We start from the raw sequence: 57671 nt of genomic DNA, 5'->3' as shown, positions 1-57671 counted from the left end.
TGGACATTCAAAGAAGATGATATCCCTGCTGAAGCAGAACGCAGCACAAAAAATCTGTTTGTGTTTACAACCGGCTATGGTTATCTGATGCCGGCTGATATCAAAGATAAATCAGGGATTATTTCGCACAATGCATTTTACGAAAACCATAGTGATGGCTCATTTTTGACTCTGTATACCTGGCTCAGGCTGCAAAAATCCAAAAACAAGAACGACGCCTATGACATCTGTAAAAAATTAATGAAAAATCATTCCATTCGGGTTTCGCTTAGCAGCGATACCGACAAAAAGATTTTTCTACTGGATGTCAAAGATGCGAACCTGGTTTAGAACCTGTGCTAAGTTTAAAAGGAACAGGGGAGATCATCATGGCTGAACAGTTTGATGCCATTATCATAGGCACAGGACAAGCAGGTCCTTCATTGGCGGTGCGTTTGGCCAATGAAGGTTGGAGGGTTGCTATACTCGAGCGCAATAAATTTGGAGGAAGTTGCGTAAATACCGGTTGTATTCCTACCAAACTCTATGTAGCCAGCGCAGAAATAGCACATCACGCTGAGATAGCGAATGAGTTTGGAATTGAAATAAGCGGCAGCATCCGCACGGATATGAAGAAGGTTAAGGCCCGAAAAGACGCCTTTATCCAGAAAGCCTCACTCGGCGTTGAAAACTGGTTAAAAAATACTCCTAATATCACTGTATTTTATGGTCAGGGGAAATTTATAGATAATCATACTGTCAGCGTCAATGACCGAAATTTATCTGCTGATCATATATTCATTAATGTGGGAGCTCGTGCCTTTGTTCCTCCCATGAAAGGAATTGACAGCATCGACTATTTTACCAATTCCTCTATTCTTCAGCTCGATACCGTTCCCGAGCATTTAATTGTGGTTGGCGGCAGTTACATCGGTCTTGAGTTTGCCCAGGTATTCAGGCGCTTCGGCTCTCAGGTCACGGTGATCGAAAAGGCCGACCGACTGATTGGCCGTGAAGATCCTGACGTTTCAGAAACCGTTTTGTCTATCATGCGCGAATCAGGAATACAAGTAGAGTTAGGAACAGAATGCCTGTCATTTTACCGTGAGGGCGATGCGGTCATTGCTCAGGTTGGTTGCAATCACGATAGTAAATTGTATCGGGGAAGCCATGTGTTAATGGCTATTGGCAGAATTCCGAACACAGAAGATTTAGGAATTGAAAATACCGATATCAAACGCAATACTCACGGAATCATTGAGGTCGATGAGTTTTTGGCAACCTCCGTTCGCGGTATATGGGCTTTGGGCGAATGCAATGGACGAGGCGCATTCACCCACACCGCTTACAATGATTATCAGATAGCTGCCGATAATCTTCTAAATGGCAGTAAACGCAGTGTCAATGACCGGATTATGACCTATGCCTTGTATATCGACCCGCCTCTGGGACGTTGTGGAATGACTGAGGAGCAAGTCAGAAAAGCTGGTTATAAAGCCTTGGTGGCCAAGCGCCCTATGACGCAGGTTAAAAGAGCAATGATCAAAGGCGAGCCGACCGGATTCATAAAGGTGATTGTTGATTCCGCGAGCAACAAAATTCTGGGGGCTGCGGTTTTGGGAGTGAATGGGGATGAAATCATACATTCCATTTTGGATGTCATGTATGCGGACAAACCTTATACTTTAATTCGAGATGCCGTTCATATTCATCCTACCGTGTCGGAATTGATTCCAACCACTCTTGAAAATCTGAAACCTCTGGATGAGTGACTGACCTGCTAAAACAAGTGATCCGGATTAAAGCCATTGAGCTGATAATCCGGCTCGTCTCTTTGATAAACATCCAGAGACTGCTTTAACTCATTGACTAAATTTTTAATATACGGCGGCAGTGCTTTTTCAATTTTGAGCAACGCTTCCGAGACGCCTTTTATACTACCCCATTGATATTCGTCTGCAAATTCGTCACAAGCACTAAGCTGCATGTAACGATTCTCGCTATAGAAAAAAGAGCGCTTACTATTGTCTGCTTTAAAAGCCTGGTACGTTTTATCATTCTCAAGCCAATGTTTAATCGAAGCGCTTACTAATTTTATAGTTTCTGTAATATCTTCTTCAATGTAATGGTAATACTGATTCAGCTCGTTAATTGCCTGATTATCACTTCCCCAGGCGGCTAAAACCATATCGTGCATTTGATTTAAGGTCTGGTAATAACGGCTATATCCCTTGCCATTGTGCTTGAATAGCTCATACCATCGGCTTCCCGAAGTATTAATCACCTCATCATCAGCCATTGCTTTTTTCTTGGCATCACGAATAAGTTTCAATACTGCCGAATAATGGGAGCTGTCGGTATTGCCTTTAAAACAGGAATCAACATTCGCCTTCAGCTTGCTTACTTCATGAGTTCGCGCATCTGATTTAAACCATCTGGCTTCATAGCCTTTAATTGCCTGTTGCAGATGGCCATGAAGCTCTTTGACTCGATGGGAATTTTCGCTGATTGTGGGATTTTTTTCTCCTATCGATTGCAACTCGCGGGCTATAGAAAGCAGTACTTGCTTCTGAGAAGCTTCTGGAGTTGAGGGCGATTGCAGAGCGGTTTCAACACCGCAGGCATAAGCTGCGAAGCAATCTTTTAACAGGCAGTCGTTGCGTGACTCATTCCAGAAAAAAAGAAGCTCTGATTTAAGCTCCTGGGTATGGAATATTCTCTGTGTCAGCGCATTCATAAGCAAGATGCGAAATTCCCTTATTTCCTGATTTGAGAAATTAAATACATCCTGTTTTATTAAACCTTCAAAGCACAGTCCAGGGTTTCCCCTGGTATCTGAAATCAAGTGAATAAAATTGGCCACTACGGCTGCTGCCTTGTCATGAAGAGCGGGATTGATTCGCGTAAAATAATCAGCAATATTCGACCACAGGATATATTCAACACTTTTATGATTGGTTTTAAAGCTCGATTCCAATAAAAACAGTATTTGCTTTGCCTGTTCTTGCCCATTTTCCTGGGAGAGCAAATCATTGTATCTGGCAAGTAAACGATATATCTCTTCCGGAGCGAAGGCTCTCCTATCGACCATATGCTGAATAAAACTGAATATCCATCCACTATTTTCTGACAACCAGGCTTTATCAATTTCCCTGAATTGTTCATATAACTCAGAAAACTGCAGCCCGCTATTCGCCCAATGTCCTAAATAGTAGTCCATTAATTTAAAATCAAATTCGCTGGGAAAACTGGCGGCTTTTTGCAGGATTGAAAAAAGCAATCGAGGCTTTAAGCATAACTGGACAGAGTGTTGTTTCAGTATATTCAATACAGCCGGATAATCAGCAGATTTCGCCTCTTCAACAAATAAAATGGCCTTTCGCTGGATATCGCCTTGATTAATTAAATCGCTTTCAGCCAGATTGGGAATAATCTGATTAATTAAATTAAAAAAATCGAGCGTTATTCTTACTTCGTCTTTATCGAGAAAATAATGAGAAGCCGCTTGAAATACTGCTCGTTTCTGAGCATCAGGAAGTGTATTTCCGATAATCGAATTCAGCTCATCGGAGGATAATCTTTTTTTAACCTCTTTAACCATTTAATTCGCCCTGATTTCTCACATCTTCGGGCGATTATCGCAAGTTATTCTTAAGGGAGTATTAGGGCATGTTTTTATTGCGAAAGCCTACACCGAAAGAAATCGTCGTTGCGAGCCCTGGCGAAGAAATCCAGATCCGAGTTTTAATGAGGCAATGAAATAGATTGCTTCACATTCGCTCGCAAAGACAGGTTTTGTAGCAGCAACCAAGAACTAATTTACTCACCCAGCTCTTTTCTTGAAACAAACCCAATAAAGCGATCCAGCATGCGAACGCTTAATATACGTTTTAGGAATGCAAGAAAATGGGCAGGAAAGGTAACTCGATATTGAGGCTTGGGATTTTTTGCCTCGATTGCATGAATGATTTTTTTAATCACTGCATCAGGCCCGCAGGTAAACGTTGATTTCGATTTTTGCTCGCGAAAATGATTCAGCATAAAATCATACTGTCTGGAAAAATGGCTGTCTTTCTGATTAATCTTTGTCAATGAGTAACTGATTGCATTGTCCCTGAAACGGCTTTCAATTGGGCCGGGCTCTATGGTGATAACCTTAATGCCGGAACTCTGAAGTTCTAATCTTAGCGTGTCGCTTAGACCCTCTACTGCATATTTTGATGCATTATACGCTCCCCGAAACGGCATACTGATCAGTCCCAAAATGGAGCTCATATTGATTATTCTGCCTGCTTTTTGCCTGCGCATTACTGGTATAACCAGCCTGGTCAGCTCCATTAAGCCAAACACATTAGTTTCAAATTGCTCACGCAGGGTATTGCGTTCTATATCTTCCAAAGCGCCGGTCTGCCCATAGCCGGCATTGTTGATTAATACATCCAGTTGGCCATTGGTCTTTTGCATTAGCAGCTCAAAGCCTTGATGAATCGAAGCATTATCGTTCATATCCATTTGCAAGGCTTCAATTCCCTGCTCCTCCAGGCGGGTTAAATCCTCCTTTTTTCGACAGGAAGCAATAACCCGATATTGTTTTTGATGCAAAGCACAGGCTGCTTCATAACCAATGCCCGTTGAGCAACCTGTGATAAAAATAATTTTTTGCATAGTAAAGTCCAAAGTATTTAAAATAATCTATCCTGGCCGCAGAAGTTAACAACTCGGGCCCCTGATTACAAATTTTCAATTGTTACTCAAAGGATTTTCTGCTAAAAGCATTATTTTATCTATGCGATTATAAAATGCTGCGATGCTTATTGCCCTTCTTATTACTTAGTTTTACTCTGGCAGCGGCCCCTCAATTTCAACCCATGCAACCACAGTTGCAAAGCGTCTATGAAATCAATACTCAAGCGCTATGCTCGACCGCTAAAGAAACTTTAGCTTATCTGAATAAAGGGCCAGGCTATGATCCGCAAGTCATTCATGGCGGGAAAATAGTGCCTGTTTCTCTGGAAAGAGTGAAAAAAACGCTCGCTTTTATTTGTCAGCATCAAAAGCAGATGAGTGATCCTTCGTTTATCAGGGCAAATTTTGAATTTATCCGCTGGTATCCAGACTTAACTCAGGCTCAGAAGTTCACTTCCGGCAAGCCTTTGTTGAAAAATTTGCCCAAAGATTCTGTTTTAATGACTAAATATTTTGTGCACCAGGCGAATGTCAGCGAAAAGGCAACTCCAGAACATCCCTATGCCCTGTATGGATTGCCGAATGATGAACATCAGCTGACTATTGAGGAAGCTAATCAGCACCCGGAATTAACCCGTTTTCGCTATGGGAAACAAGCGATTCTTAGAGGAGCGCTCAAGCAAAAAAAGGTGCCTGTATTAGCCTATTTAAGCCGGGCAGATCTTGAAGAAGCTTTAATGGAAGGAACACTGGTAGCCTCCTTCCCCAATGGCCAGCAAAAAATATTCAATGTCCATCGCTGCAATAATATTGCCTATGATCGCAATAAGAAGCCCTATGCACAGGAGCGTTTCTGGTATTTTAGAGAAGTCGAAGGCATTAAAGGGTATGGAAAAGACGCGGATCATAAGATTACAGTTAATACTGAGGTGACATTTGCCGGCGATCTGCAGCAATTTGGCTTGGGAAAACTCCTTCTGATTCAATACTCGAATGCACAAAAACAATCGATTACCCGCATGGGTATTCTGGCTGATACTGGAGGTGCTTTTGCCAATAATTTATACCAGGTTGATTATCTGGCTGGAAGTTTTTCCAGCCGAGAAGAGTTTTTTCGTAAAACTGAGAAATTACCGAATTATATTGCCGCGTATTTTCTAGTGCTTAAAGCCTAGCAACTGAACCTGTGTTTGCAGCGACTACATCCGTGGCCATAGAAACACTGGCATAGGCAGCGCGATGTTCACTCAGAAATCCCCCTTGACGAACCAGGCCTGCGCAATAGTTCTGATAAGGAACAGAGTTTGTTACTTCCTGTTGCATGGCCTGTAAATTCGCTAATTTCATTTGCGGAACTGATTCCATTAATTTGAGTAAAACAGGCTCATTTCCATTATATAATTCATGCAAATGTGACATTAAATATCGTTTAAAACTGCTCTCAATTTCTTTCCAAATGGGCTCCACATTGATTTTTAATTGTTTGAGTTTTTCCATCAGCGATTTGATATCCTCACCTGCATTGGCACTGCCAACTGCTGTCCTTATATACTCAAGGGTCACCCTTTCCAGCGCTTGTCTGGCAATTTGATTTAATATCTTTTCTTCGGCATCGTCGCGGCTTAAAAATTGCTTCGACTCCATATCATAAGCCTGAGAAATTACCTGATCCCCAACATCCATAACCCATCCATGAACAGTGACCCCCTCTTTTTGCTTTGCTTTAATCAGAGGATACTCCAACAATTTCTCCATTTGCATTTCGACATTGGTTTGAATAATCAGATCCAGTTTTTCCCGCTCAGAAAGATCTGAATAACCAGGCATTGCAGAAACTCTGGGAATGACGCCCGCTGCGTGTTTCTTCAACCAGGACGCAGTTGAAGGCACCTTATCTTTTATTCCTGGATTGGTAAGACCTTTCATACCTCCACAATTGGAATGCCCTAAAATAATGACATGTTGAATACTATCCATTGTGGCCAGGGGATACTCTATACCTGACGCGGCGCTTTTAGCTGGATCAGCCGGTACGAGATTTGCAATATTTCTTACTGGAAATATCTTGCCAGGTCCGGCATTGAATATTAATTCCGGAACCACTCGAGAGTCGACACAGGTAATTAGCAGTATCTCAGGCCGTTGTTCTTCGGCCAGATTGACCTCTTGTGGTTGGGATGTTGAGTATCTGTTTTGCTCAATGTTATTCAGTATTTGAAATAATTTTAGCAATCGCATCATTGCCTCCTGAGTAGTTTGTTCAGATATTTAACAACGATTGCATCCGAAAAGTCAAGTTTTTTTACAAAACTGTAAAGAGGTTTTGATTAAAAAATAGGCTTTAAAAAACTGAGTACTTCTTGATCACTGGTTTGTCGGAAATCATCGTACCAAAGCCCTACTGCCTGAATATCAGGAGGCATAAGCGGGCAAACCACTTCATCAACGAGTTTTTCAAGTTCTTTACAAACCATAGGATCGGAAACCGGAACAGCAATGGTGATCGAGGAGGGATTCTGTTTTTTGATTGCCTCCACGGCCGCTTTGAGTGTGGCGCCAGTGGCAATACCATCATCGATCAAGATAACTTTTTTTCCAGTCAGAACAGGATATGGCCGATTGCCGCGGTAGACTGCTTCCCGCCGCAAAAGCTCATGCGTTTCTGCTTTGATAACTGCTTCAATAGCTTGTGCGGATACATTATGATTTTTAATCAACTCCTCGTTAAAGAAGACAGTACCTCCGGAGGCAATTGCACCCATTGCCAGCTCTTTGTAACCTGGCAATCCCAGCTTCCTTACAATTACCACATCCAGCGGCAGGTGAAGTTTTTTAGCTACTTCGAAGGCTACAGGAACTCCTCCGCGCGGTAATCCAAGCACAATTCCATCGCTGTTTTTGTATTTTTCAAGGTATGTAGCCAGCAGTCTTCCTGCCTGACAGCGGTCCGTATATTTATCCATGGTCACCTTTGTAAAAACAGTCCATTTTACTCAAAAATATAGCAGTAAATGGTCTATACTTTTGGTGAACCTTAAGAGGAGGGTTAAGAATGACTGATGCAACCAATGAAGAATTAAATAACCTAGAGTCTTTGCATCATTATTATCACAGCATAATCAATTACATGCCTAATCTGGTTTACGTATTAGACAAAAATTGTATGATTGTCGATTGTAATCAGAATTTTCTTGATCTTTTACAATTGGAAAAACTGGAAGACTTGCCAGGGACTGTTTACTCACAGCTCGTAGAAAAAAGTCATTTTTCCGAGGCAAGAATTCAGAAGCTCAAACAAGATGATATTAATGCACTGCTTGAAGCAAAACCACTGATTGACGTAAAAGAAGCCCCTGTAATCGACGCCAGTGAAAAGATTGTCTATTATCATTCTTCCCGTATTCCCTTGTTTAATGAGCACAAACAAATAACCGGCATGGTGGTTATTCTGGTAGATATGACTGAAAGAAAGCAAATGGAAGAAGAACTGGGCAAGCTCAAAGAACGGCTTAAAGCCCATGTTTCCGATACAGAGCAATCCCATCCGCTCGTGTTTCGCGACCCTAAAAATCCTCCCAAAGTATTAATGATTGAGGATAATGCCATCGCTCAAAAAGCCGTGCAGGCCCTGTTAATGCAGCTCGACTGTCAGGTGGATGTCGCTGATTCCGGAGAGAAAGCAACCAGTTTATTTAAACCTGGAAAATATGACCTGGTATTTATGGATATTGGCCTGGAAGATGGTTCAGGATATATTGTTTCCAAGAAATTCCGCCAGATGGAAGATGGAAGCGGTTTCCGCGTACCAATCATTGCTTTAACCGGTTATGAGGCCGATGTGGTTAAAATCGATTGCAATGATTATTTCATGGAAGGGGCTATCACTAAACCCTTAACCAGCGAGCAGGCAAGACAAATTATTGAACATTATATTTACCATATGGACATACCGATATCGGGTTTGAAGACGACTAAACCAATGTGATTCGCTCCTGTTCTCTCTGAGCTGCGCTTAGGTTACGGAAATTGTGTCATTCTCGGGAAGGAGTTGTTGCGTAAATAGAATCAAGTAACTAACCTGTCGTCTTTGCGAACAAAGTGAAGCAATCCAGATCGAAGCCTGAATAAAGTGAGGATCTGGATTGCTTCGCTAACGCTCGCAAAGACGGTTCTTTGTGCACCTACGCAACAATACCTACACGGGGGATGGCAGTTAAATTTACTTCTTTAGGTATCGCGCATAAAGTGCAGCAGCCTGGCACTTAGGTAAATAAATCCTGGCAAGCAACTCTGAATAAAGCCTGGTTAATCCTCTCTTAATCTTAATTGATTACAATAGTAAAAAATACAGCGTAATACAGGTGAGGTAGCCTTTATGAGTACCGATGTTAACCAGGGACGAATTATTAATGTTTTAAACAAATATTTAAAAGCCAACAACTTCCCCTTTGAAATGAACCGCACCGGGATTTGTAATGGGCTCGCCATCGTTCATGCAAAATATGTGCTTGAAGGACGAAGTAAGGAATTTGAAAACATACTGAAATATATTTCAGAAGGAAAACGGGATAACAATATCACCGACGAGGACATCAATAATTTTGCCTTTCAGACGCTTCTAGCCTTTGCCCCCCACGAATTTGATAATAAGCTGCATCAGGTCACTGCGATGCAGGCTTTAAAAATTAAAGGAATTCCACTAAGTTCTTCTTTTAGTTTTTGCATGGCCGCTTCAAAGAGTAACTGGATACAAGCCTTACAGGATATTGCACTCAAAGACGATGAGGTGATGATTGTCGCTAGTATCAATCATGCCATTTCTATCCATAAAACGAATGGTAATTATATTGTCTACGATCCGAACTACAGCAGTGGATTTAAAAAATTTGCTGATGAAACTGCTTTAATCAAAGAACTTGATTCTAATGTTTTTCATTATAGCAAAGGCAATTTGGGGCTTGAAATACAGATACTGAGACATCCTGAAAAACAAAATGAAGAAAGAGTATTCCCTCATGTTGAAAGTTTATACCAAAAATATCTCCCCGACCCCAACCTGGTTGCCGAATGCGACGACCAACTCTTTAAAACACTCCCTGCTGCTGCCGCGCACAATGATAAATCAGTTATTGAATACCTGAAGCAACGTGGGGCGAACGGTTATGCGGAAGCTGCCATGGCCGCGGTAAAGTCCAATAACACCTCAGCACTTGAAGCCTTACTCGCGCACATTGACAAAGATAATCAGAGGCTCCTTATTTGGGACTACGCCTTTAGCCTGGGTAGAAAAGATATAATAGGAATTTTGAAAGCAGATACAAAATTTAAAACATTTTACGAGGAATATATGCCTTCCGGTGTATTCATTTCTGCTATGGCTTCCGGTAAAAATGCGACCCTGCTTGCCGAATTGATAGAGGATTACAGAGCTGTATCACTGGAGAATGCGCAAAAAAACTTTGTAAAAGCAAAGGAGAAATTAGAAGCTCAATTTCCCCAAGAGGAGCTGGTTCGATTTATACAAAGTATGCCTGACAATGTTGCTTCAGAACTTTCTCAATTAATTTTAGGACAAAGTAAATATTCCAGTTCCAAAAATCCCAGTCCCATGAGCCATGCGATTAGCAGCGGCGATGTTCAATCAGTAAAACTTCTTATGGAACAGCTTCACTCCTCCGGAACTGAACTGACAGACGAACAGAAAATCGGCTATCTGCTTGAAGCGATACGTGCCAACCGCAGTTCAGTCACCAGTTATTTAATCTCGGAAAAACCTGGTATTGCCAGAGAGTTAATGAAAACAGTCAACTTAAGTTTGTCAGCAGTTGAGCATACCAACATCTTGCTTTTACGTGATTTGCAGAGACATGGTGTTGAGTTTAGTCCTGCTGCTCAAATGATAATTGATAGAAAAGAACAAAAGGAATTAACGGTTGTTGAATCCCTGGGGATTGCCATCCTTAAGTTCGCAGACTTTCTTAAAGATGTCATTGTGAATAATGTTTCTTACAGTAAAATCAAGGGAGTGAATTACGATTCCAAAATGTTCAAATCAATTAAAGAGGAATTGCAAGCTGTCAAGCAGATTGATGAATTGGATGACATTCCAGTTGAGGTGCTTGATCTCGACAGTCTGGGTCCTGTGACTGTTAAGTGACTGTCGAGACAGGCAGGCTCTTAATCCGCCGTAGCCTGCAAATCCCCCGCCAAAGCCCTGCTTCTTCCCTCGCGGGCTTTCAGATAATTCTTGGAGTAAGTCATGCTTGGCTTTTCCACGGTGAAATGGACCAGGTTTGCCAGAATAAATACCAGAGAAAGCGATAAGGTTGCCGACAAGGCAATATTCTGAGTCAGCGGGTAAATGAGGAAATAGATCGTATAACCAGTAAATCCGTGTAATAAATAAAGAGGATAGGAAATTTCAGCGAAGTGATTCAGGTATTTGCTGTAAGGAATTCGATCATTGATTCGATACAGGAACAGGAACATGACAATCCCGAAACAATGATTAATAAAAATTAAACTGCCAGTGCCATTTAAAATAGTTCCCGTATTCAGGCAGAGATAGTTAAGCATCATCATCAAAATGGTTGTGGTAATTCCCGTCAGAACAGACCATTGCTTTGACAAGGTATAATAAAATGCGGTGCCCACAAACATATAAGTAATGTAACTGCTGTTCATGGCGAGAAAGTTGCCGAAGCCAAAGACCAGGGTGCGTGTTTCATCATGGAAAAATCCACTGAAATAAACAAAGAACTGGCTGGCAAAAAGCATGAACGCCGCGGACAATAAAAATGTTTCAACTCTTTTTTCAATGGAAAAATAAAAAAAGACAAAAAATAAAAGATAGAAGTGCATTTCAATTTCGAGCGTCCATAGCGCCCTTTCAATATGATGCGTATGTAAAACATCTCGTATTAATAGCAGGTTCGCTATTAATATGCGGGGCTGAAAAACGTCAGGGATTAGTGAGCTTCCCGTATAATGATTTGCGATGGTGATTGTACTGGCCGCGATAATCAGACAGACAATAGCAGTTGGATAAATACGAAATAGCCGACGAACAAGATAGGTGAAGGGTGTCGAATTTCTCAATGAGAAAGGAATAATATAGCCGCTAAGCAGGAAAAATAAGCCCAGGCTAAAAAAGCCGGCTCTGAAATCACTAAGCCCCAAATGGCTGAAGATGATGCCCAGATATTCAGTGAGCTGAACATGAGGATAATCAGGAAGGGGATCCTGAAAAATCATTTCATGAATGGCATTAGGGGTTAAAATCAGACCAAACCAATGGGTATAGATAACCAGTACACAGCCCACAGATCGAATGAGTTGCAAAAACCATATTTTTTGCGAGCTTTTAGCCACATTTTGCTCCGATTATTATTATTCATTGTGAGTCATTCCCTGCTTCGGAAATTGAAGTGTTTGATTCCGAATGCAAAACGATTTATCGCTTTAGCAGGTTTTTTTATCCAATGGCATATTAACAGAGCTCTGAAAAAAAGTTAATCAAAAATACGACCAAGCCTTTCCTGCTATTTAAAATCGCAGGCAAAGCCTTAAAAACACTCATATACTTTGTTAGAGAGAAAAAATCGAGAAATGTTCATGCAATTAAAAGGATTCATGGTAAGTATCCGCTTAAGCATCATTACCCTCTTTGTTCTGCTACTAGGGTTAATCGGCTTTGCAATTATGTTTATCAATTATCGCGCTTTAAATCAAATCCTTGGTGCAAGCGAAAAAAATCTCATTATTGAAACGACTCTACTGCTTAATGAACGCATCCATAATTACCTGCATCCCTTGAACCGGGATCTGCAAAAAATGAAAAATTTATTAAAAGAAAAGATTATTGACCCTATCGATCCGAAAGAATTTGACAAATACCTCCTCGAATCAATTCGTGATACCCCTCAATTATTTATGATTTATTATGGAACCAAAGAAGGCGACTTCTATGGGGTCGACCGCACGCAAAAAAATATCATTGGCTTAAATCATATTTTAAACACCAATGTTCCACCTATCAAAGAACGCTATGAATACAATGAACAAGGCCAGCTGATTGAAACAGTAACGCTTCACGACTATGACCCGCGCCTGCGCCCCTGGTATCTGGAAGCGGAGGCTATAAGAAAACCCACCTGGACTAATGTATATCAATTCGTAAATTTTGGTAACTATAAAAGTACTGTGTATGGCGTTACCGCAGCAATACCTGTCTATAATAAAAATGATAAATTTATTGGGGTCTTCGCGATGGATTTGTCCATCGAAGGGATCCAGACTTTTATTAATCAGCTCAATCTCACTCAAAACTCACTGATTTATGTCACTGATAATAGCAAACAAGTCATCGCTTATCGCATCCCTCATGAAAAGGAAGATCTTGTTATAGACAAAAATCATCTCGCCTATCATTTGAAAAAACTGGATATCCCTTCATCAATTTTAAATAAAACGACCGGCTTGTTTGAAGTGAGCTCTTTTAAGCATGAAGGCGAGGAATATTTCCTCATTCATCGACCGATTATGGAATCGCATCAATCAAAACCCTGGTACATCACGATTATTGTTCCGGCCAGTGATGTGTTAGCTCCGTTGAGAACTCTGCGCCTTCATACCTTGTTATGGACAGCCTGCGTATTATTACTAGGCATTCTCATTGCCCGCGTTTTCTCACAACGGATTTCAAAACCAATTATTCAGATTGCAAATGAAGCCCAGCAGATAGCCCGTCTTGACATACAGCAAAGACCGCCTATAAAGACGCTGATCAAAGAAATTAATTATATGGATACCAGTCTTACTCATATGCAATCCAGCCTTTTATCGTTTCAGCGCTATGTGCCGAGCAGTTTAGTAAAACAACTGATTCTAAGTGGAAAAATTGCAGAAATGGGTGGTGAGCGCCAGGAAATCACAGTACTATTTTCGGATATTAAAAATTTTACAAATTTGACAGAACAATCAAGTCCGGAACAATTGATCACGTATTTATCCAATTATTTTCAGGCGATGACCGAAGCCGTTATCGTGCACGAGGGAATACTGGATAAATACATTGGTGATGCCATTATGGCGCTTTGGAATGCGCCTCTTAGTGACCCAGAGCATGCTTTGCATGCCTGCCAGACAGCTATTGATATGGCTCAACGCCTAAAGCTTACCAATCAGCTCAATCAGCAGAATAATTTTCCTCTGTTCCATATTCGCATTGGAATTAATTCAGGTGAGGCGATTGTCGGTAATGTCGGCTCTGAAGAAAGACTCAGTTATACAGCCCTGGGTGACACAGTGAACGTTGCAAGCCGCCTTGAAGCAGTGAACAAACTGTATCATACTCAGGTCATTGTCAGCGAAAGCACTTTCAAACAAGTTGCCGATCAGTTTAATTTTCGCCTGCTTGATGAGATTGCAGTTCGTGGTAAGCAGGAAAGTACCCGTATTTATGAACTTATTACTGACGACAACATCCAAAATCTGGACCAATACAAAGCAACATTCACCAAAGCGTTTAGCTATTATCAGCAAGGCGAATGGTTAAATGCGCTTAATCTGTTTGAAACACTTACCCCAGTCTATCCCGATGATCAATTGGCCAGTGTGTATATAAAACGTTGCCAGGCATTTCTCGATTCACCGGTTTCTGAATGGGATGGCATCTGGCGTCTGGGAGGACCAGGCACATAAGCCGAAAGATTTGCAAACAAGGATTTATAAAACATGAATAGAACAATCACGCTAATTGCAGTCATTATTTTAATATTAAGCGGGATTTATTACAGCCTGCCGTTTTTCGGAATCAACATCCTTTAATCCGCGTTGCGACAGGCTTTCTATTTATTCAACAACGCTGGCACACGACGCAGATCAGGCTGAAAATGAAATAACCTGAGCCAAAAGACGCTGCTTATCAGGATTAAAACTCCTCCTGATAACAGTGCATAGGCGGCATGAGACTTTAGAAAATAAAAGTAGACAGGAGGTAATATCAAAGCACAAATGATCTGAGGAAAAGTAATACTCATATTAAAGATGCCTAGATAGGTACCGATACTTTCCCTGGGCAAAAATTTTGACAACACCACATAAGGTAAAGAGATTAAACTTCCCCACATTATTCCGATACAAATTGATGAAAAGATAAGGCTGGTTGAAGAACTTACAAAACCAATTAGACCCACGCCTATACCGCCGCCAAATAATGCGAATCCATGCAAAGTCTCGACTCTTATATATTTTGAGAATATAAAAACGAGCATAGTAAACATAAGACTAACGTATTGATAGAGCGAAAAATAAAATGAGCTGTCGAGGCTGGCAGCCTTCATTAAATGAAGATTTTCATTAGACGAACCGGTATAGGGAAAATGATAATTTTCCTGAGCGATACACAAGCTAAAATATAGCCAAAATATGAAAACTCCCATCCAGGATATGCTGTGAATTATCAATAACTTCAAAAATAAGGAATCGGCTTTTTTGATTTCCTTGCGTATGCCTTTAATACTGACTGCAAGCTCCCTTAGCAATTTACAGAACAGGCCAAAATCAAGTTTAAGCAAATTTACCGGTTTTTCGTCTACTTTTCTAAGGAAGAAAAACACAACAATTATGAATAAAACTCCACAAGTAACATAGGAGATACTTAGATTCAATGGAAGCGCAAAATCACTTGATTCAATAGCAATAATTTTATGCACTGCAATCGGTAGAAAAGCACCTAAAACACCACCAAGTCCGGCAAAAAAAGCCTCAGCTGAAAACGCCTGCATACGGGTTTTATCTTCCTGAAAGCTATCCGCAGTCAGGGCGCGAAGTCCTTCTGCACTGCCATTGAGACTGCAGTCGATAAAGAAAGTAAATAGCACAATATTAAATAGCGAGCTTTGCAAAGGCAATAAACAAAATGAAAAAGCGCCGACTAATCCCCACACCAGAATATAGGGCTTTCTTCGTCCAATTTTAGTTACCGATTTATCACTGATATACCCAATCAAAGGTTGTATAAAAACACCGGTTAATGGCGGAATTAACCAGAGCAAAGGCAATATAAAATCGTTTGCTCCCGAAATTTTAAAAAGCGCACTCAAATTTGATAATTGGAAAGTGAATCCAAAATTAATGGAAAAAGATAACAGCGCGAGGTATAGAAAAGTCCTTTTCATCTGCAACATTTAAAATTCCAATTAGGTCGTCAGGTAAATAAAAATAGTGTAGCATCAGATAATTAGCAAATATTGTTTTATAAAATTCATTGTATTCCAAATCAAAGGACCCTGTAAAGAGGACAATAAGTCATGAGTAGTTCACTAAAAAACATTGAGGGATTGAAACGAGTTTTTATTACTAGGGTTAACCCTAGTATTGATAATGGAAAATATCAGGTGAAACGAATCCTGGATGATATTATCATTATAGATGCTGATATTTTCACGGATGGAATCGATGAAATATATGCAGAATTAGTTTACAAACATGAGTCCGAAGATAAATGGAAAAGAGTAAAGTTCTCTTCTCCTGATAATGATTGTGTTACCGCAAAGTTCCTGGCAAAGAAACTAGGAATTTATCATTTCACAATTGAGGCATGGATCGATGAGTTTTCAACATGGAAAAAAAGATTTGTCAAAAAAATGCAATTAAAAATGGACGTTGCAAATGAAAGAGCGATCGGAGTAAACTTTTTTAAAAATTTTGTCAAAAAAGACGACAAAACAATTCAAATAATTGTCGACAAAATTGAGAATGAAAAATCTTACTCAAAAATCGAAAAATTTTTCTCAAAAAATAATATCAAAAAGTGGCTGAGAGAACATATAACCCCTGCTTTTATAACTCGTTATGAGAAGGTTCTAAGTATTCGGGTTGATCCGGTTAAAGCTCGATTTAGTGCCTGGTACGAAGTGTTTCCACGATCTGTTTCCTCATCAGGTCAGCATGGAAATTTTCAGGATTTGATTAACTATCTTCCCCATATTAAGGAATTAGGTTTTGATGTAATTTATCTTCCTCCGATTCATCCTATTGGTAAAACCAATCGTAAAGGTAAAAATAATTCAGTTACCGCAATGGAGCATGAGCCAGGCAGCCCTTGGGCGATAGGCAGCACGGAGGGGGGTCATAAGGCTATCCATCCAGAACTGGGCAGTTATACAGACCTCAAGGAATTGATTAATAAAGCCCGCACATTGGGTATCGACATTGCCCTTGATTTCGCACTTCAATGCAGTCCGGACCATCCGTATCTGCATAAACACCCGGAATGGTTCAAACATTTACCAGATGGCTCACTGCAATATGCAGAAAATCCACCTAAAAAATATCAGGACATTTACCCTTTAAATTTTGGCTCTGAACAATGGCAGGCCATGTGGCTGGAATTTAAATCGATTATAGACTACTGGATCAAAGCCGGAATCACTTTGTTTCGGGTAGACAATCCTCATACCAAGCCTTTTATTTTCTGGGAATGGCTGATTCAGGAAATAAAAAAAGAGCACCCTGAAGTCTTATTTTTGTCGGAAGCATTTACCCGTCCCAAGGTAATGTATCACCTGGCTAAATGTGGTTTTAGTCAATCTTATACCTATTTCACATGGCGCAATACAAAAGAAGAATTGACTTCCTATATGGAAGAGTTGGTTTCTCAACCGGTTTCTGATTTCTTCAGACCCAACTTCTGGGCGAATACCCCTGACATTCTACCCGAATGTCTGCAAACAGGCGGGCAGCCTGCATTCATTGCGCGCTTCATTCTGGCGGCCACTTTAAGCAGTAATTATGGGCTTTATGGCCCTGTTTATGAAAATTGTATTAATACCCCACTGCATGAAGGAGCCGAGGAATATCTTGACTCTGAAAAATATGAGATCAAACGACATGTGAAGAGCAGTCAGAATATTGATGCGATAATCTCAAGAGTCAATCACATACGAAAAGATCATCCGGCTTTACAGAATACACGGTCTATTCGCTTTCACAATACAGATAACCCACAACTGATTTGCTACAGCAAACACTGTGAAGAAAGTCAGGATCATATACTTATTGTGGTTAATCTTGACTATCAGTATACGCAATCGGGATTTATTGACATTAAGCGGAATAATCTTCCGCTTCCGGGAGATGACTTTGTAGTACATGACTTACTGCATGATGAAACCTATCAGTGGCATACGGGTTCCTGTTATGTAGAGCTGGATCCAGCCAAAGCTCGTTGCGCACACATATTTCATATCAGAGAGAATCCAACATGAGCAAGGATAGCCAATCCAGAGAACGTATTGACTGGTATAAAGATGCAGTCATTTATCAAATTCACATCCGCAGTTTTTTTGACAGCAATGACGATGGGATTGGTGATTTTCAAGGATTGATAAAAAAACTCGATTACCTGAAATTTCTGGGAATTAATGCCGTCTGGCTTCTGCCTTTTTACCCCTCACCACTTAAAGATGAAGGCTATGATATTGCGGACTATAGCAGCATTAATCCCATTTATGGTTCTTTAAAAGACTTTAAAGCCCTGCTGAAAGAAGCCCATCAGCGTAATATTAAAATTATTACCGAACTGGTAATCAATCATACCAGCAATGCACACCCCTGGTTCCAGAAATCAAGGCGGGCAAAGCCTGGCTCCTATTGGCGGAATTTTTACACCTGGAGTAATGATGCCAGCGAATTCAGCGACGCGCGCATTATTTTTCGTGATTTTGAAACCTCAAATTGGGCATGGGATCCTGTAGCGAAAGCCTATTACTGGCATCGCTTTTACTCGCATCAGCCCGATTTGAACTACGATAATCCGAATGTTCAGAAAGAAGTTTTTAAAATTGTCGACTTCTGGTTAAACCTGGGCGTTGACGGTTTAAGGCTTGATGCCATTCCCTACCTGTTTCAAAGGGAAGGCACAAGTTGTGAAAATCTGCCTGAAACCCACGAATTTTTAAAAAAGCTAAGCGCTCATGTCAAACATAAATTTCCCAATCGCCTTTTGTTAGCAGAGGCTAATCAGTGGCCTGACGATGCCGTACAGTATTTTGGCCAGGGGGACGAATGTCAGATGGCCTTTCACTTCCCACTGATGCCAAGAATGTACATGGCTGTCAAAATGGAAGATCGCTTTCCACTCATTGATATTATTGAACAGACTCCGGCGATTCCCGAAAACTGTCAGTGGGCTATCTTTCTTCGTAACCATGACGAATTAACTCTTGAGATGGTTACCGATGAAGAGCGTGACTACATGTACCGTATGTATGCCCAGGACCAGCAAATGCGAATCAATCTGGGAATACGCAGACGGTTGGCCCCTTTGCTTGATGGCGACAGGCGGCGAATTGAATTATTAAATGCCATGCTGTTTTCCCTGCCAGGCACTCCTATTATTTATTATGGCGATGAAATTGGTATGGGAGACAATATTTATCTTGGCGATCGAAATGGGGTCAGAACGCCCATGCAATGGTCAGCTGATTTAAACGCTGGCTTCTCCAAGGCAACCCCGCAAAGGCTTTACTCGCCAGTCATTATTGATCCGGAATATAATTATCAGGCAGTCAATGTTGAGCTGCAATTGCAAAATTCTCACTCTTTATTATGGTGGATGAAACATACCATCGAAGTACGAAATAGTTATCCTGCCTTTTCGCGGGGAACGATTGAATTGTTAACCGCTGAAAATCCCAAAATTCTCGCATTTTATCGAACTTATGAAGAGCAGCGCTTACTGGTATTGATTAATCTATCAAAAAATATTCAATCCACTTTTCTTGATTTGTCCAGTTTCGTTAATTTTAAACTACTGGAAGTGTTTGGAAAAAATCAATTTCCCTCGATACAGGAAACACCCTATTTCTTCGTGCTTCCAGCCTATGGATTTCTATGGCTTGAATTACAGAAACCAGAATCCGTTGTTTCAGATAAGCGAAAAAAGGATGAAATAGAAATCAAAAAGGATCTTTCAGAAATTTTTGAAGGAAAAGCAAAAAACAAGCTTGAAACTGTATTGGAAAATTACATTATCAATTGCCGATGGTATCGTTCAAAAAACCATAAGATCACCAGGCTCTCGATTTACGATTCTATTCTGGCACTGAAAAAACCAACCCCTGTTTATCTGTTAATTATCCTGGTTGAATATAAAGACAAGGAAGCGGAAAAATATTCTCTGTTCATTACCAGAGAAGAAGATCATCATGAAATCAGCCAAACCGCCACTCAAAAAGTTATATGTACTCTAAAAACAGAAATGCAATCGGCGTATTTGGTAGATGCGGCACATATTCCTTCTTTATGGAGCGAATTATTTAATTTATTCGGCTCCAATCGTCAGTTGAAGGGGGCCCGGGGTAAACTTTCGATAATGCCTAACCGCGGGTATAAGAAACACCTTTTGTCAGAAAGCAATTTTCAAAAAGAACCCATTAATGCCGAGCAATCCAATACATCCATACGATACAATGCTGCATTGTTTAAATTATATCGCCGCTGTGAAACAGGTGTTAATCCTGAAGTAGAAATTACCGAATTACTCATGAAAAAGAGTAATTTTCGCTTGCCCAAAATCCTTTCTCATTTGCAGTATGAAGATCAGGGTAAGCCGGTTACCTTAGGTATTATTCAGGAACATATTCCGAATGAAGGGGATGCCTGGGCTTACAGTATCAACCATTTAAGTAATTTGCTGGAAGAAGGCAACAGCGGCTCGCTGGTTTTTCCAGCAGTGGATTTGCCCTGGCATAAACTGGTACCGGTTCCTGAACAGGTAAGCCAAATGCTGGGGATTTATTCGACTTCCATAGAAAAACTGGCCGAAAAAACAGCCGCCATGCATATCGCTTTAGCCGAATCCTCTTCGAATTCGGATTTTAAACAGGAAGATTTCAATTGGTTTGATCAGCGGAGTCTCTATCAGTCCCTGCGTTCTATTCTTACTAAAGCTAAAAAGCATCTCAGTTCATTAAAATCATCGCTTGAACCTGAGCTATACAGCTCTCTTCAGGACAAACTGGCTGAAAGCCGTTTAAAAGCAACAGTACAATCCCTTTTGAATAAACGTTTTAATGGTAAAAAAATTCGTTGTCATGGCGATTTTCATCTCGGACAAATTCTTTATACCGGTGATGATTTTATCATTATTGATTATGAAGGAGAGCCTAACCGCCCCTTGTCTGAACGCAAGATAAAACGTTCTCCTCTGAAAGATATTGCCGGAATGCTTCGCTCTTTTCACTATGCCGTTTACACCGTTACGCAAAACAAGGAGATGGATTTAGCCTTAAAAGAATTATCACCTGAAAAGCTCTATGCCTGGATCTGTCAACTCTATTTAGGCAGCTATTTAAATTTCGACGGTATTCGCAGCTTGCTGCCCGCTGATGAAGGCAACCTGCTATTTTTATTGAAAATTTTTATGCTGGAAAAGGTGCTCTATGAAATTGAATATGAGATTAATAACCGTCCTGACTGGGTTCATGTTCCCTGCAAGGGCCTGATTGCATTATTGGAGTGATGAGTGGCAAAGGACGAAGAACAGATTATTATTTTAAAACGGTTCGCTGAACAGCTCGGTATAATAACCAGTTATCGCAATGCCTGGAAAGAACAGGTCGAAGCGTCTGTGGAGACGCTGATGAGCCTGATTCGTATGCTGGGTTATCCTGTTAATGCGATTCATGAAGTCCTTCCAGTTTTTGAGCAATACCAGCAAAACCTGTCTCAACAGCCCTTAGAGCCAGTGTATGTTGTCTGGGATCAGAAACAGTCAGTTATAAAATTCCGGTTATTGCCAGAAGAGGCAGCAGCAGTCAGCTGGTCTTTAATAACTGAACAGGGCTCTATAATTGAGGAAGCTGTAAATATCAGGCCTCAGCAAAAAATATCAGCCGATTCCTATCAGATTAATATTCAATTACCTGCTCTTCTTTTTGGCTATCATCAATTCACCCTCAAAACTGGAAAGCGACAATACCAGAGTCTGATAATTTCAGCCCCTGGAACTATTTATTTTGACGACAGACTTTGTGATGAGAAAAAAATTGGCCTTTTTTGTCCATTATATTCTCTGCATTCTGACAAAAGTATAGGATGCGGCGATCTGGGCGATATGGATTCTTTGTCTCAGTGGATGGCAGAAGAAAGACTCGGGCTCATTGCCAGCACGCCACTTTTTTCAGCCTTTCTTAATTCTCCCTGTGAGCCTAGTCCTTATTCCCCAGTCAGTCGTCTGTTTGCCAATGAGTTTTATCTTGATTTACGGCAATGCGGACCAATAGACCCTGAATTTAGCGCCGCCATCGAAGCGCTGAACCAATTGCCATTCATTGATTATCAACGGACTGCTTCTTTAAAGCGCGAAATCGCCAGCGAACAATTCACACGGATACTTGGATTGCCCGAAAACCGGGAGGCACTGAATCGATTTATCGAAGCGCATCCTGAAATCAAAGTTTATGCACTCTTTAGAGCCTACATGGAATGCACTGGTGAAGAATGGCGGAACTGGCCGCAAAGACAAAGGAACGGCCTTTTGACAGAGGAGGATGTGCCCAGTGAAATGTATCATTATCATCTGGCCGCGCAGTGGCAGTTGCATCAACAACTTAGCGCATTAAAGAAGAAAATCAACCAGCGAGGCCAATACCTTTATCTTGATTTACCTATTGGTGCACATCGCAATGGCTTTGATGTCTGGCGTCAGCAAACACTTTATCTGACTGAAACTGCAATGGGCTCGCCGCCTGATCCCTTATTTCTTGAAGGCCAGAACTGGGGGATGCCGGCTTTAAATCCTGCTAAATTACGCGAGCAGGCTTATCTCTGGTTTATTCAACTGATTCAAAACATCTTTAAGCAGGTTGATATTTTGCGCATTGATCATGTCATGGGCTTCAATCGTTTATATTTAATCCCCGAAGGACATCCCGCAAGCAAGGGGGCTTATCTTAGGTATCCAGCAGAAGAAATATATGCCATCCTCTGTCTGGAATCGCATCGGCATCAGGTGATGATTGTCGGAGAAAACCTAGGCTCCGTTCCTCCTGAAACAAACCGGCTGATGAAGCATCATGGGATGCTCAACATGAACGTTTTACAATATGCCCTGGATGCCCGCGAAAAAATAATTCCCACAACCTGTAAAACGCTGACCTGCATCAATACCCATGATATGCCCCCTTTTTCTGCCTGGTGCCAGGGTCTCGATATTACTAAATTTCAGGAATTAAAATTAATCGATGAAACCTATGCCAGGCAAATGCATAAGAAACGTCGTTATCAGCTAAAAACATTAACTGCCACCTTAAAGAAACAACAGTTAAATTCCGCCGATCTCCTATCGTCCACCTGGCAAATGCTTGCGCAAAGCCCAGCCGCCTTGCAGCTTGTGAACATAGAAGATCTTTGGAGCGAAATTTATTCCCAAAATATCCCCAATGCAACTGAAGAGCCCAATTGGCAGAGAAAGTTGCGCTACTCCATGGAGCAGATAAAGCAAATGTCCACAATCAGCAGACAATTAAAGGAAATTCACAAGAGAAGAAGGCCGGTGAAGCACCCGCGCCAAAGTCTTTTTTCCGCACAGGACCTCCATCTCTTCAATGAGGGAAACCATTTTCACTTATACAGGCACCTTGGCGCACATGTTAGCAAGCAGGATAATGTTACTGGGGTTAATTTTGCAGTATGGGCTCCGAATGCATCGCAGGTATCGGTCGTGGGTTCATTCAATCACTGGAATAAAACCGAGCATTCTTTAAGCTCGCGGGGGAACTCCGGGATCTGGGAGGGATTTATACCCGGCGTCAAGGTTGGGGATTTATATAAGTACACTATTGAATCCGATCGCCTGCAATTTACTGCTCAGAAGGCAGATCCCTTTGCGTTTTATCAGGAAACGCCACCCTGCACCGCTTCCATTGTCTGGGATTTGGATTATGAATGGCAGGACGAGGAATGGCTTAAAAAAAGAAAATCAAAGCAGAGTTTAAACTCTCCCATCTCTATTTATGAAGTCCATTTAGGTTCATGGCGGCGGGTTCCAGAAGAAAATAATCGTTATTTAAGCTATCGCGAACTGGCGCCTTTATTGGCTGACTATGTAAAGCAGATGGGATTTACCCATGTAGAATTCCTCCCGGTTATGGAACATCCTTTTTACGGCTCCTGGGGTTATCAGACTGTAAGCTATTTTGCCCCCAGCGCACGCTTCGGAACCCCTCAGGATTTTATGTATTTAATCGATTACCTGCATCAGCAGGATATTGCAGTCATTTTAGATTGGGTTCCTTCGCATTTTCCTATGGATGAGCATGGTCTGGCACAATTTGATGGAACCCATCTTTTCGAACATTCCGATGAGCGGAAAGGATTTCATCCGGATTGGAAGAGCGCCATTTTCAACTATGGCCGGCATGAGGTACAGGCGTTTCTTATCAGCAGTGCGATGTTCTGGTTTGAAAAGTATCACATCGATGCTATTCGCGTTGATGCAGTCGCCTCCATGCTTTATCTGAATTACTCCCGCAAAGAAGGGGAATGGCTGCCCAATGAAAAAGGCGGCCATGAAAATCTGGAAGCCATTCATTTTTTAAGGACACTGAATAAAACTGCCTATCAGTATTTTCCAGATATTCAAATGTTCGCGGAAGAGTCCACCGCCTGGACAGGCGTTTCCGCTCCCATTGAGTTTGGAGGTTTGGGGTTTGGTTTTAAGTGGGATATGGGATGGATGCATGACACCCTCTTGTACTTCTCCCGCGATCCCATTTTCAGGCACTACCACCAGCATGAATTATCTTTTCGTATGGTTTACGCCTTTACAGAAAACTTCACATTATCACTTTCACATGACGAAGTAGTTTATGGCAAAGGATCGCTCATTAATAAGATGCCTGGGGATGAATACTGTAAATTTGCCAATTTACGCCTCCTGTACGGCTATATGTTTTGTCTGCCCGGTAAAAAGTTAATCTTCATGGGCTCTGAGTTTGGTCAGTATAGTGAATGGAACCATGAGAGTAGTCTCGACTGGCATGTGCTGGATTATCCAATTCATCAGGGGCTGCAACACTGGGTGCGTGATCTCAACCGGCTTTATCGTTCCCAGACAGCCTTACATGAGCTTGACTGGCAAGCCCATGGTTTTGAATGGATCGATTGCAGTGATGCCGATAACAGCGTATACAGCTTCATCCGAAAATCGAGTCAGAATGAATGCCTGTTGATTGCTTTCAATTGTACGCCAGTGACTCGCAGCAATTACCGCCTTGGAGTTCCTGAAGCGGGGAACTGGCAACTGCTGCTGGACAGTGACGCTGCTCTTTATGGCGGCTCCGCTCAAAATCAGAATGAACTTCTCACAGCTGAAGCCTGCCCTTTCCACAACCGCCCATACTCTCTGTCATTAACCCTGCCTGGGCTCAGTCTGGTGATTTATCAATGGATAAAATAAACAAAAGACTCTTGGGGGCACATCTTGACTCCAGCGGCCATTGCGAATTCAAAGTTTGGGCGCCCAATGCAGTCAAACCTCAGCTGGAAATAACAGATACCAGGGGAAATACAGTTGTTTTTCCAATGCTGGAACAAAAAGACGGCTATTATTTTTTTGCTCTCAATAACATTAAACCGGGGGATAGTTATTATTATCTTTTTGATAACCAACGATTTGCGGATCCGGCGGCCGATTTTCTTCCTCAGGGTATTACCGGTCCTGCTGCTATCCTTGAGCGACAGAAAATTGCGTCTCGTTGGCCAAATATCCCCCTTCGGAATTATATTATTTATGAAATCCATGTGGGGACCTACACGCATGAAGGCCAGTTTACAGCCATTATTAATCATCTGGATGAATTAAAAGATCTGGGAATCACCGCCATCGAGTTAATGCCCATTGCTCAGTTCTCAGGGGATAGAAACTGGGGTTATGACGGGGTCTATCCCTTCGCAGTTCAAAATTCCTATGGGGGGCCGCAAGGCTTGAAAGCGTTGATTCAGGCTTGTCATTCACGTGATATCGCCGTAATTCTCGATGTGGTTTATAACCACATCGGACCGGAAGGCAATCATTTTACCAAATTTGGCCCTTATTTTACGGAAAAATATCAAAGTCCCTGGGGGCAAATGCTCAACTTTGATGATCAGTTCAACCATCATGTCAGGCGCTATTTTATCGAAAATGCGCTGCACTGGTTTATTGAGTATGACATTGATGCCCTTCGTCTTGATGCCTTGCATGCCATTATCGATACATCGGCTTATCCTTTTCTTGAAGAACTGGCTGACGCTGTGCAGGAGCTATCAAAAGAAATTAAAAAACCCTTTTATCTGATTGCCGAAAATGATGCCAATGATGTCAGACTGATTGCTGAAAAAAAGAAAGGCGGCTATGGAATTGATGCGCAGTGGAACGATGATTTCCATCATGCGATTCACAGCCTTCTTACCCACGAAACACAGAATTATTATCAGGATTTTGGACGCTTTGAACAGCTTATGAAAGCCTTTCGTGAAGGCTTTGTCTATTCGGGGGAATATTCGGTATTCCGAAAAAAACCTCATGGCCGAAGTTCTGTTGCCATTCCTTCAGAACGCCTGGTGGTTTGTTTACAAAATCATGATCAGATTGGTAATCGGGCGAAGGGGGAGCGTTTAAATCATTTGCTTGACGAAGAACAATTAAAACTGGCAGCCGGTCTGTTATTGACCTCCCCCTTTATTCCTCTGCTTTTTATGGGGGAGGAATATGCAGACCCTGCCCCTTTCCTCTACTTTATCAGCCATTCCGATCCCCGGTTAATTGAAGCGGTACGCCAGGGCCGGAAGAAGGAATTTTCATTTATAGATGACTCGCTGCCTGATCCCCAAAATGAATTAACATTTCAGACGAGTAAGCTTAACCATCATCTGAAACAGGATAATAAGCACAGAAAACTATGGAATTTTTATAAACAGTTAATTCAGCTTCGGCGCTCGCTCAAGGCAATCAATACGCTGGACAAAAATGCGCAGGAAATTCATTGGGATCAACAAAAACAACTGCTAACTATTCTGAAGCATCATCAGGAAGAACCGGTTCTAATACTTGCCAGCTTTTCGCAGGAAAACCACTCCATCGCCGATAGTCTGAGCGGCAACTGGACACTGCTTTTGAATTCTTACCACCAGCAATGGACAAACAATTTCCAGGCTGAATGGCGAGACGATCAGCTTCCCCCTTTCGGATTTTTACTGTTTAAGGATAATCAGTATGGCTAATTATATTTGTATACACGGACATTTTTATCAACCGCCACGGGAAAATCCATGGCTAGAGGAAATCGAAACTCAGGATTCCGCCTTTCCCTATCATGACTGGAATGAGCGGATAAATGACGAATGTTATCTGCCTAACTCTGGGGCAAGGATTTTAAATGCCAAGGGGCAAATCACTGAGATTCTCAATAATTACAGTAAAATAAGCTTTAATTTTGGCCCTACTCTGCTGTCCTGGATTCAGGAGAAGGCCCCGCAACTACTTGAATCAATCCTGGAGGCTGATAAAGAAAGCCAGAAACAATTCAAGGGACATGGCAATGCCCTGGCACAAGCTTATAATCATCTGATTATGCCACTCGCAAATTCTCGGGATAAATATACTCAATTGCTGTGGGGCGTTAAAACCTTTGAGCATTATTTCAAGCGCAAACCCGAGGGACTGTGGTTGTCGGAAACGGCAGTGGATCTAGAAACGCTCGATTTTATGAGCGAGCTCGGTATTCAGTTTACCATTTTGGCGCCCAATCAGGCCAGACGATACAGGCATTTCAATGACGAGGAATGGACTGAGGGCATCATTCCGGGAACCTCCTACCAGCAGCAACTTCCCTCAGGAAGAAGCATCACTCTGTTTTTTTACGATGGTGAGGTATCCAAAGCGGTAGCCTTTGAAAAATTACTGACACAGGGTGAAAATTTTGCTCAGCGTCTGCTCAATTCATTTTCAGAGCAGAAGACAGAGCATAATTTAATGCATATCGCTACAGATGGCGAATCCTATGGCCATCATCATGCGCATGGCGATATGGGCTTAGCCTATGCCTTGAATATTATTGAGAACACCGAGGATGTACAACTCATCAACTATGGATATTTTCTGGAATTGCAGCCGCCGCAATATCAGGTAGAAATTCATGAAAACTCTTCCTGGAGCTGCGCACATGGCATAGAGCGATGGCGCAGCGATTGTGGCTGCAGCACCCGTCAGGACTGGCATCAGCAATGGCGCGGTCCTCTGCGAGCCGCTCTGGACTGGCTGCGTGATCAGCTGATCCTGGCATTTGAAACCAGTCTAAAGACATTGTTACACGACCCCTGGGGAGCCAGAAACGATTATATTGAAGTGATTAATGATCGCAGTAAGCAAAGTGATTTTTTAAAACAGCATGTCCGTCATCCACTGTCCGCCCTGGAAGAAACAGCGGTTTTAAAATGGATGGAATTACAGCGGCATGCCATGTTGATGTATACGAGCTGCGGCTGGTTTTTTGATGAGGTATCCGGTCTTGAAACCACTCAGATTTTAAAATATGCAGCCCGTGCTATTCAATTGGCCAGGGAACTGACTGATGTGGATTATGAGGCCGAGTTTATTAATCGTTTATCTGAGGTTCCCTCAAACCTGCCCGAGTTTGCCAATGGAGGGCGAATTTATGAGTTATTCATCAAACCATTGGTCATTGATTTATTTAAGGTTTCAGCGCATCTGGCTGTCAGTCTTCCTTTCGGCGAATACAAGGGTTCGGAATCCATCCTCATATTTTGTTACGAGGTTAATTTGAGAGAATCAAAACAGGCTGAAGCGGGTAAAGTCAAACTGTTTTCGGGCCTGATGGATGTTCGATCGCAAATTACCGGGGAATCAATACAGGTCTGGTATGCGCTGCTTTATCAAGGAGACCAGAATCTCATCTGCGCCATTCGTAGTCCAGACCCTCAACTTGAAACAGTCGAGAATGAATTATTTGAGTTATTCGAAAAGGGCGAAATTTTTGAGCTGGTCAAATTATTTGAACAACATTTTGGCGAGGCAACGACGTCTCTTCGTGACCTCTTCCATGATATGAAGTTAAAAATTACTGGCCAGATTTTATCGTCCGTTACCGGCGAGCTGGAAAATCGCTATCATGAATTCATGAACAACAATGCAGCACTCCTTTACTTTATCTCGGATCTGCATATGCCAATGCCGAAGGCGGTAGCTCAGTCAATAGCTTATATTGTCAATAAAGACCTGTTTGACCACTTCAATAATGAAGAAAGAAACCCCGAAGTGTTGGAAAATCTGTTTCAACTGATCAAACGCTTTAATATTCGCCTGGATGATTCCATTCGATTTCGTGCCGGACATTTAATAAAGCGCTATGCGATACAACTCGAAAATCAGCCTGAGAATAGTGAGTTACTGACTGAACTGGTTGATTTCATTAAGCAGCTGAATGCGCTGCCGCTTCAGATCAATTACTGGCATCTGCAGAATGTGACAAAGCGGCTTCTTGCTGCCGATAATCCTGAACCCCTGCTGAAATCCCTCGGCGAAGCACTTAATCTGGAGGTCTGATGACTATTCCACTGACCAGCTACCGCCTGCAGCTTCACAAACAGTTTGGCTTCAAGGAAGCTATCAATATACTTCCTTATTTGCATCAGCTTGGTATCAGCGATGTCTACAGTTCTCCTCTTTTACAGGCACAGCCCGGAAGCATGCACGGTTATGATGTTATCAATTATCAGCAGCTGAATGAGGAATTGGGAGGAGAAGAAGCCTTTATTCAATTTACCGAAGCCCTGGCCAACTACGGAATGGGTCTTTGTGTGGATATTGTGCCCAATCACATGGCAGCCAGCCCGAACAACGCACTTTGGCAGGATGTCGCCAATAAACATCAGAACTCCACTTATAGTGATTTTTTTGATATCAAATGGGATTCATCGGATAAGAACAAACTGACTTACCGGCGTTTTTTTGATATCAATGAATTGGTGTGTATGAATACAGAACGAGAAGCTGTGTTCACCCATATTCATAAACTGATTCTTGAGTTAATCAGGATGGGTAAAATTCAGGCTTTACGTGTGGATCATATCGACGGTTTACGACAGCCTTTGGCGTATTTAAAGAAGCTGCAGGAAGAAATTGGCAGGGATTTTTATGTGATAGTCGAAAAAATTCTTGGATTTGAAGAAACCTTACCACCTTCATGGCCAGTTGCAGGAACCACCGGTTACGACTGGCTTAATCATATGAATCAGATTTATATTGACCCCAAAGGACTTCAAAAACTTTATACGGTTTATCAGAAGCTATGCGATAAACCCCAGCGGTCTGAGGAAATACGGGTACAATCACTAAAGCTAGTAATAAAAAAGCTGTTTGAAAAAGAATTTAACAGGCTGCATTCCACACTTATCCCAATCCTTAATGACTATGATCCTCAAAAAACAGGCGATTTTTTGCTGGAATTTTCGAGCAGAATGCCGGTTTACCGGTTATATCATCAACCTGACAGCTATGCGTTTGCAGAAAAAATTCTGGAATCCATTCTGAGTCAATTGCCAGCCGAACATCGGGAGCTGGGCCTTTTATTTAAGAGTCTACTGCTTGATCAGTATCCTGAATGCTTTGATGCTTTGAGAAAAAAGCAGTGGCAGCAGTGGCGAAATGATTGGGAGGTCTTCAGTGGTCCGGTAATGGCGAAAGGCTTTGAGGATACAGCGGGCTACAATGACACGGCCTTACTTTCATTGTATGAGGTGGGTAGCTCTCCTGAATTAAATGCACACTGCGGCAATCTTGCCCTCTTTCATGAATTCATTATTTCACGCCAAACCCATTGGCCGTATAGTTTCAATACGAGTTCCACACATGATACCAAACGGAGTGAAGACCTTCGTGCACGCCTGAATGTTTTAAGTGAATTAGCCGATGAGTGGAATGAGCGACTAAGGCAATGGCAAATACATAATCAATCCAAGAAAACAGAGCTTGAGACGCTTGTTGCTCCTGATCCTGTCGATGAAATTGCCATGTATCAATCTCTGTTAGGGATCTGGCCATTACCATCCGGGGATTGTGATTACGAGCAGCGGCTGGAGCAATTTTTTATTAAAGGAATGCGTGAGCGTAAACAACACACAAGCTGGTTTGAACCCAAAGAAAACTATGAGAAGGCTTGTCTTAGTTTTCTGAACCAAATTCTAAAAGATAAACAATTTGTATGCAACTTCTCGGATTTTGCCAGAAAAACGGCTTTTTTCGGAATGTATAATTCCTTGTCACAAATCCTGATTAAATTCACCACCCCAGGGGTTCCCGATCTTTATCAGGGTAATGAAACCTGGCGTTTCGACCTGGTGGATCCGGATAATCGGCGCCCTGTAGATTATGAGAAACTAAAAAATTTAGCCAGTGATGAGGCTTTATCAAGCCTGCTCACCCACTGGCAGGATGGACGAATCAAATTCAATCTGACTCGTCAGCTGCTTCATCTGCGGAAACAATATAAAGTGTTATTGACCGAAGGCAATTATCAGCCCTTAACGGTCGAAGGAACACTGAGCAGGCATCTTATTGCTTTTCAGCGTGAATACCAAGGAGCTGTGCTAATCATCATCGCTTGCCGCTGGTTCAGCGGTATTCTTGACTTTGATGAACCCTGGGATAAAGTCAAGTTTTCTAATGAGAAACTCTCCGGGATTGCCGATGGAGAATATCATTGCTTGTTAACACAGCGACAATTGAAGTCCCGGGACAAGTGTTTGCTAATTAGCGATATTTTAAAAGAACTGCCTTTTGAAGTTCTGGTAGGTAAATAGTTCCAGTCTTAAGTTTTTCTTGACATTAAAACCTATAAGTGGCGCCCCTCGCCCCTGAGGGCATTGCCATTAAGGACTTCTGTCATTCCCGCTAAAGGCGGGAATCTATTCCTCAGTCGGCATTGTGGCTAGCTCAGAGATGGATCCCCGCCTTTCGCGGGGATGACAGTTTAATGTACAATTGAGCTTAACTTAATGGCAGTGCCCCCTGAGGGTTCCCTCATTGTTTATATAGTCAGCGGATGAATTAACAATTGCTCAAACAGGTCTATTATCGTGTCGTTCCCGCGTAGGCGGGAATCTATTTCTCAAGGTCGTTCCTAACTTTGTTTGGAAGATGGATTTCCGCCTACGCGGAAACGACACTTATTCCGCGACATAAATTGCCAGCGCATCATTAGCTTCTATTCTGGCCGTAAATTTTCCCTTTTCATCGACCTGATAAGTTTCTCCTGTGCAATTTCCTCGCAAATCAGGATTACCGTGAATCACATCACAATAAACCCCAGCAGGTAAAGACGTCTTGAATGTTTCAGTAATTGCAAACTCTTCGTGATTAATTACCAGAAATCCTTTATCACCACGCCCAAATGCAATGGCATTACTTTCATTCGTCCACCAGTCAGTCAATGGGGTATCAAACACTGCATTATAAAATTTAACCATATTCTTAATTGCAGGAAAGCGGTGCTGGCAAACCCAATCCCTGGAGCAAACTGTAGTGACCGGAGGTCCGGCGTCAATGTGATTAAATCGATAACCCGAATACACGTTCGGTGAGCCATAGGGATGTGCCAGCATAAAAATATTTGCCAGCAGATAATTTTCAGCCTCTTTATAATTCAATGTGGAGTTATTTCGCTCTGTATCCCAGTTATCGATAAAACTGCGGGCAATATTGCCCGGTAAATAGCCCCAGGCTTCACCAAAGGATTTTAAGTAGGCCAGTTTTTCACGTTCAAAAATACGTTTGAGGTCACGTCCATAGCGAAATTCGTCTAAATCACCCAAATGGCGATATTCCAGTGGATTAACCGCTTCTCCCTCGCTGTATATTACCTCCTGAACCCAAAAAATATTTTTGACTAGCCGCCCCCGAATCGCAGTAAGATCATCAGCAGAGATATGTTTAGCAGCATCAATACGGAATCCGTCTACATCCAAAGCGATCAGATGATTTAAAAATGAGGCGATTTTACTGCGGACATAATCACTGCCGGTATCCAAATCCGCTAAAGAATCCAGCTCGCAGTTTTGTACATTATCCCGATCAGAATAATCATTAATATTCGTGCGGCACCAATGAAAATCCTGCACCTGATAAGTGCCAGGATAATCATATTTACTGTAGCGGGTTCCCTTAGTACCTACTCCATAACCTCTGGTCATATGATTAATTACCACGTCCACAATCACTTTCACACCCGCCATATGGCATTGTGTAATCATGTTTTTGAAAGACGATTCATCCCCTAAACGCCCGGCTATCTGATAACTGACGGGTTGATAGGATGTCCACCATTGCGGCCCGCGAATATGCTCCTGCACCGGAGAAATTTCAACATAGCCGTACCCTGTTTTTGCAAGCATTGCGCATTCTTTTGCCACAGAGTCAAAGGGCCACTGGAACAGTGTAACGGTCACTTTTCTTCTAGATTCGAGTTGAAAATTATCGGCCCAACTGTATTCTGTGAAACTGAAAATTATACAAAAATATACGATACAATACGTCCATTTATACATATTTAGATCCTTATATATTACTTTCATGGTAAACAAGTAATATTGGCTATTCATTGTATAAATGGAATAGAGCCATTCCCGATTATATTAATTGATAATCTGTATTAAATAGTGCTTTATCCGTATGCGTATAAACCATTTCATTTGGCAGAGGTCTTTTTACGGGAACTGCCCTCTTTCTCTTTACTCTTCTTACCCATGCTTTTTTTCAAGAGACTGATAAAATCAACCACATCATCTTTCTGCTGGTTTTTTACCGCTTTTCGCGGACTTTTACTCAATTCCTCTGTTTTGGAATCAATCCATTTTTGCAGAGCTTCACGGTAATCGTCATGGTATTTTTCAGGCTCCCATTTGTTACTCATGTCCTCAATTAATGAAACAGCCATTTTTATTTCCCGATCGCTGATTTTATAGTTTTTTAAACTGTCCGAAGGGAAGCCAAGGTCGCTTTCGTCACGTATTTCATCTTTAAAATGAATCAGATTAAGCACTAATGCATTATCATGCGGCAGTATTAAACTTAAATATTCCTTTGTGCGGATAATGACACGGGCGACCCCTGCTTTTTTGGTTTTTTTCAATGCTTCCCGGAGTAAGACGTAGGCCTTTTTGTTTTTGCTCTCAGGAACGATATAATAGGCTTTGTCAAAATAAAGAGGATCGATTTCCTTAGCGTCAATAAATTCATCAATATCAATGGATTTAAAAACGTCAGGCCCTGCTTTTTCAAAAGCCTGTTCATCAACCACAACATAATGATCTTTTTCATATTCATACCCCTTTACGACATTATTCCAGTCAACTACTTCACCAGTATTACTATTAACACGCTGATAACGAATACGTGCATGATCTTTGGCATCAATTAAATGAAAACTTAAACTTTTTCGTTCCTCAACCGATACAATTCCAACAGGAATAGAAACCAGACCAAAAGAGATATCCCCTTTCCATATCGCCCTCATGGTTTTTTCTCCTGATTTCATGTCTATTTTTTAATTATAGGAAATTCCTCAGATTTAGACTGAATTTAAAGAATTCTAAAGTCTTATTTACTCAGCAACTGCACATAAATAATGTCAGTTAACTCCCCACGTCATCCCGAGCACAGCGAGGGATCTCCCTGCAGTTGCACGCACTTCGCTCGGGATGACGTGGGGAGTTACAATGAAAGTTTATTGTTAAATTTTATATCAAACTTGCACATCATTTGACTAAGAATTATAAAATAAATACAATATGCCTGTCCTCGACTAACCAGACTGGCTAAGATGATTGAATTACTGATTGAGGCTGCACACGCGCTGGGTCACTTTTTGTTTGTTGTATTGAGTGGATTGAAACGAATTGGCGAAATTTGTTTCTATTTTACCCGAGATACATTTAGAGCCCACTTCAACCTGATTGCTCAAAAGACCGCCCCATTCGAGCAGGAAATTCTCAAAAAAACACCTCCCAAGCCGTCTGATTTAAATATTCTAGGTCAACTTGCCTTAACCATCATTCCGGTAACGGTTTTGAGCTGGGTATTGGCATTAACCATAGCGCCGCTCATTTATAATTCAACTCTGCTCCTAATCAGTTTTTTCATCCGGGCAACCAATCTGGCTCTTCTGGATATACCAGAAAAAAAATTGCCCTCCCCCGAAGGCAACATGCCCTGGTATCGGGTGGTTTACGGCCTGCCAGGATTGGTATTCGGCACAGCACTAGGCCTTGTATCAGCCGGGATTATCGGCTTTGTTCGCAGCATCACCAATAGTTTTAAAACCATTCCGCACAGCTTTGCTTCCGTAGTCAATCTGGCCCTTGACGAAGACGATGAATTTGAGGAATGGGGATTAAACCAGGACAAACGCCCTTTTGCTCAAAAATATATCCTGGGGGCTTTTGGCCTCCTGCTTGGAGGAATGGCAGGTGTCATTGGATTTGGAGTTGTCGGTATTGGGCGGGTTATTAGTAATTCCTTTAAAACCACGCGGGCTATTTTCATTTCAGAAATCAACCTGGTTCTGGATTCCGAGATTGAGGTAAAGGACAAGCGTTCCTGGGCGCAAAAATACTTATTAGGGGCGATGGGAATTCCATTTGGAGTTTTTTTAGGCACTGTGGGCTTCCTCACCATTGGTATTTCTCGAATTATTAGCAACTCATGGCAGACAACTAAACACCTTGCAATTTCTGGCGCCAATCTGCCGAGACATTCAAATGAACAATTACCAGGCGGATTATCAGAGGATCACCGAAGTGCACTGCATCGATATGTGCTGGGATTACCCGGACTAATCATTGGAGCCTTTGCCGCCTTACTGGCTATCGGCGTCAGCAGCATCAGGCGAATAATTATTGAAAGTGCAAAAACAACAGCCACTGTGTTTATTGAAATAAGCCAATTCGCATTGGAAGAAGAAGCAGAGGACCTTTCACTTCTACCTGATCTTCGACCAGAGCGACGTTTTGCTGATCGCTTTCTGTTTGGCGCTCCAGGACTGGTGCTTGGTACTATCGCCGGAAGTTTGTCTTTTCTGGTGATTATTGCGGCCCGAATAATCAAAAACTCAGCAGAAAGCGCAATACTGGGATTTGCGGCAGTGACCAATCTCGCACTGGATGAAGAAGACGAATTGGATGAGGGTAAGCTCACTAATGATAAACGAAGCTTTACCAATCGATATATCTTGGGCGGCTTTGGTCTTCTTTTAGGGACGGCAGCTGGAACACTCGGTTTTACGACAGTCCTTTTGGCCAGAATCATCCATAATTCAATTCAAACAGCAATTAGTGTCAGCGGTTCTGCCTACAAATTGGCCCTTAATCGTCAGAGCAATGTTATTGAAGGGGATCAAAGACCAGGTTTTCATAAATATATCCTGGGTTTCCCCGGCCTGATAATGGGTTTATTCACAGGGGCACTGGCCTTTACTTTCGGCTGCATTCAGCGGGTCATAAGCGAAAGCATCGTCTCACTGCAGGAAGCGTTTACGGTTGTGGTGAATCAGGCATTACCAGAGGCTATTGAGCTTACTGATAATAAACGACATCCACTCGATCGTTTTATCTTTGGAGGTTTAGGTTTAGCCGGCGGGGCTATACTTGGTTTTGCAGGCTTTTTGGCCGTTGGACTCGCCCGTATCATCGTCAACTCAGCAGAAAGTGCCGCGCATAGTTTTGCATCGGTAACTAATCTGGCACTGCATAAAGAAGACCGCTTCAAAACCTGGGGGTTAAAACAGGACAAACGTCCTCCTCATATCGCGTATGGTCTGGGACTTCCCGGCATTATTCTGGGTGGAATTGCCGGGATGGTCGGCTTCATTGATGTCGCTTTGGGGCGAATTATCAGCAATTCATTTCAAACGGCATTCAGTCTCAGCGTTTCGGCAATTAATATCGTAGTGCATAAGGAAATTAAAGCCGGTCTGCAACATGAAACCCGCTCTCTCTTCCGTACCTATGTACTCGGTCTTCCGGGTTTAATCATTGGGGTGATTCCTGCGGCAATCAGTTTTCTAATCGCCGGTTTAAGACGAGTGATTATTGAAACTGCGAAGACCGGTAAAGAAGTTGCCGAACTCATTGTCGATAAAGCGCTTCCCGAAAACTTAAAGAATAAAAAATCAGCGCAGCAACGCCTGTTCTATGATATCTATCTTTTTGGTGCAGCGGGTTTTATTGCCGGCTCAGTCATCGGAGGCGTGGGATTTCTTGCCGTCGGAGCAATTCGTGTTATAAGCAATTCACTGGAAAGCGCTTTTCGTCTGACGATAAGCGCTATCAATGCCGTGAATTATGATGAGGAGACTATTGCAGGCGATTTGCAGCATGACCCTCGCAGTGGCGCACGCAAGTTTGGCTTTGGATTCCCCGGCTTAATTTTAGGAAGCATTACCGCGTCTATCGCCATACTATTTACAATCGCCAGGCGTATGGTGATTGAAAGCGCGATTACCGGCAGTATGGTCTACGAAGCCGTGGTCAACGAAGCACGCTCGGTAAGACTAAAAGAAAGTGCGAAAACAGAACGATCCTTAGTCAATCAGATTTTAGGGCTGCCAGGTATTCTTGCAGGATTGACAGTTGGTGCACTAGGTTTCTGTCTGATTGGAGCCAGACGCATACTGTCAAATAGTGCAGCAAGCTTCGTTCATGTCCTGATCTCCACGACTAATCTGGCACTTGCTCCAGAAGACGAGAATACTGAATATGGATTGAAAAAGGACTCTCGCCCCTTTTTCCACACCTATGGTTTAGGATTATTTGGAGTGGTTCTTGGCGGGCTCGCCGGCGGATTGTCATTTTTGGCAGTCGGCATGGCCCGGGTTATAAGTAACTCTTATACGACCGCAGTCAGTTTAAGCCTTTCAGCCTATTATCTGATAACCCCTGCTAACGGCAATAAAGCAGGTCTTGACGATGACTCCCGCTCTGTTTTTAGAAAATTCATTCTAGGCTCTCCGGGTTTACTCATCGGAAGTATCAGCGCAGGATTTGCTATCCTCGCTGCAGTGACTCAACGAATCATTGTGGAAAGCGGGCACACCGCTGTTGAAAGCTTTATTTACCTGCAGAACTCCACCGTTCCTCCAGAGGAAGAAATTCCTCCGCCAGCAATTCCGCGCTCTTTTGCCAATCGCTTTATATTCGGTGCTCCAGGCCTCTTGCTTGGGGGAATCCCCGGCGTCTTTTTTGTAACGATTTCCATTATGTCGCAAGTAGTCGCCAATAGCATTCAAAGCGGCAAATGGACTTACATTGTCGTTGCCAATCTGGGGTTGAGTAAAGAAAATGAATTCGATTATCCCGATAGACAAGAGGAAGCCAAGCGTTCTTTACTCAGTAAAAGTCTTCTCGGCTTACCGGGAATCGTTATCGGTTCGATTTTAGGAGCTCTCACCCTGTTAACGATAGCCAGCGCCAAACTCGTCTACCATAATGCGCGAAGTTTTCTAAGCCTTTCCGGCTCGATCCTCAATGGCTCACTTGAATTACCTGTTTTCTCCGGCTTAGCTGGCGATAAGCGTGATAATCTATCCAAATCAGTGGGGGTCTTCGGCTATGCACTCGCTTTGGCCGCTGCCTTACCTGTTGCCGCCACCATTTTATTTTTCAGAAAAGTGGTGCCGGTGATCATAGCACTGGTGCTTGGCTTCGTTTGCGCGCCGTTAGTTGCCGCATTGAAGGGATTAGCTCTGGCCGCGAAAAAGCCGCGTTTTGAACCAGACGCCCCTGCTGAAGATCTCAGAGAGCAGCAATTTAAAAATATTTACTCCTCATTAACTCCCTGGGGACAGCTTCCTGAGAACAGCCAGATCAGAAGCGATGGAAATGGCCGAAAAGGCGCTGTTTGCTTTACCCGTAAAGCATTAACTTTTAACACCTCAACCATGACAGAGTATTGCCTCGATCAGTTGCTGGAAGCCTACCGCCGGAGTGCTGACAAAGAGAATTTCTTTGAACAGGAATTTCCTGAAGAAGTCCAGAAAATCAAAGCGCATTATCAGGTATTCAGTTTTATTGAATTACAGCAGGAAGTCGAGATGCGGGAAAAACAGATTGACGAGATTGCACAATTTGTTAAGGACTATGTGAACAGAAAGGTATCCCAGGTTCCCAACATCTATTCCAAGCCCGAAAACTCCTGGTCCTCTGTATTCTGGGGTAAAGCCACCGCCGAGGGTGTTGAAGAAAATTCCACTTTGCAACCAGGCACATCGGTTTAATCTCCCAGGGATTAAAGCATCGCCGCAACTATCCTTAAGGAGAAAGTTGCCTCGTCACACTGGGCGAAATCGCCGGCGGGAGTAAATTTTCACGGGACTGAGTGAGATCGGCGGTTCTCACTTTATCGAGCTGGATTATAGCCGCCAAATCAATATCGGCGGGCGAACAATCTGGCACACCGCCGAGAAACAGCATCAAACGAGCGTCGCGCATAAATGCAAAATCAAAACCAAGGCCGGAATCAGAAGCGCGCAGCGGAAACCAATACTCATCACGACCATTTGTACAATTGTTATATTTTAAAACCCGGGGCAATGTAATTTCATTGAATGAAGGTGTCGGGTGAAACGAGCGGTCGGTTCTGCAATATTCCTGAGCCACATGAGCAGGCACGTCACGCTGTGCTTTGCCCACAGCCAATCGGGCTCTGCGAATTGCACGCCAATTGCCAGTCCTATACCATCGATCATTACCATCCACAAAGACTTGCAGTGCCTTTTTTAATGGAGTGAAGTCAAAATGGGCAGAGCAATGTTCTCTACCATTCTGTTGATAGCGAAGACCATTGGCTTCTATTGAGTCAATGCGGATAAGCATTTGCGCCTTAGTATTTTCATCCATATGACTCTCTAACATACGTTGCATATGCCTGTCTTTAGCCCAATAGGCATACTCATAAGCCGTGCAATAAAAGGTTCGTCCCGAATAATCGGTAAAAGCGCCTGGCGTTTGAAGCAAGGCTTGTTTAGTTTCTGAAGCTGTTAATAAAGCCTCTGCCTCATCTTGGCGTCCTTTCGCTACATCCTGCAAAAGCTGGCGGACTTGAAAATCAGGATGTCTTCGGCATGTGGTTTGCACTGATTGAGGCAGATATTTAATTTGCTCCTCGTTGATGGTAGTTACAAGCTTTTCAAGATCTACATCGACCTCACCAGCAATCCCTTCATTTCGGCCCGGGATTTCAGCAGAATGCTCTTCAAAGTCCGCGCGAATGCCAGCAAAATACCTGGGATTTGTCGCTGCCGCGGTTGCATCCACAATTTCCGCGAAGTTGACGCAAATTGACCCTTGATGGGTGACGAATCGAGCAGCTTTTCCCGTGGCTTCCTTATCTAAAAGCATGAGATCATCGAAATAGGGATTTTCTTTAGTCGCTGTGATAATACGCCAGGTACGCTCAAACTTCTGTTGAATGGCAGAAACATCCTCGTCGTTTAAAGCCTGTGATAGTTTAAAGGATTCCCTGTGTGCATTACAAAAAACGCAAATCGTCTTTTCAACGTTCTCGCCTAAGCCTAATGCATTAGAAATGACTGCTACTAAATCCTTACTTAAAGCACTTGATGCATCTAAAATAGCGCCAAAATTTTCAGTAGCGGTTCCCTTCGCTTTACAATACATGTTAAGGTTGCCTAGAAAAAATTGGGTTATGATGGAAAGATGCTCTGTTCTCTCACTAACAGGCATAGCTGCTGGCAAACTATAAAAAGGTGAGGCCGGCTTTGGAATGGTTACCCACATATCCGGGGCACATTTCCCTAACAGGGCATCGATATAGTTTTCTGTTGTTGCAGGCTGTGTGGGCCCAAAGCCCATCAGAACATCGATGTGTTGTTGTTCTACGGTGAAGTCTATATCCAGCTTAAAATGCTCTTTACATTTATCGGTTAAAACGCTCGCTATCTCTTCAAATCCAGGGGATTCTGGCAATGCACTTAACACAGCCCTGCTAAGCTTCAATCGCGGGTCCGGAATTCCTATCCTGGTATTGGGAAAGGTCTCGTGCATGGCGTTAAACAAGGGAGATAAGGGCATTCCTGAGGCATCATTCTTACGGATAAGACTAAAGGCAGGATTTACAACACGGGATTGGCCGTTCTGTTCTTTCGGGCGTAATTGAATGCTGTATAAGTTAGAGGGTTTCATTAAATAGCGATTTAGCGCAGCGATATAATTGTATCGCATGGCAGAAAGGGCTTCTATATAGGATTCTATTTGCGCTAAGCGATCCTCTTTTTCCTGACGTAGCGGATTATCAGTTTTAAGCAAGCCAATATCAAAGATTAATGCATTTTTATAAGCGTTTAATTCTCGAATAGCCCCGCCATCAAAAAAATCTCGTAAGGCCATTGTCGACTTACAGGTATTATCGGTGCTAATTTCCTCCCCACCGACCACTGGAACCAAAAGGTGAACCTTCCTGTTTTTAATATGAATATATCGTGGGGATACAGGTTCGGCAAAGGGTATGCGCATGATTTAAATCTATTTATGAGTTTTATAGTGGAAACTGCAAAGCACAATTAGTATAGGTAGAGCTTAGCAATAGCGAAACGCCTCAAATTGTGATTAATTTTTAGGCACTGATTGCCATTATATACACGAAGTGTCTATTAATCACGTGTAATCATGCTTTCATTTGACAGCTGAGATGAAATACCTAAAACTATATCAGGATATTGTTATTTTTTTCCATTCTATTAGACCCAATCGCCCCAGATCAGGAAAATGTCAACCGATTGGTCTGTGACTTATAATAAACCACCAGGGAAGACAATGAACGATTTTTTCTTGGGAATGATGTACCTGTCTATGGGTTTTCGCGGCCTTTTGACGAAAGGTTTGAAGCGTTTTGTTATATTACCGGTATTATTTAATTTTCTGCTTTTCTCAGGGCTATTTTTCCTTCTTTATCACTATCTTTTTCCCTATGCCTATTATTACCTGGATCAACTGCCAGCCTGGCTTCATTTTTTAAATGTGCTTTTTTTAATTATCTTTTGCATTAGCTTCTTTTTGCTTTTTCTCTCCATGTTTACGGTGTTTTTTAACATCATTGCGGCACCGTTTAATGGCTTGCTCGCGGAAAAGGCGCAACTGCTGCTTTATGGACGCACTATTCCAGGCCTTTCCTTTAAAGACATTGTATTTCGTACTATTAAACGGCAGGTGCAGTTTCTCGCCTATTTCTTGCCGCGATTTTTGGGAATGTGTCTGTTATTCTTTGTTCCGGTAATCCATCCGGTATATCCCTTTCTCTGGTTTTGGTTTAACGCCTGGATGCTAAGCGTTCAATATCAGGATTTTGCAATGGACAATAACTTGGTTGATTTCAAAGAAATGCGGCAAAAAATGAGGGGCAATCGCTTACTAAGCTTAGGCTTTGGCTTTTCAATCAACCTTGCCAGCTTTATTCCCCTCCTAAATCTTTTTTCCATGCCCGCCGCTGTGATAGGCGGTGTGATGCTTTTTTGCGAGCGTCATCCAGAATTTTTTGGAAAACATCTTGTATCTTCTAAATATGAATCATTTGAAAATCAATAATATTAAGGCCAATTGCGCATTAGGTATTTAAATTGGCTCATATTTGATCTAAAATTAGGAGTATTACATTCTATAGGTTAGTCCAATGGCAATTCCAGATTTTTCTTCGCCGATTGCAGAAATAGCTAATTTTATCGGCCAAGAGGTCTATAAAAAAGCGTTTCCAACGCATAAAAAAGTCAATACCCCATTTGGTCAAGTTTTAGATAGAACCACCACGGTTACGCCAAATACTCCAAGAGCTATACATGGTTTTGATAATGCAAATCGAGCTGCTGCCTTAATTCCTCATATTATCGACCTGATGAAAAGAAACATGGAATCACTTCCAACTGACTGGCGTCACCAATTAGTGGAACTGAATGATGAAACGGTTAAGGCGCTGCAAATCGCAGCGTTGATGCGAGCAAGCGGGCGCCATTTTCTACCAGGTACTACTGAAAAATTTCAAAATAATCCTGATTATGGTAATGGAACCAACTATGCAGAATATGGAGAAACCGAGTGTATAGCTATGCTAAAAAAGCTAAACATCCCATCTTCCATTGACTCTGCGACCATCGCTCATGCAATCGTTGGTAATGAGTATGTCGGAGCCCATAATGCCAATAGTCAGGTTGAAAAAATAAAAGCCGAGCACCAGACAAGTAAAAATGATATTTTTTCTTTAATACTTAATGTAGCAAACGTGCTTGAAACTACCAGGGACCGCTCTAAAAAAACTGTGGATCTCAATTGGACGCCCATTTTCAGAGAAATATCCAGGAATCCTCAAGGTAAAGCAGATTGTATGGATTTTGCCCGCCGCCATATTCAGCTTATTAGACAGCAGCAGGGCTTTCTCATGACCACGGTTACGATGGACAAAGAAATTATCGCAAAAGGCACAGATAATCCTAACCATTACAATGGTCAGTCCATTCAAGATGCTCACGAGATGTTCGACGCAGTCAATGAAACCCATTATCTTCACAGTATTGAAACCGAAGAAGAAAAACAATTTGAGAAGAGCACCCCACAAACCGCTGTTATACCAAAAAATCCCGTTATAACTATTGATCCTGTGGAGGTCAGAGAGTTAAAGCAGTTTTATAAATATGCCGTAGCTCAGCAGAACGAGGGCCGCTCAAATCATAAGTTTGAGGCACAATCAGAAAATTATCAGGGCGCGAAAGGTGATTTCCTCAAAACAATTATTCTCATTAAATTAAAAAAGATTTTGGAAAAATGTGAGAATATCGATGCGTTTGAATCTAAATTAAATGAAATAAAAAGGGGAGAGGATTTAAAAATATTGAAAACTTCTCAAGGCTCTTTTTATTCTTTTTTTAATATTAAAACGACTTCTCTAACCGCGTTTGAAAAAATTGAACGTACTTTAAGAGAAAATTTCGAGAATCAGGCTAAGAGCACAGCCTCTGTAGATAAAAGTCTGTAATTCACTTTTGATTAGCGCCTGTTTGCATGTAGCTTTCTTTAGCCTAGGAAATTATCTCCAGCCTTTAATCAAAAATAGGGATTTTGATCATTGGCTGATGGCCCATCTTCTGACACAAAGCAAGCTCTGCCAAGATCCTGGTTAAATATAATATCATCAACATGTAAATGTTGTTTTATACCATTAACCTGAAAATTGAAATTATCATCCGATAGCAGTAATGTAAGTTTTGGCCCAGGAAAAAAGCTGGGAAACCCATGATGATTATTCCCATGAGCAAGTCCTGAATAAAAAAGATAGGGCTTGGATTGATGCTCGTTAATAAATATTCTGCGTGCATTTTCGTCAAAGATGGCATCCCTTTTTTTATAATATGCATCCCAGTCTTCTTTGGTTGGATGCCGAAAATACTCAGGGCTCCCCTCTCTGGCCTGCTTACAGTCCAGTGCAACGACTCTGATTCCAGCCTGAATTGCTGTGATAGCAACAGTTCTCGTTTTATGATTGCCACGGATTACGACAGAGTCTAAAGCGGCGACTCCTTCACTATTCAGGGCGCTATCAAACAGGTGTTGATCCTCATCGTCGGCAAATTCAAAGAAAAATGTCTCTATACCTATTTTCTTAAAATACTGAAAATTAGCGATCAGGAATTCTTTAGGGAAATTATGATCATGATGTTCATTAATGAAAATTCCTGGCGGAAACCCTTCGACAGAACTACTCTGAGTTAACTTTGCGATACATGCATCAAGTTGTTTTAATTTCCGTACTTGCCCATCGGCAGCATTAAAAAAACGGTCTTTTGAAAATTTGGATTTCATGATAATGATCTCATTAATTAATGAGCGCTTTATCTTGGTATTGGGGAGAAATGATCGGTTAGCGCCATTTAGAATTACTTCCCCAAACTTGAACAGTCCAGTCTGCGCACCAAAGTTTGTGAGTGCAATTGCTTCATAATTCGAGCACAATGAATTTAAAAAGACATTATGTAATTAAATTACGCTTAAAATCAAGTTTTTATAAAATTCAAACGCAAAGCTATCGACCGCTGGCTCCGGGATTGAGATCAAGCGATTGTTCCTCAATAAGCTCTGGATTTGATTTGGTAATTTCTTCCCTGGCGGTTTTAAAGAAGGCATGGCCTGAGCTTTGGCCAAGAGAATGTCCTTTGGCTAGCGCCATTATGCCTAGTATTGCCAATCCGGGTAAGATGCCGGTTGCAACTACAAAGACAACAGCCTTCGCAACAAAATGATTCCAGCGTTCATCCCGATGTTGGCTTAACGACTTGTGACTGGAATCCAGCATCGTATAAAAATTGCTGACCCGTTCGCTATGATCAGGGGTTAACTCTCTATCATTGAGCTTCTCCAACAAGTTAACGGTTATGCTGAATTTTACAAGCAATTTATTATCTACCCCTGGATAATCTTTATTCAAAGCCTGTCTCCAGTTGTTTGGAAAAGGCTCATTGGTTTTAGCTTGCTTTTGGATATCTTTCCATAAGTGCTGAAGGTAATTCTGCGTCAGGGGGTAAAGTTTTTTTTCAATCAGGATCAGACACTGGGCTTCTTCAATATCATTATATTTTGCTTTGAGCTGCGTATTGGCAGCTTTTTCCAGACCTAATGCCGCCACATTCACTTCTAAAACAGCACTTTGTTTTTTAAGCTCTTCTTCAATGATTCCAATATGCTGATCTCTTTGATTGATTTTACCTTCCTGCTCTGCAATTAATTCCTCATTTTGTGCCAGAGACGCTTGTTGCTCCTCTATTTTCTGTTGTAGCCTGGCAGTCACTTTTTCGAGTTCCCCTACTCGCTCATACTGCTGTTCAACCTCCTTTTCTTTGGCCAGCAGAGCCGGGTCAGGAGTTCCCAAAGCAATAGCCTGATAAGCCACATTGCTGTAAAACGCCTTATTAGTCTCTCCACAAATAGCCTCTACTTTCTCGAGAGGTATTTTTTCTTTGAAAATATAGTCCGCGGTGGACTGCTTCAGAATGGCCTGCTTATCAGATAATTCCCTTTGCATTTCTTTTAGATCGAGATCAAGATTAAACTCCTGAAAATCGTCCAGACCGCGAATGAAATCATCCAATGCCCGGTAAGTTTCCAGACTCTCCAGGATCTTTCTTTCCACAGAAGTACTTTCAGCCCGCTGATTCTCCAGGGTTTCCAGCATCAGCATATTGATTTGATCGATATACGGCAAGGCTTGCGGGGACGAATGTCCTGTGCGGTAAGCATCCAGTTTCATGTAATAGGTTTCAGTCAATAGCGCAAGCTTGCTGGCGGAAAACTGCTGCTCTCTGGCAGATGAAATTTCCTGCTGCATTTCGCGCAAAATTGCCTGAATTTCTTTTAGCTCTGCATTGTCGAGTTTAAGAACGGGTTCTAATTGTTTGAATAAGGCATCCAGATGATGAAAGCGGTCAATCTCTTTGAATACCTTGGAACTTTGCTCAATAAGCATGGCCTGTTTGGTTTGAAGCGTTGCTTTCAATCCTTTTTGCAGTTCATCCAAAATATTCGCGGCAAGTGGATATTTTTGCCCTGCTTCAGTAAATGTAGCAAATGCCTGACTCACCGCATTAAACACCTCGCCACGCTCCTGGGCATTTTTAAATTCATTATTTAAATAGGCCTCACTGACTTCACGAATCAGAAACTTCAGTGCGTCTGACAACAGCTCTTGTCCCTGTGTTTCTTTCAGTGCTAAGGCAAATTGGTCCTGATGAACTGATTCTGAGATTAACTGCGGCTGGGACAACTGGTGCACATGCCTTGCCATAACACTAAATTTCCTGGATGCATTTTCAATCATAGCGGCCAAAGTTGAATCTTCACCCAACTTCAGGAGATCATTTAAATAAAGCTGGGCATGTTCGTAATTGAGAAAATTCTCACCCATTGCTTCTGAAACCACTGTACTTAGAAAAGTATCGTTATGCCCCTGATAGTGGATGATACGATCATTTTTATTCAAACCGAACAGAGCCCAAATACCCTGTTCCTGACCCAATACCGCATAGCCCGTATTATCAAAATGTTTGTAGGCCTCTCGATTTTTTACAATTTCGCTATAAGCAGCCAGGTATTCTTTTTCCAGTCTGGCTTTATATTTTGCCGGATCATTCCTTAAGGCAAGCAAGGGCGAAATCAATTCTTTCATTTCCGCACTAATCGGCGCATCCTTAAGGTCCGTATCGGATTTAAACTCCACATTATTTCTTCGATAAAAGTCCAACAGCTTTAATACCAGCAGATCCTGAACATGTGTGGTCACCCCCTTCTCTTTGGGCACTTCTCTGAACTGCTGATCCTTGGCATTCCCCGAGCCGGTTCCATGGTGTCCCGGTAATGATGTAAGCTTAAATACGGTGTCTGGTGAATCACAGGCAGGTACGATGGCTTTAAAACAACGAGTCCGTTCATTTTGATACACATATTGTTCATAGTGCTTAACAATGGCCGGTATTCGATAAAAGCGAGGGTCAACCCAGGCAACTGGAGCTCCGTGATAACGGCCGCCAGGTACAGGATCAATAGTGAACATGGAAATTTTAGCGTCCTGGATATGCTTTCCCACATTTTCCAGATTGATCTTGCCTAGCCTTTCGGATAATTGCGTTGTGTTAAAAGCAGCTCGAGTATAGGGACAAGGGCTTTTTTTAATTTCGTCGATAAGATTGACAGGCAAAGGGTCTTGCTTGAATAAATTCTGAATGCGCTCCATTTCATGCGCTGATAAAATTCCCTGAACCGCACCACGACTGTGGGCTGCAATAGCGAAGTCTTTCTCGCCGCGGCTCAGCGCATCAATCATTGCGAGTACTCCACGAGCGATGCGATCGCCCACTTCGGTACCTAAAGTCGTTGGCCCATCAATAAGAATTTGTTGATCACTGACTAGATGCTCTACCTTGTCACTCACCAGCTCATCACGCAGCGTGCCTGCCACTGCATTGGCAGCGCCGCTTAAACTTTCGCCCCGCGGGTAGAAAGTATTAGTGTCTTGGGTATGTTCGGTATCGGTGCCCAGATAGGTGACTAAAAATGTCATGATGTACTACTGAATTACTATTTGTATTTATTTTAGTACTTTTTATAAAGAAAGACACAAATTAAGGCTGTAGACTCTCCAACCACATCAGAAATAAATTATCTTTATTGGCTTGTCTGATAGATTCAGCATTCACATTTAACCAGCGTTCTAATCGGCCATCACTCCAACTCGTGATAATTTCAGGAAAAATATAGTTTTTTTGACAAATCGTGGGCGTATGGCCTAATAATTCGGCAACTTCTTTTATTATGGATTTAATTTTTGCAGCAGAGTCAGTCTCTGAAAATGAGGCGGACAGCAATCGGCAAAAGCTTTCCCGACTGGCAATCCAGGTGCGAAAATCCTTGGCGGTCAAAGGTAAACCAGTTAACGATTGAAGATAATAATTGATATCCTGGGAGGTGATACAGTTGACATTGTTATTTTCATCATAATATTTAAAAATTTCATAACCAGGAATTTCTTCGCATTTTTTAAGGATTTTGATAATTTTTTTATTATCCAGAACTATTTCCCAGGCTTTGGAATTTTTCCCGGTGAAACTAAAGATAGCCTTGGAGCCATTGATGGAAAGATGTTTTTTTCTTAAGGTGGTAATCCCATACGTTTTGTTCTCTTTTGCATAGATTTTATTACCAATTCTGACCCCTGATTTATCCAGAAGGTAAATGATGGCACAAATGATTTGCTTTTTATTTAAAGAAGGCGGCTTTCCTAGTTCATAGGCGATATGACTGCGGATGGTGGAAATAGCACGTCCAAAATCAGTCATGGAGGTGAATTTTAACCTGTCTCTGACTTCTCGCCACAGGGGATGATAATGATATTGTTTTCGATTTCGCGCATCCCGGCCAGTCGCCTGAATGTGCCCATTTGAGAAGGGACAGATCCATACGGAATGATAGGCAGGAGGAATTCTTAAAGACTTAATCCGCTGTAATTCATCGCTTTGGGTAACTCGACTGCCATCGGGATAGTAAAATGCATAGCCTTTACCGCATTTTCGACGCCTTATTCCAGGAATTGAATCATTGACATAGCGAAGAGCCGCCATTCTGGCAATTTTTTCGCACTCCTCACTTGAATAAATCGAGTTGTCGCTAATGATATTCTCCGGTAATTCCTTAAATTAATTTTAGGCAATTCAGGCTTATCGGACAAATGAATGAGGACAAAAGGTGCTACTGGTAATGGCAGCCATTACCAGTCATGAAATTATTTCGAGCCAGCAGGAACCCAGGTTACTGTGCAATTGGTATAAACCGCTTCGGGTGCCGCAGGAGAATGATCTTTAATTGTGATATTGGCATCAACAACTAACTTGCCATCGCCTGCGGGGGTTCGCGTAGTCATATGGAACAAGGCATAGCAGCTATCAAGATAGGTTTGATGGTAATAATAACCATCTCCTATTAAAAACCAGTTTTTGGGCCCGTGACTATAGGAATTACTGGTTTGCGTCTTGTTTAATGTCGCGCAATGAGCGAGATCAAAAAAATCTGTAGTTGAAAAACATACTCTTAAATAAGGGGGTCTGATAATCTCAGAGCTGGGATGAATGTTAAATTCTATAGTTTGTTTGAAATTGCCAGCAAATCCGGTTGTGGCAGCCATGAGTAAAACGACTGAACTAAATTTCTTCATGATCCTTGAATTACGGCTTAATGGGTGGGATTAAAAATATAACAGCTAACTGAATTGTTTAGCAAGTAGATTCAGCGATGTGCTTAAAGTTCTATATCAGACTTGCAAATTTACTAGTATAATGAATATAAATCATTTTTTTGCAAGGATTAGCGATGGAGTATCAAAAACTTAATCCGCTGGCATTGGCTATAACCACGAGTATGCTCGCGGGAATAGCAACTTTCTGTGCAGGCTTGCTGGCATTCTGGATGTATACAGGCAAACCCCTGGTGGCCATGTTTGGGAGCATGTACATTACTGTCATCCCCACAATTACCAATGTCTGCATTGGAACTGCTTTAATTATTGTGGCAGGATTCCTGGCTGCCTATATTTTTTCCTGTGTTTATAATCTGGTTCTCGATTTTCTTTAATTCTTAAAGTCTTTTTTCCTGAAAAATTGTTAAGCTGTGTTGAGAATTGCTCCTACCCTTAACATATATGTTGGGCCCTGGCCCATAGCCGTCAGGCTAAGAAGTAATGTTATCCCCTCTCCCATCGTGGGGGAGAGGTAGGATGGGGCCTTGTTAAGTTAAGCTCAATTGTATATTAAACTGTCATCCCCGGCGAAAAGCGGGCTCCATCTCTGAGCTAGCCACAATGCCGACTGAGGAATAGATTCCCGCCTTTCGCGGGAATGACAGGGTTCTTAACTTAATGGCAGTGCCGCCGGACTTTAGTTCTGATGAGTAAGTTCTTCCCATTCCTTTTCTTCTGGAATTGGCAAGGTGACCCAAAAAGTAGAACCAATACCAACCTCACTTTCCAGAGATATATTCCCCCCCATTCCTGCAACAATCTGGTTGACTATATAGAGCCCTAATCCAAGACCTCTTACTGCACTTTTATGATTAACTCGTTCAAACTTTTTAAATATCTTTTCTCTATTCTCTGGAGCTATACCAATTCCGAAATCCTGCACCATTATTTTTAATGTCCCGGCCTTATCAACAAGCAGCTGTACATTGACCGGCTTCCCTTTTCCATACTTTAAAGCATTAGTAATTAAATTTGTTACTATCTGCTCCATCCTAAACGGATCCCAAAGCCGACCACTGAAATGCCTTTATAAGAAACTTTATTATCAAATCTTTTGGTTATTTTTAATAATAATTCATTAAGGTCTATTTTTTGAGGTTTGAAAAATAAAAACCCTTCGGAAATAACTGTCGTATCTAAAATTGATTCAATCAGGTTTTCGAAAGTTTCTATTTGTTCGAGCCAGGTATCGAATAATTTATTGCGCTTTATTTCCTCGAACTTTCCTTGTTCTATTAATATTTTACCTATCTGTGCATTCATTTTACTGCAGGTTAAAGAACATCAACTTCTAAATCATCTTGTTCTTTTTGGTCTAACTCAATCGATTTAATGCACTCGGGCGGAATATTATCGAAACAGATATAGCTGTCATTGTCTTCGGGATCTGTTTCTACATCGTAATGGTCAGGATCAATATCGATTTCTAAATATTTGACCCCTACGTTAAAACTGTCTTTTATCAGTTCACTTTAGAAAGTAACATTACGCTTACTTGTGAAGTGAATACAGGGCATTTTCCTATAGTGACTCGCTTTTGATTCAGAGCCGTAAATATGAGCATAGTCAATTTTATGGTCTAAACCATATTTATTTTTGCCGCGCTGATTTATCCGTAAGCCTTCGTTTTTGATTTTCCTGTAATTAGCAAGAGCAGTTGCATGGTAAAATTTCATAGAGACCTCAAACACCCAATAAGATCTATTTTAATTCTATTTGATTAAATATCATATAGACAAATTACAAATAAAATGCGAGATAAATCGAGTATTTTCTCCGATATCGAAACCTGGTTTGTGAATAACATAGAAATGAGGTGCCTGGATGTTATATTTTAGAGGGCCCTACAAAAGTCAGGAAGAGAACCGATGTCAACATGCCCTATAGCTATTAAAAAAATTAATAGACCGAATACCGAATTTATTAATAAAGCGCTTCCAGGATTTCACTATTCCGATACATTTTCAGGAGTACTTGCTGCTGACTCAAATCATTCCATTGAAAGCATAGCAAAACTCTTTTTTAATTCTTCACCTCAATGGGCACGAAAGCTGCTGTATCTCAGAAACAGGCTGGTAGGCTGGTGCGGTTTGAAAACAAGGGATATACCCAATGAAGAGCTCGAGATTAATTTAATCATCGGAAAGAGAATCGGACTGTTTAAATTGCATGACTTTAGCGACGATGAGTTACTTTTTGGGGAAGATGATAAACATTTGGATGTGAGGATAATTATCCAGCGAACAACCCGCAATATCCAGCTCACTACACTTATTCAATATAAAAAGGCCTGGGGAAAGCTTTATTTTAATATTATAAGGATTTTTCATCAGCAGATTATTAAATCCCAGCTCAGAAATCTGATCACACAATTGAATTATGATGATCTAAGAAAGGGTAGGCCAGGATAATTTCCCATTATATTGACTTATGCTATTAGAGAGTGATATTCTAATACCAGCTTGAAAATGTCTATTTTATACTCTCAAATCGTCGATTTATTCATTTAATCCCTCATTCGTTAGTTTTTAATTTTTGATCTGTTCCGGCTAAATTTCGCCTTTACGGCATTATAAATAAACACTATTAAGGATACTTATGTCTAAAACAGTAACTGGAGTCGTTAAATGGTTCAACGAATCTAAAGGATTTGGTTTTATTGAGCAAGAAGGCGGTCCAGACGTATTTGCTCATTTTAAAGAAATTCAAGGTTCTGGATTCAAAACTCTAACTGAAGGTCAGCGGGTACAATTCGTTGTTACTCAAGGTGCCAAAGGTCTTCAAGCGGAAAACATAACAGCTATTTAATTCATTCCGCTGTAAAGCTTTAGCCGAACCATTGAGATTCAGCTAAAGCTTTTTATCTCTTCAATTGCGCGAATAAACAGCAACCATGAGCTCATGGTTGAGACTTATTTTGATCAATAATTTGTTCTTCACTCTCTTTCGGTGACACTTTTTCTGCCACTTGTTTCCATATCGTAAATGTTAAACTTTTTTTCTTCTCTAATGTATGAATAAATTTTTCTTTGGCTTTTTCCAGGTCATCACAAAAAATCGGGTCTTTATCGAGTTGCTGGATGACAGGAGTAAGCAAATCAGGGTTGGCTTTATATAAATTGAAAAGTATATAGAAGACAGTTGACGCCTTCGCTTGATCAAGCTGGCTGAATATTTCTTTGAACGCTTCGATTACTGCTGGATTTTTAGCAAATTCTTCGCGATCACTCAGGGAGTCAGGCATTAAATTCTCGGAAGAAATTTCATTGATATACTCAAAAAAAATCTCCGATTGTAATGCCAGTAATTTACTAATATGCTCATCCGTCATCTTGTCCTGAAGACGCAGCATTTCTGTTTGTAAAAGTGATTTATATCTAGATAGACTAGCAGAATAGTAAAGCCTCGCATACAGCTGTTTATAGTCCAATTCCCAATACTTAGGCACATCTATAAATCGGTGTTTGCAGCGTTTATTTAACTCTAGTGCTTCACCAAGAAATTTTCTGGTTATTGTACTGTTCTTAACAAATGTGTTGGCTTTCTTTTTGCCAAGGTATTCTCTTAATCTTGACAAACCAGGTACCTGAGAAGCTCCTTGTTCCATAAATTTCGTCATTGAATGGACAAGGCGCTCGAAATGCTTTGGATTACTCGGCATAGCGTGACCTTTATTAATATGAGAATTGAGAACAGCTGCACTGCCTATTGGTGTGGTAACCAGGGTGGCCAGCTCGGCTGTATTTTTCTGACGAAATTTTTTATAAAAATCCAAGGTCACACTGACGACAACATTATTATCATCCATATTATGCAGTAACAAAACAGGTTCAGTGATTTTTTCAATTTCATTATCTTCTGCAGGATTCAGATAAGCAGAGAGTTCTCCCCTTGATAGAAAATCCACTTCGTCCTCCTTTTGACCAGACAGGATTCCACTCCGTGAAATATAACCATCAAATGTTTTTGGATACAGTTCAGCATGTCTCATCGTCATTAATCCACCGAAACTAGCACCTGTGAGAAAAAGAGGTTTATCCCTTAAAGCGGATAAGCGAGTATCAATTGATTCCGGTTTATCTTTGATAACAGTATAAAAATAATTCACACAGGCCTGGATTTTCCTGAAAAGTTCCTCAGGCATCTGCCCTTGAAAGACCTCCAGTTCTAATAAATCAGGTAAGTTCAACATTATAGTGACTACATTTTTCTCAAGCAAAGCCTTATTTAAAGCCTTATTTGATGGTGATAATTTAGAACCCATAGGTGTATAAGCAAATTCCTGTTTATTATTGGTTTGGTGACCTCCATATATTACTACCAGAATTTTTTTTGTTTCATCATTACCATGGGGAAAGCGTATATTGTATCCAATGGGTGTATCGTTAAACTTCAGTGCGGATCCCTTTCTACAGCTAATATCAGGATACAGCGATAGGTTCTTTAATTCATTATTTAAGTCATAACCATCATTATTATAGATAACATCAAAAATGACTTTTCCTTCTTCTGCAGAGGAATCCTGCTTGTTGGTCTTTGCTTCGTCCTGATTCTTTTGTTCTGTAAGAAAAACCATTTGAGGTATTCGATTAGTAAACTCTTTATAAAGATACGCTTGAATCTGTATAAAAACTTTTCTATCCACCGGCTTTTTTTCTTCATTCAGTACGCTAAGTAAATAGGATAAATCGGCCTCACTAAATGAAGCGGGAATTTTGGCACCTTTTTCGAGTAGTCGGAGAATAAGTTCCTTATCTTTCTTTTCCAGAGCATGAATTAAGGGCTTATGATTAGGAACATTGACATCAATATCACTTCTGGCAAGCAGACGTTTAATACTATCATCCACCCAGGGTTTATATTGGGATTTTTCTTTTATCAGATAGCTTAATAAAGACTGCTGTGCCACCTCTAATCCGAAAAAATTGGATGTATAAACAGTATTTAAGCCAGGATAATTTTCATCGCTAAGCAGTCTCTGGAAAAATGGCTCGGACTTCGTGCGAGATTGAAAGCTATTCACTTTCTCATACAATTGAAGTACTAGCGGCTTTGCATCACTTCTGGACGATATAGTATGCTTAAGGGCAGAAAATTTTACCAGGGTAGCAAAGGTATTATCGTCATAGTTTTCAAAGAAGTGTTTCTCAAGATCAGGCATTAAGAATTGAAGGACATCAGCATCAACCGGAATCTCCCCTGTTTCCAATTTCTTCCTGACAAAATTTATCGCATCTATCTGTTCTCTACGCTTCAACATTAATAATACAGGCACCCCTAAAACCCCTGACCTGAAATATCCAGGTAAGGTTTCATTTGTTAATTCGTTATTGTTTATAATTTTCCTTAAGGCGAGTGTATTTGATACTTTCGGGCCAGGAGCCTCTTTAAGAAAAGATGCAAATATCGCGGCGGCCCTTTTTTGTTCTTGACTGGCCATTTCATCTGGCAGTGTTGAATCTCTTTGAATGGCATAGTGGAGGTAGTCACTGACTCCTGACTCCAGCTTTAACTGATTAAATAACTCGGCAAATTGTTCAATCTCAGGTGTTTGCGTAGTCTTTGGCAATTTTTGGTAGAAAAATTCGATAAGCGGATAAGAAGGTAGGGAGGGCGTTTCAATTTGCGAAAGATACTCAACAAAGACTTTCATTTCCTCTTGCTTGTCTTTAAATCTATCCAAATATAGAATTAAGGAACCTTTCTTTTCATCCTTGTCATTTTTTTCAACCTCTTTTTGTATGCTTAATAAATTAGCCAGCGGATATCCGGCATCTAAAATAGCATTAACTATAATCGTATAGTGATCATCCCAGGGACGTCTCCCCTGACCAGGATATTGGCGTGACTCAAGTATAAGCTTTACCATATCATCGGTTGGCTGCGTCCCGCCCCATAATGAAATAATCTCCTCTGCTATCTCAGGAGAATTGGAAGCACGAAAGTGAGAAATAAGGTGTTTTAGATCCATCGTTACCACTGCTTTTCAGAGCACTATGTATTGATTATATACAATTGCCCGCATTTAACTCGATGCTAGTCATATTGACTATAATCAACCCAGTTATTTTTATCCTGACGATATACTGCAGACATCTCATTTAAGTGATGGGCTAAAATCATCAATACTTTCTGCCCCAGTGAATTTAGCCGAACCATTGAGATTCGGCTAAATAGGCTTACCTCTTCAATTGCGCGAATAAACTCAAGGTTTCCTCCTTGGAAATCAATCCTACTGAACTTAAATTGCCAAGCAATTGCCCTTGCTCATCATAAAATAGCATTGTCGGAGTGCCATAAATGTGAAACGCTTCGCGAATTTTAGCAACTTCTTCTGATTTCTCACCGATTTCCACCCGCAAATTGACAATGCCTTGCATGGCATCAATAACGTCGGCCTGGCTGAATACCTGCTTATCCATCTCCTGGCAATCGCTGCACCAATCTGCAGAGAAATCTATGAACACCTTATTATGACTTGCCTTGGCGTCAGCCAGGCTGGTGTTAATTGCATCAAGCGTGGACACCCTAATAAAGGGAGACTGACTAATCGGCTCGGCAACTGAAACAGGCGTAAGCAGTTGATAGACTATGGCTCCCGCTCCCATCAGTGATAGCAAGGCAAAGCTTTGTAGAATCCGCCCGCCTAACCGGGTTTCCTTACGAAAGGCGCCCAAAATCCATCCCGCAATTAGCAAAACCAGGATCCAGAGTAAATCAGCCCAGAAGCTTGGCACGACACGACTTAACAGCCATACCGCCATAGCAAACATCATAAGCGCAAACAGTTGTTTGATGCGAATCATCCAGGGGCCCGAAGCAGGTAAAAAACGGCCATAACCTGCACCGACAAGCAACAAAGGCAATCCCATTCCCAGAGCCAGAACAAAGAGTAAAAGCCCTCCCTGCGCAACCTGCCTGCTTTCTGCAATATACGTCAAAATCCCAATCAGAGGCGCTGTTACACAAGGCGATACAACCAGAGTTGAAATCGAGCCCATTAAAGCGGAGGAAATGATTCCCTTACGACCTGAGCTCTTGTGAGAAAAGCGCATGAAAGCTGGAAGCCGAAATTCAAAGACTCCCAGTAACCACAGCCCCATTAGCGTCAATAAAATACTAAAGCTTCCAATAACCACAGGCTGCTGCATTAAGGTTTGCACTGTAGCCCCAAACCAGGCAGCCAGCATTCCCGCCAGCGCATAAGTAAGCGCCATGCCCAGCACATAGGCTAAAGACAACTTAAACGCTTCACGCCCGCTCTTAGCTCCCTGCCCGGTGATAATACTGGATAATATTGGCACCATCGGTAAAACACAGGGCGTAAATGCCAGCAGCACACCTAAACCAAAAAAGACACTTAGATACAATACGGGACTATTATTCTGGATGAAACCCACCGCAGCCATAGGATTTCCAGCAAAGCCTGTCGCAAAAGCAGAACAAGAGAGTAATGCTATACATAATGACAAAATCAGTTTTTTCATTTTGATTCCTTGATAAATTATTTTCATTATTTTGTAACTCCCTGGTTGTGGATAAGTTTGATGTTAATTCAATCAAATCGTCTCAACGTCATCCTGAACGCAGTGAAGGATCCTCTGAGTCTGGTTCAGCTCTAAGCAGTTTGAGATCCTTCGCTACGCTCAGGATGACGTAACTGGGGAGTTACATTATTTTGAATAAAAGGAATCAAATCGGCGGGCGGTAAACTTCATCCGAAGGTGAAAGATATTTTGAAAAAATCAGCAGAAAACTTAAGAGACCAATAAGACTTTGCAATAGCATTTGTTGCAGGGATTGAGATTCTTCTTCAAGCCAATAATAAACAGAGCCACAACCGCTGCTCAAAATCTGTTGAACGGAACAAGGCGTCATTGCAAAGGAATGAGGAGATGCATCCGCGGCTCGAATACAAGAGGGCTGCTTGAGTGGTGCAAGAATGACAGCACTCAAGAGTATCAGCATGATTAGGGAACGAAATTTGTTCATTTAATGACCCTATCATAATTTAAAGGATTAAATCAATGCATGAGCAAAAAATCTTCAAAGCTAGGATTAAGATTGTCTTAATAATTACTTCGTATAATTGTGCCATCCACCTGTTAAT

General features: G+C 41.6%; 36 protein-coding genes (1 of these 36 only partly in view). 18 read left to right on the top strand and 18 right to left on the bottom strand.

Annotated elements, in window-relative coordinates:
* Together LXA66_RS04475 and LXA66_RS04470 are read left to right on the top strand one after the other, a co-directional pair.
* Window positions 1-330 carry the end of a papain-like cysteine protease family protein gene (locus LXA66_RS04475; RefSeq protein ID WP_233012146.1) on the top strand. 4848 nt of this gene lie to the left of the window's left edge, so the window shows 330 of its 5178 coding nt (coding positions 4849-5178); the start codon falls outside the window, past its left edge; its stop codon occupies window positions 328-330.
* A 38-nt stretch (window positions 331-368) separates the two neighbouring features.
* Window positions 369-1751 (top strand): FAD-containing oxidoreductase, encoded by a 1383-nt coding sequence (locus LXA66_RS04470; protein ID WP_233012144.1) that lies wholly within the window; start codon window positions 369-371, stop codon window positions 1749-1751.
* An 8-nt stretch (window positions 1752-1759) separates the two neighbouring features.
* Here the strand turns inward: LXA66_RS04470 and LXA66_RS04465 are convergent, their stop codons facing one another.
* Complete coding sequence (locus LXA66_RS04465) at window positions 1760-3580, bottom strand: hypothetical protein (RefSeq protein WP_233012142.1); 1821 nt, start codon at window positions 3578-3580, stop codon at window positions 1760-1762.
* 218 nt (window positions 3581-3798) lie between these two features.
* A complete protein-coding gene (locus tag LXA66_RS04460; RefSeq protein WP_233012141.1) occupies window positions 3799-4644 on the bottom strand; it encodes an SDR family NAD(P)-dependent oxidoreductase in 846 nt (281 codons plus the stop codon).
* Between the two features lie 134 nt (window positions 4645-4778).
* Here LXA66_RS04460 and LXA66_RS04455 point away from each other — a divergent pair, with 134 nt between their 5' ends.
* Entirely contained in the window at window positions 4779-5840 is a 1062-nt protein-coding gene (locus tag LXA66_RS04455) for a hypothetical protein (protein WP_233012140.1), read from the top strand.
* Here LXA66_RS04455 and LXA66_RS04450 read toward each other — a convergent pair.
* The gene (locus tag LXA66_RS04450; protein WP_233012138.1) at window positions 5830-6906 is read right to left on the bottom strand and encodes a carbonic anhydrase; all 1077 of its coding nucleotides are present in this window, start codon (window positions 6904-6906) and stop codon (window positions 5830-5832) included. The two genes, LXA66_RS04455 and LXA66_RS04450, sit on opposite strands and share 11 nt — an antisense overlap.
* A gap of 86 nt (window positions 6907-6992) precedes the next feature.
* The gene (locus tag LXA66_RS04445; RefSeq protein ID WP_233012136.1) at window positions 6993-7628 is read right to left on the bottom strand and encodes a phosphoribosyltransferase; all 636 of its coding nucleotides are present in this window, start codon (window positions 7626-7628) and stop codon (window positions 6993-6995) included.
* Between the two features lie 89 nt (window positions 7629-7717).
* On the opposite strand from LXA66_RS04445, the gene LXA66_RS04440 reads away from it, so the two are divergent.
* Both LXA66_RS04440 and LXA66_RS04435 read left to right on the top strand, forming a co-directional pair.
* Window positions 7718-8650: a response regulator gene (locus LXA66_RS04440; RefSeq protein WP_233012135.1), complete on the top strand. Its 933-nt coding sequence runs from the start codon at window positions 7718-7720 to the stop codon at window positions 8648-8650.
* A gap of 390 nt (window positions 8651-9040) precedes the next feature.
* Window positions 9041-10822, top strand: a complete 1782-nt coding sequence (locus LXA66_RS04435; protein ID WP_233012133.1) for a YopT-type cysteine protease domain-containing protein — start codon at window positions 9041-9043, stop codon at window positions 10820-10822.
* A 20-nt stretch (window positions 10823-10842) separates the two neighbouring features.
* On the opposite strand, the gene LXA66_RS04430 is transcribed toward LXA66_RS04435, so the two are convergent.
* A complete protein-coding gene (locus LXA66_RS04430) occupies window positions 10843-12036 on the bottom strand; it encodes an acyltransferase family protein (protein WP_233012132.1) in 1194 nt (397 codons plus the stop codon).
* Window positions 12037-12279: 243 nt separating this feature from the next.
* On the opposite strand from LXA66_RS04430, the gene LXA66_RS04425 reads away from it, so the two are divergent.
* Window positions 12280-14367: an adenylate/guanylate cyclase domain-containing protein gene (locus tag LXA66_RS04425; RefSeq protein WP_233012131.1), complete on the top strand. Its 2088-nt coding sequence runs from the start codon at window positions 12280-12282 to the stop codon at window positions 14365-14367.
* A 146-nt stretch (window positions 14368-14513) separates the two neighbouring features.
* Here LXA66_RS04425 and LXA66_RS04420 read toward each other — a convergent pair whose 3' ends face one another.
* Complete coding sequence (locus LXA66_RS04420; protein WP_233012130.1) at window positions 14514-15854, bottom strand: MFS transporter; 1341 nt, start codon at window positions 15852-15854, stop codon at window positions 14514-14516.
* Window positions 15855-15977: 123 nt separating this feature from the next.
* On the opposite strand from LXA66_RS04420, the gene LXA66_RS04415 reads away from it, so the two are divergent.
* From LXA66_RS04415 to treY, 6 genes are read left to right on the top strand one after another with little or no spacing between them, the layout of a single operon-like run.
* Window positions 15978-17936 carry an alpha-1,4-glucan--maltose-1-phosphate maltosyltransferase gene (locus LXA66_RS04415; protein WP_233012128.1) on the top strand — a complete coding sequence of 653 codons (1959 nt, stop codon included), beginning with the start codon at window positions 15978-15980 and terminating at the stop codon, window positions 17934-17936.
* Window positions 17933-21193 carry a maltose alpha-D-glucosyltransferase gene (treS, locus tag LXA66_RS04410; protein ID WP_233012126.1) on the top strand — a complete coding sequence of 1087 codons (3261 nt, stop codon included), beginning with the start codon at window positions 17933-17935 and terminating at the stop codon, window positions 21191-21193. Before LXA66_RS04415 ends, treS begins: the two co-directional genes overlap by 4 nt.
* 3 nt (window positions 21194-21196) lie before the next feature.
* Window positions 21197-25132 (top strand): 1,4-alpha-glucan branching protein GlgB, encoded by a 3936-nt coding sequence (gene glgB, locus LXA66_RS04405; protein ID WP_233012124.1) that lies wholly within the window; start codon window positions 21197-21199, stop codon window positions 25130-25132.
* On the top strand, window positions 25120-26937 hold the full coding sequence (treZ, locus tag LXA66_RS04400) for a malto-oligosyltrehalose trehalohydrolase (protein WP_233012122.1): 1818 nt from the start codon (window positions 25120-25122) through the stop codon (window positions 26935-26937). The genes glgB and treZ overlap by 13 nt, the downstream gene beginning before the upstream one ends.
* Entirely contained in the window at window positions 26930-29278 is a 2349-nt protein-coding gene (locus tag LXA66_RS04395) for a DUF3536 domain-containing protein (protein ID WP_233012121.1), read from the top strand. Before treZ ends, LXA66_RS04395 begins: the two co-directional genes overlap by 8 nt.
* Window positions 29278-31533, top strand: coding sequence for a malto-oligosyltrehalose synthase (gene treY / locus LXA66_RS04390; protein WP_233012120.1), 2256 nt, complete (start codon window positions 29278-29280; stop codon window positions 31531-31533). Before LXA66_RS04395 ends, treY begins: the two co-directional genes overlap by 1 nt.
* Before the next feature lie 366 nt (window positions 31534-31899).
* On the opposite strand, the gene LXA66_RS04385 is transcribed toward treY, so the two are convergent.
* Together LXA66_RS04385 and LXA66_RS04380 are read right to left on the bottom strand one after the other, a co-directional pair.
* A complete protein-coding gene (locus LXA66_RS04385; RefSeq protein WP_233012119.1) occupies window positions 31900-33123 on the bottom strand; it encodes an alpha-amylase family protein in 1224 nt (407 codons plus the stop codon).
* A 293-nt stretch (window positions 33124-33416) separates the two neighbouring features.
* Window positions 33417-34244 carry a Ku protein gene (locus LXA66_RS04380; protein WP_233012118.1) on the bottom strand — a complete coding sequence of 276 codons (828 nt, stop codon included), beginning with the start codon at window positions 34242-34244 and terminating at the stop codon, window positions 33417-33419.
* 306 nt (window positions 34245-34550) lie between these two features.
* Between LXA66_RS04380 and LXA66_RS04375 the strand changes: the two genes are divergently transcribed.
* Window positions 34551-38999, top strand: a complete 4449-nt coding sequence (locus tag LXA66_RS04375) for a hypothetical protein (RefSeq protein WP_233012116.1) — start codon at window positions 34551-34553, stop codon at window positions 38997-38999.
* A 34-nt stretch (window positions 39000-39033) separates the two neighbouring features.
* On the opposite strand, the gene LXA66_RS04370 is transcribed toward LXA66_RS04375, so the two are convergent.
* A complete protein-coding gene (locus LXA66_RS04370) occupies window positions 39034-41256 on the bottom strand; it encodes a hypothetical protein (RefSeq protein WP_233012114.1) in 2223 nt (740 codons plus the stop codon).
* A gap of 300 nt (window positions 41257-41556) precedes the next feature.
* On the opposite strand from LXA66_RS04370, the gene cysZ reads away from it, so the two are divergent.
* Both cysZ and LXA66_RS04360 read left to right on the top strand, forming a co-directional pair.
* Window positions 41557-42324, top strand: coding sequence for a sulfate transporter CysZ (gene cysZ, locus LXA66_RS04365; RefSeq protein WP_233012112.1), 768 nt, complete (start codon window positions 41557-41559; stop codon window positions 42322-42324).
* 85 nt (window positions 42325-42409) lie between these two features.
* Window positions 42410-43762 carry a SidE phosphodiesterase domain-containing protein gene (locus tag LXA66_RS04360; protein ID WP_233012110.1) on the top strand — a complete coding sequence of 451 codons (1353 nt, stop codon included), beginning with the start codon at window positions 42410-42412 and terminating at the stop codon, window positions 43760-43762.
* Window positions 43763-43830: 68 nt separating this feature from the next.
* Here LXA66_RS04360 and LXA66_RS04355 read toward each other — a convergent pair whose 3' ends face one another.
* The 4 genes from LXA66_RS04355 to LXA66_RS04340 all read right to left on the bottom strand — a co-directional run bounded on the left by LXA66_RS04355 (window position 43831) and on the right by LXA66_RS04340 (window position 49480).
* Complete coding sequence (locus tag LXA66_RS04355; RefSeq protein WP_233012104.1) at window positions 43831-44586, bottom strand: hypothetical protein; 756 nt, start codon at window positions 44584-44586, stop codon at window positions 43831-43833.
* Window positions 44587-44806: 220 nt separating this feature from the next.
* Window positions 44807-47833 (bottom strand): hypothetical protein, encoded by a 3027-nt coding sequence (locus LXA66_RS04350; protein WP_233012103.1) that lies wholly within the window; start codon window positions 47831-47833, stop codon window positions 44807-44809.
* Window positions 47834-47894: 61 nt separating this feature from the next.
* Window positions 47895-48890: a DNA topoisomerase IB gene (locus LXA66_RS04345; protein ID WP_233012102.1), complete on the bottom strand. Its 996-nt coding sequence runs from the start codon at window positions 48888-48890 to the stop codon at window positions 47895-47897.
* A 161-nt stretch (window positions 48891-49051) separates the two neighbouring features.
* Complete coding sequence (locus LXA66_RS04340; RefSeq protein WP_146740025.1) at window positions 49052-49480, bottom strand: hypothetical protein; 429 nt, start codon at window positions 49478-49480, stop codon at window positions 49052-49054.
* Between the two features lie 155 nt (window positions 49481-49635).
* Between LXA66_RS04340 and LXA66_RS04335 the strand changes: the two genes are divergently transcribed.
* Window positions 49636-49896 (top strand): hypothetical protein, encoded by a 261-nt coding sequence (locus LXA66_RS04335; protein ID WP_233012101.1) that lies wholly within the window; start codon window positions 49636-49638, stop codon window positions 49894-49896.
* Window positions 49897-50198: 302 nt separating this feature from the next.
* On the opposite strand, the gene LXA66_RS04330 is transcribed toward LXA66_RS04335, so the two are convergent.
* Together LXA66_RS04330 and LXA66_RS04325 are read right to left on the bottom strand one after the other, a co-directional pair.
* Window positions 50199-50552 carry a HAMP domain-containing sensor histidine kinase gene (locus LXA66_RS04330; RefSeq protein ID WP_233012100.1) on the bottom strand — a complete coding sequence of 118 codons (354 nt, stop codon included), beginning with the start codon at window positions 50550-50552 and terminating at the stop codon, window positions 50199-50201.
* A complete protein-coding gene (locus LXA66_RS04325) occupies window positions 50540-50824 on the bottom strand; it encodes a hypothetical protein (RefSeq protein WP_233012099.1) in 285 nt (94 codons plus the stop codon). The genes LXA66_RS04330 and LXA66_RS04325 overlap by 13 nt, the downstream gene beginning before the upstream one ends.
* Window positions 50825-51429: 605 nt before the next feature.
* On the opposite strand from LXA66_RS04325, the gene LXA66_RS04320 reads away from it, so the two are divergent.
* Window positions 51430-51972, top strand: a complete 543-nt coding sequence (locus tag LXA66_RS04320; protein ID WP_233012098.1) for a DUF2867 domain-containing protein — start codon at window positions 51430-51432, stop codon at window positions 51970-51972.
* Between the two features lie 187 nt (window positions 51973-52159).
* Window positions 52160-52369 carry a cold-shock protein gene (locus LXA66_RS04315; protein ID WP_112219126.1) on the top strand — a complete coding sequence of 70 codons (210 nt, stop codon included), beginning with the start codon at window positions 52160-52162 and terminating at the stop codon, window positions 52367-52369.
* A gap of 91 nt (window positions 52370-52460) precedes the next feature.
* On the opposite strand, the gene LXA66_RS04310 is transcribed toward LXA66_RS04315, so the two are convergent.
* The 3 genes from LXA66_RS04310 to LXA66_RS04300 form a co-directional block, all read right to left on the bottom strand.
* Window positions 52461-55532, bottom strand: a complete 3072-nt coding sequence (locus tag LXA66_RS04310; protein WP_233012097.1) for a S9 family peptidase — start codon at window positions 55530-55532, stop codon at window positions 52461-52463.
* Between the two features lie 208 nt (window positions 55533-55740).
* A complete protein-coding gene (gene dsbD / locus LXA66_RS04305; RefSeq protein WP_233012096.1) occupies window positions 55741-57048 on the bottom strand; it encodes a protein-disulfide reductase DsbD in 1308 nt (435 codons plus the stop codon).
* Window positions 57049-57253: 205 nt separating this feature from the next.
* Window positions 57254-57553 carry a hypothetical protein gene (locus tag LXA66_RS04300; RefSeq protein ID WP_233012095.1) on the bottom strand — a complete coding sequence of 100 codons (300 nt, stop codon included), beginning with the start codon at window positions 57551-57553 and terminating at the stop codon, window positions 57254-57256.
* Window positions 57554-57671 lie beyond the last annotated feature (118 nt).

This window comes from Legionella sp. 16cNR16C (assembly GCF_021297775.1).
Taxonomy (GTDB): Bacteria; Pseudomonadota; Gammaproteobacteria; order Legionellales; family Legionellaceae; genus Legionella_C; species Legionella_C quinlivanii_A.
The sequence above is the reverse complement of the archived record's forward strand: the minus strand, read 5'-3'. Positions and strand labels throughout refer to the sequence as shown.

Excerpts from the sequence above, each read along its gene's own strand:
- LXA66_RS04425 (WP_233012131.1), top strand. The coding sequence starts at position 12,280 with ATGCAATTAAAAGGATTCATGGTAAGTATCCGCTTAAGCATCATTACC.
- LXA66_RS04350 (WP_233012103.1), bottom strand. The coding sequence starts at position 47,833 with ATGACATTTTTAGTCACCTATCTGGGCACCGATACCGAACATACCCAA.
- LXA66_RS04380 (WP_233012118.1), bottom strand. The coding sequence starts at position 34,244 with ATGAGGGCGATATGGAAAGGGGATATCTCTTTTGGTCTGGTTTCTATT.
- LXA66_RS04345 (WP_233012102.1), bottom strand. The coding sequence starts at position 48,890 with ATGGCGGCTCTTCGCTATGTCAATGATTCAATTCCTGGAATAAGGCGT.
- LXA66_RS04330 (WP_233012100.1), bottom strand. The coding sequence starts at position 50,552 with ATGGAGCAGATAGTAACAAATTTAATTACTAATGCTTTAAAGTATGGA.
- LXA66_RS04335 (WP_233012101.1), top strand. The coding sequence starts at position 49,636 with ATGGAGTATCAAAAACTTAATCCGCTGGCATTGGCTATAACCACGAGT.
- cysZ (WP_233012112.1), top strand. The coding sequence starts at position 41,557 with ATGAACGATTTTTTCTTGGGAATGATGTACCTGTCTATGGGTTTTCGC.
- LXA66_RS04360 (WP_233012110.1), top strand. The coding sequence starts at position 42,410 with ATGGCAATTCCAGATTTTTCTTCGCCGATTGCAGAAATAGCTAATTTT.
- LXA66_RS04445 (WP_233012136.1), bottom strand. The coding sequence starts at position 7,628 with ATGGATAAATATACGGACCGCTGTCAGGCAGGAAGACTGCTGGCTACA.
- LXA66_RS04415 (WP_233012128.1), top strand. The coding sequence starts at position 15,978 with ATGAGTAGTTCACTAAAAAACATTGAGGGATTGAAACGAGTTTTTATT.
- LXA66_RS04470 (WP_233012144.1), top strand. The coding sequence starts at position 369 with ATGGCTGAACAGTTTGATGCCATTATCATAGGCACAGGACAAGCAGGT.
- LXA66_RS04300 (WP_233012095.1), bottom strand. The coding sequence starts at position 57,553 with ATGAACAAATTTCGTTCCCTAATCATGCTGATACTCTTGAGTGCTGTC.
- treS (WP_233012126.1), top strand. The coding sequence starts at position 17,933 with ATGAGCAAGGATAGCCAATCCAGAGAACGTATTGACTGGTATAAAGAT.
- LXA66_RS04370 (WP_233012114.1), bottom strand. The coding sequence starts at position 41,256 with ATGCGCATACCCTTTGCCGAACCTGTATCCCCACGATATATTCATATT.
- treY (WP_233012120.1), top strand. The coding sequence starts at position 29,278 with ATGACTATTCCACTGACCAGCTACCGCCTGCAGCTTCACAAACAGTTT.
- LXA66_RS04420 (WP_233012130.1), bottom strand. The coding sequence starts at position 15,854 with ATGTTGCAGATGAAAAGGACTTTTCTATACCTCGCGCTGTTATCTTTT.
- LXA66_RS04460 (WP_233012141.1), bottom strand. The coding sequence starts at position 4,644 with ATGCAAAAAATTATTTTTATCACAGGTTGCTCAACGGGCATTGGTTAT.
- LXA66_RS04355 (WP_233012104.1), bottom strand. The coding sequence starts at position 44,586 with ATGAAATCCAAATTTTCAAAAGACCGTTTTTTTAATGCTGCCGATGGG.
- LXA66_RS04395 (WP_233012121.1), top strand. The coding sequence starts at position 26,930 with ATGGCTAATTATATTTGTATACACGGACATTTTTATCAACCGCCACGG.
- LXA66_RS04320 (WP_233012098.1), top strand. The coding sequence starts at position 51,430 with ATGTCAACATGCCCTATAGCTATTAAAAAAATTAATAGACCGAATACC.
- LXA66_RS04440 (WP_233012135.1), top strand. The coding sequence starts at position 7,718 with ATGACTGATGCAACCAATGAAGAATTAAATAACCTAGAGTCTTTGCAT.
- LXA66_RS04375 (WP_233012116.1), top strand. The coding sequence starts at position 34,551 with ATGATTGAATTACTGATTGAGGCTGCACACGCGCTGGGTCACTTTTTG.
- LXA66_RS04315 (WP_112219126.1), top strand. The coding sequence starts at position 52,160 with ATGTCTAAAACAGTAACTGGAGTCGTTAAATGGTTCAACGAATCTAAA.
- LXA66_RS04450 (WP_233012138.1), bottom strand. The coding sequence starts at position 6,906 with ATGATGCGATTGCTAAAATTATTTCAAATACTGAATAACATTGAGCAA.
- LXA66_RS04455 (WP_233012140.1), top strand. The coding sequence starts at position 4,779 with ATGCTGCGATGCTTATTGCCCTTCTTATTACTTAGTTTTACTCTGGCA.
- dsbD (WP_233012096.1), bottom strand. The coding sequence starts at position 57,048 with ATGAAAAAACTGATTTTGTCATTATGTATAGCATTACTCTCTTGTTCT.
- LXA66_RS04340 (WP_146740025.1), bottom strand. The coding sequence starts at position 49,480 with ATGAAGAAATTTAGTTCAGTCGTTTTACTCATGGCTGCCACAACCGGA.
- LXA66_RS04465 (WP_233012142.1), bottom strand. The coding sequence starts at position 3,580 with ATGGTTAAAGAGGTTAAAAAAAGATTATCCTCCGATGAGCTGAATTCG.
- LXA66_RS04385 (WP_233012119.1), bottom strand. The coding sequence starts at position 33,123 with ATGCTTGCAAAAACAGGGTACGGCTATGTTGAAATTTCTCCGGTGCAG.
- treZ (WP_233012122.1), top strand. The coding sequence starts at position 25,120 with ATGGATAAAATAAACAAAAGACTCTTGGGGGCACATCTTGACTCCAGC.
- LXA66_RS04435 (WP_233012133.1), top strand. The coding sequence starts at position 9,041 with ATGAGTACCGATGTTAACCAGGGACGAATTATTAATGTTTTAAACAAA.
- LXA66_RS04310 (WP_233012097.1), bottom strand. The coding sequence starts at position 55,532 with ATGGATCTAAAACACCTTATTTCTCACTTTCGTGCTTCCAATTCTCCT.
- LXA66_RS04325 (WP_233012099.1), bottom strand. The coding sequence starts at position 50,824 with ATGAATGCACAGATAGGTAAAATATTAATAGAACAAGGAAAGTTCGAG.